The organism is Curtobacterium sp. MCBA15_005, from assembly GCF_001864855.1.
In the GTDB taxonomy this organism is placed as follows: domain Bacteria; phylum Actinomycetota; class Actinomycetes; order Actinomycetales; family Microbacteriaceae; genus Curtobacterium; species Curtobacterium flaccumfaciens.
In genome coordinates this window covers 204221-250758 of the sequence record NZ_MJGL01000056.1, presented here as the reverse complement: position 1 = coordinate 250758, position 46538 = coordinate 204221, and the positions used below count along the sequence as shown (strand labels likewise).

General features: G+C 71.8%; 51 protein-coding genes. 33 read left to right on the top strand and 18 right to left on the bottom strand.

What is annotated here, in order from left to right:
• Positions 1-129: 129 nt before the first annotated feature.
• Positions 130-654 (bottom strand): DinB family protein, encoded by a 525-nt coding sequence (locus tag BIU89_RS14900; RefSeq protein ID WP_027466227.1) that lies wholly within the window; start codon positions 652-654, stop codon positions 130-132.
• 191 nt (positions 655-845) lie between these two features.
• Here BIU89_RS14900 and BIU89_RS14895 point away from each other — a divergent pair, with 191 nt between their 5' ends.
• Complete coding sequence (locus BIU89_RS14895; protein ID WP_027466228.1) at positions 846-2369, top strand: MFS transporter; 1524 nt, start codon at positions 846-848, stop codon at positions 2367-2369.
• 216 nt (positions 2370-2585) lie between these two features.
• Here the strand turns inward: BIU89_RS14895 and BIU89_RS14890 are convergent, their stop codons facing one another.
• Positions 2586-3614: a GTP-binding protein gene (locus BIU89_RS14890; RefSeq protein ID WP_071247694.1), complete on the bottom strand. Its 1029-nt coding sequence runs from the start codon at positions 3612-3614 to the stop codon at positions 2586-2588.
• A 45-nt stretch (positions 3615-3659) separates the two neighbouring features.
• Between BIU89_RS14890 and ykgO the strand changes: the two genes are divergently transcribed.
• Together ykgO and BIU89_RS14880 are read left to right on the top strand one after the other, a co-directional pair.
• Positions 3660-3782, top strand: coding sequence for a type B 50S ribosomal protein L36 (gene ykgO / locus BIU89_RS14885; RefSeq protein WP_071247691.1), 123 nt, complete (start codon positions 3660-3662; stop codon positions 3780-3782).
• 28 nt (positions 3783-3810) lie between these two features.
• Positions 3811-4467 carry a histidine phosphatase family protein gene (locus BIU89_RS14880; RefSeq protein WP_071247688.1) on the top strand — a complete coding sequence of 219 codons (657 nt, stop codon included), beginning with the start codon at positions 3811-3813 and terminating at the stop codon, positions 4465-4467.
• Positions 4468-4579: 112 nt separating this feature from the next.
• Here the strand turns inward: BIU89_RS14880 and BIU89_RS14875 are convergent, their stop codons facing one another.
• The gene (locus BIU89_RS14875) at positions 4580-6328 is read right to left on the bottom strand and encodes a glycerol-3-phosphate dehydrogenase/oxidase (protein ID WP_027466230.1); all 1749 of its coding nucleotides are present in this window, start codon (positions 6326-6328) and stop codon (positions 4580-4582) included.
• Between the two features lie 213 nt (positions 6329-6541).
• Between BIU89_RS14875 and BIU89_RS14870 the strand changes: the two genes are divergently transcribed.
• The 3 genes from BIU89_RS14870 to ald all read left to right on the top strand — a co-directional run bounded on the left by BIU89_RS14870 (position 6542) and on the right by ald (position 9742).
• Complete coding sequence (locus BIU89_RS14870) at positions 6542-7483, top strand: sugar-binding transcriptional regulator (RefSeq protein WP_110862278.1); 942 nt, start codon at positions 6542-6544, stop codon at positions 7481-7483.
• A gap of 48 nt (positions 7484-7531) precedes the next feature.
• On the top strand, positions 7532-8491 hold the full coding sequence (locus tag BIU89_RS14865) for a helix-turn-helix transcriptional regulator (protein ID WP_083404397.1): 960 nt from the start codon (positions 7532-7534) through the stop codon (positions 8489-8491).
• Positions 8492-8632: 141 nt separating this feature from the next.
• Positions 8633-9742 carry an alanine dehydrogenase gene (ald, locus tag BIU89_RS14860; RefSeq protein WP_071247682.1) on the top strand — a complete coding sequence of 370 codons (1110 nt, stop codon included), beginning with the start codon at positions 8633-8635 and terminating at the stop codon, positions 9740-9742.
• A 93-nt stretch (positions 9743-9835) separates the two neighbouring features.
• Here ald and BIU89_RS14855 read toward each other — a convergent pair whose 3' ends face one another.
• Positions 9836-10645, bottom strand: coding sequence for a tryptophan-rich sensory protein (locus BIU89_RS14855; RefSeq protein ID WP_027466234.1), 810 nt, complete (start codon positions 10643-10645; stop codon positions 9836-9838).
• Positions 10646-10798: 153 nt separating this feature from the next.
• Here BIU89_RS14855 and BIU89_RS14850 point away from each other — a divergent pair, with 153 nt between their 5' ends.
• The 6 genes from BIU89_RS14850 (at position 10799) to sufU (ending at position 17580) form a co-directional block, all read left to right on the top strand.
• Positions 10799-11782, top strand: coding sequence for a magnesium and cobalt transport protein CorA (locus tag BIU89_RS14850; RefSeq protein ID WP_071247679.1), 984 nt, complete (start codon positions 10799-10801; stop codon positions 11780-11782).
• A gap of 121 nt (positions 11783-11903) precedes the next feature.
• Entirely contained in the window at positions 11904-14015 is a 2112-nt protein-coding gene (locus BIU89_RS14845) for an alpha-galactosidase (protein ID WP_071247676.1), read from the top strand.
• Positions 14016-14114: 99 nt separating this feature from the next.
• Positions 14115-15398, top strand: coding sequence for a chloride channel protein (locus BIU89_RS14840; RefSeq protein WP_071247675.1), 1284 nt, complete (start codon positions 14115-14117; stop codon positions 15396-15398).
• 95 nt (positions 15399-15493) lie between these two features.
• Positions 15494-15706, top strand: a complete 213-nt coding sequence (locus tag BIU89_RS14835) for an Rv0909 family putative TA system antitoxin (protein WP_071247674.1) — start codon at positions 15494-15496, stop codon at positions 15704-15706.
• Positions 15707-15841: 135 nt separating this feature from the next.
• Complete coding sequence (locus BIU89_RS14830; RefSeq protein WP_071247673.1) at positions 15842-17134, top strand: aminotransferase class V-fold PLP-dependent enzyme; 1293 nt, start codon at positions 15842-15844, stop codon at positions 17132-17134.
• On the top strand, positions 17131-17580 hold the full coding sequence (gene sufU, locus BIU89_RS14825; RefSeq protein WP_027466240.1) for a Fe-S cluster assembly sulfur transfer protein SufU: 450 nt from the start codon (positions 17131-17133) through the stop codon (positions 17578-17580). The genes BIU89_RS14830 and sufU overlap by 4 nt, the downstream gene beginning before the upstream one ends.
• 84 nt (positions 17581-17664) lie before the next feature.
• On the opposite strand, the gene BIU89_RS14820 is transcribed toward sufU, so the two are convergent.
• Entirely contained in the window at positions 17665-18378 is a 714-nt protein-coding gene (locus BIU89_RS14820; RefSeq protein ID WP_071247672.1) for a hypothetical protein, read from the bottom strand.
• A 105-nt stretch (positions 18379-18483) separates the two neighbouring features.
• Here BIU89_RS14820 and BIU89_RS14815 point away from each other — a divergent pair, with 105 nt between their 5' ends.
• The gene (locus BIU89_RS14815; RefSeq protein ID WP_217642837.1) at positions 18484-18960 is read left to right on the top strand and encodes a GNAT family N-acetyltransferase; all 477 of its coding nucleotides are present in this window, start codon (positions 18484-18486) and stop codon (positions 18958-18960) included.
• A gap of 3 nt (positions 18961-18963) precedes the next feature.
• Here BIU89_RS14815 and BIU89_RS14810 read toward each other — a convergent pair whose 3' ends face one another.
• Both BIU89_RS14810 and BIU89_RS14805 read right to left on the bottom strand, forming a co-directional pair.
• Positions 18964-19776: a hypothetical protein gene (locus tag BIU89_RS14810; protein WP_071247669.1), complete on the bottom strand. Its 813-nt coding sequence runs from the start codon at positions 19774-19776 to the stop codon at positions 18964-18966.
• Between the two features lie 18 nt (positions 19777-19794).
• Complete coding sequence (locus BIU89_RS14805) at positions 19795-20847, bottom strand: zinc-binding alcohol dehydrogenase family protein (protein ID WP_071247665.1); 1053 nt, start codon at positions 20845-20847, stop codon at positions 19795-19797.
• Between the two features lie 95 nt (positions 20848-20942).
• On the opposite strand from BIU89_RS14805, the gene BIU89_RS14800 reads away from it, so the two are divergent.
• Entirely contained in the window at positions 20943-21518 is a 576-nt protein-coding gene (locus BIU89_RS14800; protein WP_071247663.1) for a TetR family transcriptional regulator, read from the top strand.
• Here BIU89_RS14800 and BIU89_RS14795 read toward each other — a convergent pair.
• Both BIU89_RS14795 and BIU89_RS14790 read right to left on the bottom strand, forming a co-directional pair.
• The gene (locus BIU89_RS14795) at positions 21472-21927 is read right to left on the bottom strand and encodes a GNAT family N-acetyltransferase (protein ID WP_071247660.1); all 456 of its coding nucleotides are present in this window, start codon (positions 21925-21927) and stop codon (positions 21472-21474) included. The two genes, BIU89_RS14800 and BIU89_RS14795, sit on opposite strands and share 47 nt — an antisense overlap.
• Before the next feature lie 28 nt (positions 21928-21955).
• The gene (locus BIU89_RS14790) at positions 21956-22405 is read right to left on the bottom strand and encodes a MarR family winged helix-turn-helix transcriptional regulator (protein WP_071247657.1); all 450 of its coding nucleotides are present in this window, start codon (positions 22403-22405) and stop codon (positions 21956-21958) included.
• A 62-nt stretch (positions 22406-22467) separates the two neighbouring features.
• On the opposite strand from BIU89_RS14790, the gene BIU89_RS14785 reads away from it, so the two are divergent.
• The 3 genes from BIU89_RS14785 to BIU89_RS14775 all read left to right on the top strand — a co-directional run bounded on the left by BIU89_RS14785 (position 22468) and on the right by BIU89_RS14775 (position 24873).
• On the top strand, positions 22468-22836 hold the full coding sequence (locus BIU89_RS14785; RefSeq protein ID WP_071247653.1) for a VOC family protein: 369 nt from the start codon (positions 22468-22470) through the stop codon (positions 22834-22836).
• 137 nt (positions 22837-22973) lie between these two features.
• The gene (locus tag BIU89_RS14780; protein ID WP_071247650.1) at positions 22974-24377 is read left to right on the top strand and encodes an LLM class flavin-dependent oxidoreductase; all 1404 of its coding nucleotides are present in this window, start codon (positions 22974-22976) and stop codon (positions 24375-24377) included.
• 4 nt (positions 24378-24381) lie between these two features.
• Positions 24382-24873 (top strand): GNAT family N-acetyltransferase, encoded by a 492-nt coding sequence (locus tag BIU89_RS14775; protein ID WP_071247647.1) that lies wholly within the window; start codon positions 24382-24384, stop codon positions 24871-24873.
• Positions 24874-24918: 45 nt separating this feature from the next.
• Here the strand turns inward: BIU89_RS14775 and BIU89_RS14770 are convergent, their stop codons facing one another.
• The 4 genes from BIU89_RS14770 to BIU89_RS14755 form a co-directional block, all read right to left on the bottom strand.
• Positions 24919-25686 (bottom strand): SGNH/GDSL hydrolase family protein, encoded by a 768-nt coding sequence (locus BIU89_RS14770; protein WP_083404395.1) that lies wholly within the window; start codon positions 25684-25686, stop codon positions 24919-24921.
• Between the two features lie 75 nt (positions 25687-25761).
• The gene (locus BIU89_RS14765; protein ID WP_071247644.1) at positions 25762-26691 is read right to left on the bottom strand and encodes an acetamidase/formamidase family protein; all 930 of its coding nucleotides are present in this window, start codon (positions 26689-26691) and stop codon (positions 25762-25764) included.
• Positions 26688-28094, bottom strand: coding sequence for an APC family permease (locus tag BIU89_RS14760; protein ID WP_027466251.1), 1407 nt, complete (start codon positions 28092-28094; stop codon positions 26688-26690). The genes BIU89_RS14765 and BIU89_RS14760 overlap by 4 nt, the downstream gene beginning before the upstream one ends.
• 167 nt (positions 28095-28261) lie before the next feature.
• Positions 28262-29167: a proline iminopeptidase-family hydrolase gene (locus BIU89_RS14755; protein WP_254791654.1), complete on the bottom strand. Its 906-nt coding sequence runs from the start codon at positions 29165-29167 to the stop codon at positions 28262-28264.
• Between the two features lie 86 nt (positions 29168-29253).
• On the opposite strand from BIU89_RS14755, the gene BIU89_RS14750 reads away from it, so the two are divergent.
• Complete coding sequence (locus tag BIU89_RS14750; protein ID WP_071247638.1) at positions 29254-29985, top strand: FadR/GntR family transcriptional regulator; 732 nt, start codon at positions 29254-29256, stop codon at positions 29983-29985.
• Positions 29986-30047: 62 nt separating this feature from the next.
• On the opposite strand, the gene BIU89_RS14745 is transcribed toward BIU89_RS14750, so the two are convergent.
• A complete protein-coding gene (locus tag BIU89_RS14745) occupies positions 30048-30611 on the bottom strand; it encodes a VOC family protein (RefSeq protein ID WP_035808811.1) in 564 nt (187 codons plus the stop codon).
• A gap of 261 nt (positions 30612-30872) precedes the next feature.
• Between BIU89_RS14745 and BIU89_RS14740 the strand changes: the two genes are divergently transcribed.
• The 6 genes from BIU89_RS14740 (at position 30873) to BIU89_RS14715 (ending at position 38118) form a co-directional block, all read left to right on the top strand.
• Positions 30873-32438 (top strand): NCS1 family nucleobase:cation symporter-1, encoded by a 1566-nt coding sequence (locus BIU89_RS14740; RefSeq protein WP_035808813.1) that lies wholly within the window; start codon positions 30873-30875, stop codon positions 32436-32438.
• A 159-nt stretch (positions 32439-32597) separates the two neighbouring features.
• Positions 32598-33362 (top strand): aspartate/glutamate racemase family protein, encoded by a 765-nt coding sequence (locus BIU89_RS14735; RefSeq protein ID WP_071247636.1) that lies wholly within the window; start codon positions 32598-32600, stop codon positions 33360-33362.
• Positions 33359-34735 carry an allantoinase AllB gene (gene allB, locus BIU89_RS14730; RefSeq protein WP_071247634.1) on the top strand — a complete coding sequence of 459 codons (1377 nt, stop codon included), beginning with the start codon at positions 33359-33361 and terminating at the stop codon, positions 34733-34735. The genes BIU89_RS14735 and allB overlap by 4 nt, the downstream gene beginning before the upstream one ends.
• A 43-nt stretch (positions 34736-34778) precedes the next feature.
• Positions 34779-36032 carry a pyridoxal-phosphate-dependent aminotransferase family protein gene (locus BIU89_RS14725; RefSeq protein ID WP_071247631.1) on the top strand — a complete coding sequence of 418 codons (1254 nt, stop codon included), beginning with the start codon at positions 34779-34781 and terminating at the stop codon, positions 36030-36032.
• Complete coding sequence (locus BIU89_RS14720; RefSeq protein ID WP_071247628.1) at positions 36029-37288, top strand: allantoate amidohydrolase; 1260 nt, start codon at positions 36029-36031, stop codon at positions 37286-37288. Before BIU89_RS14725 ends, BIU89_RS14720 begins: the two co-directional genes overlap by 4 nt.
• Positions 37285-38118, top strand: coding sequence for a MurR/RpiR family transcriptional regulator (locus tag BIU89_RS14715; protein ID WP_027466258.1), 834 nt, complete (start codon positions 37285-37287; stop codon positions 38116-38118). The genes BIU89_RS14720 and BIU89_RS14715 overlap by 4 nt, the downstream gene beginning before the upstream one ends.
• Here BIU89_RS14715 and BIU89_RS14710 read toward each other — a convergent pair.
• On the bottom strand, positions 38085-38594 hold the full coding sequence (locus tag BIU89_RS14710) for an SRPBCC family protein (protein WP_083404394.1): 510 nt from the start codon (positions 38592-38594) through the stop codon (positions 38085-38087). The genes BIU89_RS14715 and BIU89_RS14710 overlap by 34 nt on opposite strands.
• The gene (locus BIU89_RS14705) at positions 38591-39166 is read right to left on the bottom strand and encodes a GNAT family N-acetyltransferase (protein ID WP_071247625.1); all 576 of its coding nucleotides are present in this window, start codon (positions 39164-39166) and stop codon (positions 38591-38593) included. The genes BIU89_RS14710 and BIU89_RS14705 overlap by 4 nt, the downstream gene beginning before the upstream one ends.
• 43 nt (positions 39167-39209) lie before the next feature.
• Here BIU89_RS14705 and BIU89_RS14700 point away from each other — a divergent pair, with 43 nt between their 5' ends.
• The 3 genes from BIU89_RS14700 to epsC all read left to right on the top strand — a co-directional run bounded on the left by BIU89_RS14700 (position 39210) and on the right by epsC (position 41949).
• Positions 39210-40247 (top strand): dipeptidase, encoded by a 1038-nt coding sequence (locus BIU89_RS14700; RefSeq protein WP_071247622.1) that lies wholly within the window; start codon positions 39210-39212, stop codon positions 40245-40247.
• Between the two features lie 182 nt (positions 40248-40429).
• A complete protein-coding gene (gene cysK, locus BIU89_RS14695) occupies positions 40430-41368 on the top strand; it encodes a cysteine synthase A (protein WP_027466262.1) in 939 nt (312 codons plus the stop codon).
• A 20-nt stretch (positions 41369-41388) separates the two neighbouring features.
• Positions 41389-41949 carry a serine O-acetyltransferase EpsC gene (epsC, locus tag BIU89_RS14690; protein ID WP_027466263.1) on the top strand — a complete coding sequence of 187 codons (561 nt, stop codon included), beginning with the start codon at positions 41389-41391 and terminating at the stop codon, positions 41947-41949.
• A gap of 136 nt (positions 41950-42085) precedes the next feature.
• Here epsC and BIU89_RS14685 read toward each other — a convergent pair whose 3' ends face one another.
• Positions 42086-42385 (bottom strand): excalibur calcium-binding domain-containing protein, encoded by a 300-nt coding sequence (locus BIU89_RS14685; RefSeq protein ID WP_197019649.1) that lies wholly within the window; start codon positions 42383-42385, stop codon positions 42086-42088.
• A 141-nt stretch (positions 42386-42526) separates the two neighbouring features.
• On the opposite strand from BIU89_RS14685, the gene BIU89_RS14680 reads away from it, so the two are divergent.
• Positions 42527-42910 carry an MmcQ/YjbR family DNA-binding protein gene (locus BIU89_RS14680; RefSeq protein ID WP_071247619.1) on the top strand — a complete coding sequence of 128 codons (384 nt, stop codon included), beginning with the start codon at positions 42527-42529 and terminating at the stop codon, positions 42908-42910.
• Positions 42911-42961: 51 nt separating this feature from the next.
• Here BIU89_RS14680 and BIU89_RS14675 read toward each other — a convergent pair whose 3' ends face one another.
• On the bottom strand, positions 42962-43591 hold the full coding sequence (locus BIU89_RS14675) for an MOSC domain-containing protein (protein ID WP_071247616.1): 630 nt from the start codon (positions 43589-43591) through the stop codon (positions 42962-42964).
• A gap of 189 nt (positions 43592-43780) precedes the next feature.
• Between BIU89_RS14675 and BIU89_RS14670 the strand changes: the two genes are divergently transcribed.
• The 5 genes from BIU89_RS14670 (at position 43781) to BIU89_RS14655 (ending at position 46407) form a co-directional block, all read left to right on the top strand.
• The gene (locus BIU89_RS14670) at positions 43781-44617 is read left to right on the top strand and encodes an alpha/beta fold hydrolase (protein ID WP_071247613.1); all 837 of its coding nucleotides are present in this window, start codon (positions 43781-43783) and stop codon (positions 44615-44617) included.
• 124 nt (positions 44618-44741) lie between these two features.
• Positions 44742-44891 (top strand): hypothetical protein, encoded by a 150-nt coding sequence (locus BIU89_RS18685; RefSeq protein ID WP_155896873.1) that lies wholly within the window; start codon positions 44742-44744, stop codon positions 44889-44891.
• Between the two features lie 9 nt (positions 44892-44900).
• Positions 44901-45455 (top strand): RNA polymerase sigma factor, encoded by a 555-nt coding sequence (locus BIU89_RS14665; protein WP_027466268.1) that lies wholly within the window; start codon positions 44901-44903, stop codon positions 45453-45455.
• A complete protein-coding gene (locus tag BIU89_RS14660) occupies positions 45452-46102 on the top strand; it encodes a hypothetical protein (protein WP_138803912.1) in 651 nt (216 codons plus the stop codon). Before BIU89_RS14665 ends, BIU89_RS14660 begins: the two co-directional genes overlap by 4 nt.
• Positions 46099-46407 (top strand): hypothetical protein, encoded by a 309-nt coding sequence (locus BIU89_RS14655; protein WP_071247610.1) that lies wholly within the window; start codon positions 46099-46101, stop codon positions 46405-46407. Before BIU89_RS14660 ends, BIU89_RS14655 begins: the two co-directional genes overlap by 4 nt.
• Positions 46408-46538: the final 131 nt, after the last annotated feature.

The following is a 46538-nucleotide window of genomic DNA, read 5'->3' as shown; positions in this document are numbered from 1 at the left end:
GCAGGTACGCCCGGTTTCGGTGGGTACGCCCGATTCCGGTAGGTGGGGGCGGGTGCGGGGGCGATCGCCTGACGGCCTGGAGGTGCGGGGCAGGGCCGCACCGCGCCTCCAGGCCGGTGGTCCCCACGTCTAGAGCGTGCGCCGCACGTCCCACAGGTGGTGCACCGGGTCGTGCGCGTAGTAGGTGGCGAGCGTCGCGACGGTGAAGGCGCTGCCGTCGGACCGGAGCCCGGTGCGCTCGAGCACCTCGTCGGGCACCGCCGCGAAGGCCCGGGCCGCGCGGTCGGCCGACTCCCGCAGCTCTTCGGCGACGATCGCGGGGTCCTGCTCGCCGTAGCGGTCCTCGACGGCGGTGGCGTCCTGGTCCCAGTTCGGGAACGTCGGGGCGTCCTCGGTGAGCATCAGCTCGAGGCGCTCCGCCATCTTCCGGTGGACATCCCGCACGTGGGCGCCGTACTCGAGCGGTGACCAGGTCTGGTCGTCGGGGCGGTCGCGCACGTCATCGCGTCCGAGGACCGCGGGCCATCCTGCGGTGTTCTCGTCGATGATGCCCGGCACGTCGCGGACGGTCACCGCGCTGCCGTCGTAGCCGCACTCGGGACACGCGGACTCGATGACCCACGTCCAGTTCTTCGTCTCCGGTTCGATCGCCATGGGCCGATGTTACGGGCTCGTTACTCAGCTTCCGGGTTCGCCGGACTGGTGCGGATCGGCGGCGACCCCCGTTCGGGTGACACGCCGTTCCCTGAGAATCACCGGCCAATGACATTTCGGTTGCTCGGTAACGTCGCTCGCTGTTCTGGGCCGGTTCCCGACGGCCCACCGATCTTCTCGAGGAGCGATGCATGGGTTCCGACCCCAGCAGTACCCACCCCCGACCGCACCGACGGCTGCGCGAGAGCGACGTCACCGTGGTCGACAAGAGCATGATGCGACGAGCCGTCAGCGGCATGGTCGTCGGCAACACCATGGAGTGGTACGACGTCGGTGTGTACGGCTACTTGGCCGTCACGATGGGGAAGGTCTTCCTGCCGACGGCCGAACCCGCGGTGCAGATCCTGTTCAGCCTCGGGGTGTTCGCGGCGACGTACATCGCGCGGCCGCTCGGTGGCATCGTGTTCGGACGCCTCGGTGACCGGATCGGTCGGCAGAAGGTGCTCGCGACGACGCTGATCATGATGGCGGCGTCGACGTTCCTGATCGGGGCGCTCCCCGCGTACGCGACGATCGGCGTGTTCGGCCCGATCCTGCTCGTCGTGCTGAAGCTCGCGCAGGGCTTCTCGACCGGTGGTGAGTACGCCGGGGCGACGACCTTCGTCACCGAGTACGCCCCGGACCGCCGTCGCGGGTTCTTCGCGAGCATCCTGGACTTCGGCAGCTACCTCGGCTTCGCGCTCGGTGCCACGGTGGTGTCGGTGCTGCAGCTCACCCTCGGCGACGAGGCGATGACCGCCTACGGCTGGCGGTTCCCGTTCCTGGCGGCCGGTGTGATCGGCGTCGTGGCCATCTACTTCCGTCTGCGGATCGAGGAGTCGCCGGTGTTCCAGGCGACCCAGGCCGCGCAGGAGGCCGCGACCGAGTCCCGCGCGTCCTTCGAGGGGGAGCGCCCGGCCAACGTCGTCGCGATGGTCCGCCAGCACTGGCGTCCGATCGTCATCGCGATCATGCTCGTCGCCGCGTCGAACACCGTGGGCTACGCCCTGACCTCGTACATGCCGACGTACCTGACCGACTCGCTCGGGTACTCCGCCATCGACGGCACACTGCTGACGATCCCGGTGCTCCTGCTGCTCGCGGTGATGCTGCCGCTGACCGGCAAGCTCTCCGACCGCCTCGGCCGCCGCGTCGTGATGTGGATCGGTGCGGCCACCACGGTCGTGCTCGTCGTGCCGGCGTTCATGCTCATCGGGCACGGGGCGCAGTGGTCGACGCTCGCCGGCCTCGGGCTGCTCGCGCTGATGACGGCGCTGTGGGTGTCGAACCAGGCTGCGTCGCTGCCGGCACTGTTCCCGACCTCGACGCGGTACGGCGGCATGGGGTTCGCCTACAACATCGCGATCGCGGTGTTCGGTGGGACCACGCCCCTGATCGTGCAGGCGCTGCTCACCGCGACGGGTGACGAGCTCGCGCCGGCGTACTTCCTGATGGCGATGAGCGTCGTCGGAGCGATCGGTGTCTTCTGCATGAAGGAGTCCTCGCAGCGCCCGCTGCCCGGGTCGATGCCGGCGGTGGAGACCGAGGACGAGGCAAAGGAGCTCGTGCTCACGCAGGACACGAACCCGCACCTGGACCTCGGTGACCTGCCGTTCGCGGCGCAGGACGCGGCGGCTGCTGCTGCGCGCGAGGCTGAGGGGGTGCCAGCGCGCTGACGCGCGTGGGGGATCGGTCGGCGGGGTGCGTCCGGCCGACGTGGAACGACGGGGTCGTTGCCGTACGACAGCGACTCCGTCGTTCGTTTCGTGCGCGGGCTGTTGCACCGTTCGGGGAGCGACGATGTCACTGTCGTACGACATCGACAGTGTCGTTCGGCGTCCGCACCAGCCCGCCCGCACCCGCCCGCCCCGGCCCGCCCGCCCGCGCCCCCCTCACTCGTGCCGGTGCTCCGACGCCGGGTCGACCGCGGGCCACACCGGGAACGGGTCCGGCCAGCCGCGCCACACGTCCGGCCCGGCGAGCAGCTCCGCCGGCGTGAGCAGCGCCCCGTCGAGCGCCCGCTCGATCGCCCGGACGTCGAGCTGCTCGCCGACGAACCACAGCGCCTGCCCGATCGGGGCGTCGGCGTCCCACGACGGGTTCGCGGTGGGGTCGAGCGCGAGCATCGACCCGAAGCTCGACCACGAGCCGACGTGGTCCGGCCGGGACGCCAGGCGGAAGAACCCCCGCGACCGCAGCACGCGGCCGTTCACCCCGGCGGACAGGTCGTCGGCGATGACGGACGACAGTCGTCCGGGGTGGAAGGGCAGCGGCTCCCGGTAGCGCATCGAGACCAGGGCGTCGCGGGCCTCGCGCCCGGTGCCCGCACCGCTCGACAGCGCCCGCATCCAGCCGGCACCGGTGGCGAGCACCCGCGCGGCTCCACCGTTCGACGCCGGCAGGTCGGCGGCGCTGCGGATCGCGGGCAGGGCGACGATCACGGCCTGGGGCGCCATCCGGTGCAGCAGTGACACGAGCGCCCGACGCCGACGGCCCGACAGCGGTTCGATGCGGTCGAGGGCGATCACCGTCGCGTACTCGACGAGTGCGGCCATCCGGTCCGCGGCCACGAAGGCGTCGTCGACGTCCGACCACAGTAGGTGCGCGACGTCGTCCGCCCGCAGCACCCCGACGACGTGCCGCAGCACCCGGTCGTCGCCGGTCTCGGACCGTGCCGCGTTGGCGAGCAGCATGCCGACCGCTCGGGCATCGGCCCCCGGGTGCAGGGTGACGACGAGCCCGTGGCCCGCGTCGGGTCCGCAGACCCGGTCGAGCTGGTCGGCACGGTCGGCCACGGCGCGGGCGGTGGCGAAGGCACTCCCGGCGACGTGCATCCGGTGTCCGTCCGAGATCCGGGCGGCGACGCGGTCGGCGTCGACCTGGTGCAGGGCGGTGACGAGGGTGATGGCAGCAGCACGCATGTCCGCTACTGTAACTGAAAACCGTTATCAACAAGGAGGCTCGTCGTGAAGGTCCGCAACTCCCTCAAGGCCCTGAAGCAGATCCCCGGCTCGCAGGTGGTCCGACGCCGGGGCCGCGTCTACGTCATCAACAAGAAGAACCCCCGCTGGAACACCCGGCAGGGCTGACGTCAGCGGCGGTCCGTAGGGTGGCGGCATGCGACTGCTGCTCATCCGCCACGGCCAGACCCCCGCGAACGTGCACGGCATCCTCGATGCCGTGGTGCCCGGACCGGGGCTGACCGAGCTCGGGCAGCAGCAGGCCGACGCGCTGCCGGCAGCGCTCGCCGACCGGGGGATCGAGCGACTGTTCGTGTCGTCGATGATCCGCACGCAGATCACCGCGGCGCCCCTCGCGACCTCGCTCGGCCTCGAGCCCGTGGTGCTGCCGGGCCTGCGTGAGATCGAGGCGGGCGACACCCAGGGCAAGAGCGACAAGGTGTCCGTGCAGACCTACATCTCCACCGTGCACGGCTGGTCCGGCGGCGATCGGACGACCCGGATGCCCGGTGCCGAGAGCGGCACCGAGTTCTTCGAGCGCTACGACGACGCCGTCCGGCAGATCGAGGCCACCGAGGTCGCTGTTGCCGCCGCCGTCAGCCACGGTGCCGCGATCCGCACGTGGGCGAGCGCGGCTGCGCAGAACACCCCGGATCACTTCGGCACGAAGCGCCACCTGGAGAACACCGGCATCGTCGAGCTCGAGGGCTCGTTCGCCGACGGCTGGCGCCTGGTCGACTGGGAAGGCGAGCCGGTCGGCGGCGACCAGCTCATCGACCGCACGGCGCTCGACCCCACCGGCGAGCGTTTCTGACGCGACCAGCGGTCGCCGACGCGACCAACGGCTCGCAGACGCGACCACGAACGGACGGGAGGCCCGGTACCAGCTGGTACCGGGCCTCCCGTCCGTCTTGTCCTTGCGTCGACTACGCGAGCTGCGACGCCGACGCGGACGTCAGCGGCACGATCACGCCGTGCGACTCACGCAGCACATCGAGCGTGCGCTGGACCTCGTCCGCGCGCTCCTCGGTCGTCCAGCCGAGCGCCTCGGCGAGCACGTCGGCCAGCTCGTCGAGCAGGTCGATCGTGACCCCGCCGACGAACGCCAGGTTCGTGCGGCGCAGGACGACGTCGACCAGGTGGACGGCCTGCTCGTGGCGGGCGAAGTACGCGACCTCGGCGCGGGTGAGCGACGGGTCGGACTCGAGCGGCTCGACCGGGCCGTCGGTCAGGACGTCCACGACCTCGGCGGCACGGGTGCCGTAGCGCTCGAGCAGCCCCTCGACCAGGGACTCGTCCAGGCCGTCGCGGTGCGACTTGATCCACAGGGCGCGCTGCGCGTCGGTGGTCGGGAACTCCTTGCCACCGCCGATCGGCATGCCGGTGGTGTCGACCTTGCGGCTCATGCCGAGCTTGGTCGTCGCCTCCGTGGACAGGTGTGCGGCGAGGGCACGGAAGGTCGTCCACTTGCCACCGACGAGCGACAGCACGGTCGACTTCGGCAGCCCGGCGATCTGGGTGTCCACGATCCGGTAGTCACGGGACACGAAGCCGGGGGCGGTGTCCTCGTGGCGGGGGAGCGGGCGAATGCCGGAGTAGCTGTAGACGATGTGGTCGCGGGTGACGTCGATCTGCGGGAACACGTGCTTGACGAGCCCGAAGAAGTAGTCGATCTCCTCGTCGGTCGTCGTGACCGGCTTCGCGGGGTCGGCGTCGATGTCGGTGGTGCCGATGAGCACCCGGCCCTTGAGCGGGTAGATGAGGACGATGCGGCCGTCGTCGTTCTCGAAGAACAGCTCGCGGCCCTTGGTGGCCTCGAGCAGCTCGTCGTTGTGCACGACGATGTGCGAGCCCTTCGTGCCGCCCATGAACTTCGTCTCGCCGCCGAACGCCTCGTTCGTCAGGTCGGTCCAGGGGCCGGAGGCGTTGATCACGACGTCGGCCGTGAAGACGAACTCGTCGCCGGTCTCGCGGTCGCGCAGCAGGACGCCGCCGTCGCGGGTGCCGGCTGCCTCGACGTAGTTCGTGGCGCGAGCGGTCGCGGCTGAGCCGCTCCCGGCTCCCGCGGCCAGGCCGTCCTTCAGGACGTCGAGGGCAAGGCGCTCGGGCTCGTGCACACTCGCGTCGTAGTAGGTACCCGTGTACTTCAGGTCCTTGTTGAGGGCGGGCATGTCCTCGAGCGCGGCCTTCTTGGTGCGGAAGACGTGCTTCGGGACGGAGCCGCCGTCACGCGAGAAGGAGTCGTAGATCGTCATGCCGATCTTGATCAGCATCGCGCCGCGCTCCTTGGTGGAGCGCTGCTTGTGCGTCAGCATGCGCAGCGGGGCGTTCATGATGCCGGAGAACGTCGAGAAGATCGGCATGGTCGTCTGCAGCGGCTTGACGTAGTGCGGGGCGATGCGGATCAGGCCGTTGCGCTCCTGCACGCTCTCGCGCACCAGGCGGAACTCGCCGTTCTCCAGGTAGCGGATGCCGCCGTGGATCATGTGGCTCGAGGCCGCGGAGGCGCCGGAGGCGTAGTCGCCACGCTCGACCAGGGCGACGTCGACGCCCTGGAGCGCCAGGTCGCGGAACGTCGCGATGCCGTTGATGCCGCCGCCGACGACGAGGACCTGCGCGTTCGGGCGCTCGGTGAGGGCGGTCACCGTGTTCCGGGGCTGTGTCTTCTTCGACATGGTTCGTCGCTTCCTTCGTCTGTTCGTGGGGTCAGGATCGATCGTGCGCTCGTTCAACAGGGCGGGCAACTCGCGTGCACGAACGTGCAGCACACGTATCGTCCAGGCCCGACACGGCGGTCAGGAGGCGCGGCAGGGGTTGCAGAGGCCCTGCACGTCCGTGCATGGTTGCGTTCGACAGATCGGAGCACCATGAGCGATGCGGCTCAGCCCATGCGTACGCAGCAGGCGCTGCGCGCCGCCCACCTGTACTACCTGCAGGACCTGACGATGGACGCGATCGCCGACGAACTCGGCACCTCGCGCTCGTCGGTGTCGCGGCTGCTGAAGTACGCCAGGGACACCGGGCTCGTCGACATCCAGATCCGTTCTCCGCTCGACCAGGCCGCTGCGCTGAGCCGGAGCATCCGCTCCCGCTTCGGGGTGCACGCGCACGTGGTCCCGGTGCCGGACCACACGAGCGACGTCGACCGGCTCGAGCGGGTCGCGCTGTCCGCCGCCCGGATCCTGACGCAGTACGTCGAGTCGAACATGGTGATCGGGATCTCGTGGGGCTCGACCGTGAGCGCGGTCAGCCGCTACCTGGTGCCGAAGACCACCCACGGCTCGACGATCGTGCAGATCAACGGCGCCGCGAACACCCGCACCACCGGCATCGTCTACGCGTCCGAGATCCTGCGCCGGTTCGGCGAGGCCTACGGGGCCTTCGTGCAGCAGTTCCCGGTGCCGGCGTTCTTCGACGACCCCGCGACGAAGGAGGCCCTGTTCCGGGAGCGCTCGATCCGCCGTGTGCTCGACCTGCACGAGCGGATGGACCTCGTCGTGTTCGGTGTCGGTGCCCCGCAGGCCCCGGTGCCCTCGCACGTGTACTCCGGCGGGTACCTCGACCCCGAGGACCGCGACGAGCTCACGCAGGCGGGGGTCGTCGGGGACGTCTCGACGGTGTTCTACCGGGCCGACGGCTCGTGGAAGGACATCGGGGTGAACGCACGGGCCGGCGCGCCGGACCTCGACACGATCAAGCGCGCGCCGCGGCGGGTCTGCGTCGTCGCCGGGCGGTCGAAGGCGGCGTCGCTGCGGGGCGCGCTGGCCGCCGGGCTCATCACGGACCTGATCCTGGACGAGAGTGTGGGGCAGGCGATCCTGCAGCCCTGAGTCAGGACCTGACGCAGTTTGTCGGTGGTCCGTCGTAGGTTCTCGACCATGGTGCTTTCTCTCGAACAGCCCGGTCAGCGGTACTTCCGGCGGATGGTCGGCAGCGACGTCGACCAGGCGCTCGCGTTCTTCACGGGCGACTACGACTTCCGTGCACCACTGGTCCGTCGCACCCACGAGAACGCCCACTGGGACTTCGCCGGCGTCGGTGACGAGCGGATGTCCCTGCGCTCGTCACGGTTCATGGTCGACCTGCGGAGCGAGAGCCAGGTCGACGACGAGTTCCTCGTCGCCTGGATGCGGAGCGGCTCGAGCCGGATCACCACGGGCGGCGAGACGTTCGAGCTCGAGGCCGGGGTGCCCGTCGTGCTGCCCTTCGCCGAGCCGTACGCGCTGCACCACCACGACATCGCCCTGAACCTGGTGCAGCTCGACCGCGACTTCGTCCGTGCCGTGGCCGGTGACGACGACTTCGCCTTCGAACCGATGCGCCGCCCGACGGCCGACGGCATCGCGCTGTGGCGGTCGGTGGTGCGGAAGTACTCGGCCGTCTGGCTCGACGTCGAACAGGCCATGAGCCCGATGGTCCAGCACGACATCGCCGAGGCGTTCGCGACCGCGGCGATCCGGGCGTTCCCGCAGCGCAACAAGTGGCGTGCGTCGGTGTCCGGCAGCGGCCCGGAGCACGACCGCCTGCGCCGGGCGCTCGAGTTCGTCCACGAGCACGCGCGTGAAGCGATCGGCACCCCGGACATCGCGGCGGCGGCGGGGCTCAGCCCGCGCGGCCTGCAGCAGTCCCTCCGTCGGCACCTCGACCAGACGCCGGGGGAACTCCTGCGCGGCGTGCGACTCGACGGTGCCCGCACCGACCTGGTCGGCAGCGGCCTGGACGAGACGACGGTGGCCGAGATCGCGCGCACGTGGGGCTTCGGGCACCTCGGGCGCTTCTCGGCGACCTACCGCAGCCGATTCGGGGAGCTGCCGAGCGAGTCGCTGCGCGGGCACTGACCGACTGCTGCCGCGGACCGTTCCGCCGAATCTCGTGACACGGATCGCGCTGCCACTATCCGGATGTTCGGCTCAGCGGTGCTGTGGGCGAATCTGGTGCTCAATGGACGGGACGAACGCACCGCCCACGAAGGAGTCAGCATGCGCATCGGCGTCCCCACCGAGATCAAGAACAACGAGTACCGCGTCGCCGCCACTCCGGCCGGCGTCGCCGAGCTCGGGTCGCATGGCCACCAGGTGCTGGTGCAGGCCGGTGCCGGGTCCGGTTCGGCCTTCACCGACGACGAGTACCGCACCGCCGGGGCCACGATCGTCGACACCGCGGCCGAGGTGTGGGAGCGCGCCGAGCTGATCCTCAAGGTGAAGGAGCCGGTCGCGTCGGAGTACCCGATGATCCGGCCGGGCCAGGTGCTCTTCACCTACCTGCACCTCGCCGCCGACCGACCGCTGACCGACGCGCTCATCGACTCGGGCGCGACGGCGATCGCCTACGAGACCGTGCAGCTGCCGGACCGCTCGCTGCCCCTGCTGTCACCGATGTCCGAGGTCGCCGGGCGACTGTCCGCCCAGGTCGGCGCGTTCCACCTGATGCGCACGAACGGTGGGCGCGGGTTGCTGCTCGGCGGGGTCCCCGGCACGCCGAAGGGCCGCGTGGTCGTCATCGGCGGCGGCGTCGCGGGGGAGCACGCCGCGACGATGGCGCTCGGCATGGGCGCCGACGTCACGGTGTTCGACATCAGCCTGCCGCGGCTCCGGGCCCTGGACGCCCGGTTCGACGGCCGCGTCACGACCCTGCGCTCGTCGGCGCACGCCATCGCCGAGGCGCTGCGCGACGCCGACCTGGTGATCGGCTCCGTGCTCATCCCCGGGGCGTCGGCGCCGAAGCTCGTCACCGACGCGATGGTCGCCGACATGCGGCCGGGCTCGGTGCTGGTCGACATCGCGATCGACCAGGGCGGCTGCTTCGAGGGCTCCCGCCCGACCACCCACGACGACCCCACGTTCGCCGTGCACGACACCGTGTACTACTGCGTGGCGAACATGCCCGGGGCCGTCCCGCGCACGAGCACGATCTCGCTGACGAACGCCACGCTGCCCTACGCCGTCGCGATCGCCGACCGTGGCTGGGAGGCCGCGCTCGAGGCCGACCCCGCACTCGCCGCCGGCCTGAACGTGCACGCCGGCCGGGTCACGAACGCCGCGGTCGCCGCCGCGCACGGCCTGGTGGCGTCCGCCGAGTCGTCGCGCTGAGGCCGCGCGAGTCTTCGCGCTGAGCGACACCTCACGGGCCAGCGGCCGCGTGAGGTGTCGCTCAGCGCGAAACGACGCGCAAGACCACGCGCGTCAGGCCGCCACCGGTGCCGCCGCCCGACCGGCACGCCCGCCGACCCAGCCGGCGCGGGCACGAACCACCACGGTCACGACGACCACGGCCGCCGCAGCCACCACGGCCGCGACCGCCGTCGGCACGGAGACGAGCGGCCCCTCGAACCGGGCCACGGCGACCCATGCCAGACCCCACGCGACCGACGCCATCGGCGCCAGGCGTCCCCGGCCCCACAGGGCGATGAGGACCCCGACGAGCCCGGCCACCGCGGCGACGACCACACCCCACGGGTCCTGCCCGAGTCCGAAGCCCCGGAAGCCCGCCGCCGTCAGCACCGCAGCGGTGTTGGCGGCCGTCGCGACGCAGACCCACCCGAGGTACAGCCCGAAGGTGCCATCGGTCAGGATCGCCTCGACGACCCCGCGGGACGGGGTCCGGCGCAGGATCGTGAACGTCCAGATCAGCACGACGAGCAGTGCGACGATGATCGGCTCGCTCGCCCACAGGAACCCGAACTGCACGGACAGGATCCAAGCGGCGTTGAGCAGCAGGGAGAGCACCGCCGGCACCACCAGCCGCTCGTGCCGCTCGTCGTTCGCGGTGCGGAAGAGCTGCAGCACCGCGTAGCCGATGAGCCCGGCGTAGACGACACTCCAGATCGAGAAGGCCGGGCCGTCCGGGGCGATCGCGGTGGAGGACGCCGACAGTGCGCCACCGGCGGCGTCCTGGATGGGCGTCCCACCGGCGGCGCCCGACCCGACGTACGCGCCGATGACGGCGACGACCGCGCTCACGGCCACCGCGATGCGCTTCCAGATCCTCTTCATGACAGTCCCTTTCGTCAGCATGCTGATGACCTGCACCGTAGGCGGCCGGTGCCGCCGGTCGTGCAGCGCGCGTTCAGGCAGGACGCGGGGTGCACGGCGGGCGTGCCACGGGCCTCCAGGCCGGAGACCGGCCACCCTGCGTACGGTGGGCGCGTGAGCGTCGAACTGAACACCGTCTACATCGACCGGATCGCACCGATCGCGAGTCCGTCCCTCGACGACACCTTCCGGATGCTCGACGAGCAGGGCGCCAGCGCGTGCATCGTCCTGCACCAGCCCGACGCCGAGGAACTCGGCGACGTCGCGGTCGCTCTCGGCCTGCACGAACTCGCGGTCGAGGACTCCGCCGAGGGGCACCAGCGACCGAAGCTCGAGCGCTACGGCTCGACGCTGTTCGTGGTGCTCAAGCCCGCGCTGTACAACGACCAGCAGGAAGAGGTGGCGTTCGGTGAGGTGCACGCCTTCGTCGGTGAGACCTTCTTCCTCGCCGTCGTGAAGGCCGACCCCCGTGGCAAGCAGACCGTTCCCCGGGCGCTGCAGCGGTTGAGCGGCAAGCCCGGGCTGGTGACCGTCGGCCCGCAGGCGCAGCTCTGGGCGCTGATGGACTCCATCGTCGACGGCTACGTGCCGGTGATCGACGGACTCGAAGAGGACATCAACCAGATCGAGGACCAGCTGTTCTCGGGCGAGGCCGGGGTGTCCCGGCGCGTGTACGAGCTGTTCGGCGAGGTCGTCGACTTCCAGCGTGCGGCGCGTCCACTCGTCTACATGATCGAGAACCTGCACCGCGGCGCCGAGAAGTACCACCTGCCGATCGAGATGCAGCGGCGGTTCCGCGACGTCCTCGACCACGCGATCCGGGTGGTGGAGCGCCTCGACACGTTCCGGCAGCTGCTGCAGAACGCCCTGACCGTCGACTCGACCCTGGCGGCGCAGAAGCAGAACGACGACACGAAGAAGATCTCCGGCTGGGCGGCGATCTTGTTCGCGCCGACGCTCATCGCCGCGATCTACGGGATGAACTTCACGCACATGCCTGAACTCGGCTGGACGTGGGGGTACCCGCTGTCGATCGTCGCGATGGTCCTGTTCGCCGCGATCCTCTACGTGGTGTTCAAGGTCAAGCGCTGGTTCTGAGCCGCGCCGCGACCTGAGCCGCAACCTGAGCCGCAACCGGAGCCGCGCCGCAGCAGGATTTGCAGCGGACGGCTCCGGACCGGAAAGCTCTGACGTGCAACGACGCCGACTGGAGCCCCGCATGCCGCACGAACTCGTCCACCTGACCGCCGGTGGCGTCTCGCTCGTCCTGGACTGCCGCGACGCCGCGCTCCCCGCCGTCGTGCACTGGGGAGCGGCACTCGGACCGCTCGACACCGACGCGCTGACGGCCCTCGCCGACGCCGATGTCGCGCCCGTCGCACCGAACGAGATGGACGACCCGGTCCGCCTGTCGGTGCTGCCCGAGCCGCACCGGGGCTGGAGCGGTCGTCCGGGGCTCGCCGGGCACCGTGACGGCGCCGACTGGTCGCCGGCGTTCACGGTGACGTCGCTCGCGGTCACCGACTCCGCGGTCACCGCCGACGCCGAGGACACGGTTGCCGGGCTCACCGTCCGGGTGACCATCGAGATGCTCGGCTCCGGGCTCGTGCGGGCCCGCGCGGGCGTGACGAACACCGCCGACGGCGTCTACACCGTCGACGACCTGACGCTCGCGATGCCGATCCCGTCGGGGGCCCGCGAGATCCTGGACTTCGCCGGCCGCTGGGGCAAGGAGCGGACCCCGCAGCGCCGCGAACTCGTCGTGGGGACCCACCAGCGCGAGGGACGGAAGGGCCGCACCGGCACCGACGCCGCGACCGTGCTGACGGTGGGGGAGCCGGGCTTCGGCTTCGCGCACGGCCAGGTCTGGGGCGTCCACACCGCCTGGAGCGGCAACCACCGGCACCACGCCGAACGGCTCGCCACCGGCCGCCAGGTCATCGGCGGCGGCGAACTGCTGCTGCCCGGCGAGGTCCGGCTCGACACCGGTGCCACGTACGAGGGGCCGTGGGTGTACTTCGCCCACGGGGACGGCCTCGACGACCAGGCCCGACGGTTCCACCGCTGGCTCCGGAGCCGCCCGCAGCACCCGACGACGCCCCGCCCGATGACGATCAACGTGTGGGAGGCCGTGTACTTCGACCACGACCTGGCCCGCCTCGTCGACCTCGCCGAGCGTGCCGCAGCCCTCGGCGTCGAACGCTACGTGCTCGACGACGGCTGGTTCCGCGGCCGCCGCGACGACCACGCCGGCCTCGGTGACTGGTACGTCGACGAGGACGTCTGGCCGGACGGACTCGGCCCCCTGGTCGACCGCGTCCGTGCGCTCGGCATGGAGTTCGGCCTGTGGTTCGAACCCGAGATGGTGAACGAGGACAGCGACCTCGCCCGCGCCCACCCGGAGTGGATCCTGCAGGCCGACGGTCGGCTGCCCGCCCGGTCCCGCGACCAGCAGGTGCTCAACCTGGCGATCCCCGAGGCCTTCGACCACGTGCTCGAACGGATGACGGCGATCATCGGCGAGTACGCGGTCGACGCCGTGAAGTGGGACCACAACCGCGACCTCGTCGAGGCGGGGTTCCCGGGCGGCGGCGCAGCGGTCCACGAGCAGACCCTCGCCGCGTACCGGTTGATGGCGACGCTCGGCGAGCGGTTCCCGTCCCTGGAGATCGAGTCGTGCTCGTCGGGTGGCGGTCGGGTCGACCTCGGCGTCATCGAGCACACCGCGCGGGTGTGGGTGTCCGACGACATCGACCCGCTCGAGCGCCAGCAGATGCACCGGTGGACGCAGCAGCTCCTGCCGCCGGAGCTGCTCGGGTCGCACATCGCGAGTGGCCGGAACCACACGACCGGTCGCGTCCACGACCTTGCCTTCCGTGCCGGCACCGCCCTGGTCGGCCACCTCGGCATCGAGTGGGACCTGGCCGGCGCGACCGCCGACGAGTCCGCCGCGCTGACCGAGTGGATCGCGCTCTACCGCGAGCTCCGCCCGCTCCTGCACGGCGGCGACCTGGTGCGCTCCGACGAGGTCGACGACGCGCGGCTCGTGTACGGCACGGTCGCGCCGGACCGGCAGCAGGCCGTCTTCTTCCTCGCCGGCATCGGCCGCTCCGAGGTCTCCGGCACCGGCCGGGTCACCTTCCGCGACCTCGACCCCGACACGGCGTACCGCGTCGACCCGGTGGTCATCGGCGACGGCCACGACCTGGTGCGACCGGACTGGTGGTCCGGCCCGCGGGTGTTCAGCGGCCGGGTGCTCGGCACCGTCGGCCTGCAGCCGCCGCTCATGCCGGCCGACTGCGTGGTGCCGTTCCGGGTGACGGCCGTCTGACGGCGGGTGGTCGGGGCTCCCGGCCTGGAGGCCCGTCCCGCGTCCGGCGGCCCGTCGCGGTCCGTCATCGGGTGCGTCCAGCCCGTTAGGCTTCCGGTCATGCCGCACTCCGGACACGCGACCCCGGTCTGGGCCCTCAAGCTCGCCGTCGTCACCGCCCTGGTGGGCGTCTCCGGCGGCATCGCCGGCATCGCGGTCTGGCTCGCGCTCCAGCTCATCCAGTTCGTCGCCTTCGGGTACGGGTTCGGCGGGCACCTCGAGGCCGCCGACGCACCGTCCGGCCTGAACCGGTTCCTCGCGCTCACCGCGGCCGGCGTCCTGACCGGGTTCGCCTGGTGGGCGCTCCGACGGTGGGGGCGCTCGATCGTCTCGGTCACCGCGGCCGTCGACGGCAAGCGGATGCCGGCCCTGGCGACGCTCGCGAACGCCGGCATCCAGATCCTGGCCGTGGGGCTCGGCGCGTCCATCGGCAAAGAGGTGGCGCCGCGCGAGGTCGGGGCCTGGCTCGCCCAACTCGTCACCCGTCGTGCGGGGCTGGCCGCACGCGAGACGAAGATCCTCGTCGCCTGCGGTGCCGCGGCCGGCCTCGCCGCCGTGTACGACGTGCCCCTCGGTGGTGCGCTGTTCGCGGTCGAGGTCCTGCTCGGCGAGATCAGCTTCGCGACCGCCCTGCCCGCCTTCGCCACGAGCGCCGTCGCCGCCATCACCGCCCGGCTCGTGATCCCGGACGAGGTGCTGTACCACGTGCCCGCGATGCACCTCTCGCCGTCGCTGCTCGTCTGGGCGGTCGTCGTGGGACCCGTGCTGGGGCTCGCCGGGGTCGGGTTCGTCAAGCTGACCAACCGGCTGCAGGGCATCGCCCCGAAGGGCTGGCACCTGCTCGTCGTGCTGCCGGTGGTCTTCGCGATGGTGGGGCTCATCGCGATCCCGTTCCCGGAGATCCTCGGCAACGGTCGGGCGCTCGGCCTCGTCGCGATGAACACCACGCTCGACGACGCCTCGTTCGCCGGCCTGTCGCCGATCGTGCTCCTGCTGCTGCTCGGTGTCCTGCGGACCGTGACCACCTCGGCCACCATCGGGGCCGGTGCGGTCGGTGGCACGCTGACCCCGTCGATCGCGATCGGTTCGGCGATCGGCGGTGGCCTGGGCGGTGCGTGGCTGCTGCTGTGGCCGGCCGACGGTCCGAGTCTGGCGGCCTTCGCCTTCGTCGGTGCGGCGGCCTTCCTCGCCACCACCATGCGGGCGCCGTTCACCGCCCTCGTGCTCGTCGTCGAGTTCACCCAGCAGGGCACCGACATCCTCGTGCCCTCGTTGCTCGCGGTGTCCGGCGCGGTCGCCGTCGGGTACGTGCTCGCCCGCCGCCGCAGCGCACAGATGGTGTGAAGACCCCGAGCGTTCCGGTACGGACGGCTGCCCGGTGGCCTACTGTCGGCGCCAGGACGGAGCGACGGGCTCCGCACCGAGACGAGGAGCAGCCGATGGCGGGGTTCGACGACATCACGAAGAAGGCCCAGGAGTTCCTGAAGGACGGCAAGGTCCAGGACGCCCTGCAGAGCGAGAAGGCCGAGGGCGTCAGCGACAAGGTGCTCGGCGGCGTGGCCGACGCGGTCAAGAAGGCCACGGGCGGCAAGTACGACGACAAGATCGACGGTGCCCGCGACGCTGCGGACAAGAAGATCGGCAACGAGTAGCGGACGACGTGCAACGGCCCAGGACCCGGCGTGGTCCTGGGCCGTCGCCGTGCCGACTGGACGTGGTCGGGAACAACGGACACCATGGACGGGTTGCTCCGGACAGCAGCACCAGGAGGACGAGACGTGACAGTCGTGGCGCCGAACCAGCCGCTCACCGAGACCGAGGTCGAGGTGATCAAGCGGGACTTCCCGATCCTCGCGCAGGACGTGAACGGGCAGCCGTTGGCGTACCTGGACTCCGGGGCGACGGCTGAACGCCCGCGCCAGGTCCTCGACGCCGAGCGCCGGTTCCTCGAGCACGACAACGCCGCCGTCCACCGCGGGGCCCACACGCTCGCGGCGCTCAGCACCGACGCCTACGAGGACGCCCGCGCCACCGTCGCCGGCTTCATCGGCGCCGCCGCCCCGACCGAGGTCGTGTGGACCGCGAACGCCACCGACGCGCTCAACCTCGTCGCCTACGGCATGGCCAACGCCAGCCGTGGCCGCGGCGGTGCCGACGCCGAGCGCTTCCGCCTGGGCGCCGGTGACGAGATCCTCGTGACCGAGGCCGAACACCACGCCAACCTCGTGCCGTGGCAGGAGCTCGCCGCGCTGACCGGTGCCACCCTGCGCTGGATCCCGGTCGCCGACGACGGCACCTGGACCGCCGACGACGCCGCGGCCCTGATCACCGACCGCACGAAGGTCGTCGCGTTCTCACACGTCTCGAACGTCACCGGGATGATCGCCCCCGTCGAGCAGGTCGTCGGTCTCGCCCACGCCCGCGGCGCCCTCGTCGTGCTCGACGCCTGCCAGTCCGCACCGCACCGTCCCCTCGACGTGCAGCAGCTCGGGGTCGACTTCGCCGCGTTCTCCGGGCACAAGATGCTCGGCCCGAACGGCATCGGCGTGCTCTGGGGACGTGCCGAGCTGCTCGACGCCCTGCCGCCGTTCCGCACCGGTGGCTCGATGATCACCACCGTGACGATGGAGGGCTCCGAGTTCATGCCGTCGCCCGAGCGGTTCGAGGCGGGCACGCAGCCCGTCTCCCAGGCGGTCGCCCTCGCCGAGGCCGTCCGCTACCTGCGGGGCATCGGCATGGAACGCGTCCGTGCCCACGAGGAGCACCTCGCCCGCCGGATGCTCGACGGTCTGGCAGCAGTGCCCGGCATCCGCGTGGTCGGCCCGCCCGCCGGCGTCCCGCGCTCCGGCCTGGTCGCGTTCGACGTCGACGGCGTGCACGCCCACGACGTCTCGCAGTACCTCGACGCGCAGGGCATCGCCGTGCGTTCCGGCCACCACTGCGCCCAGCCCCTGCACCGCCGCCTCGGTCTGGTCGCCACCAGCCGCGCGAGCACCTACGTCTACACGACCGAGCACGACGTCGACCGGTTCCTCGCAGCCGTCGCCGAGGTCCGCGACTACTTCGGAGCGACCGCGTGAACGCCCTCGACAGCCTGTACCAGCAGGTCATCCTCGACCACGCGAAGGCGCGTCACGGCGACGGTGTGATGCCCGACGCGGATGCCTCGCACTTCGAGCGGAACCCCACGTGCGGCGACGAGATCACGGTCAGCCTGCGGCTCGAACCCGGCACCGACCGCATCGCCGGGCTCGCCTGGCAGGGCGACGGCTGCTCGATCTCGATGGCCTCGGCGTCCGTCCTCACCGACATGGCGGTCGGCCGCACCGTGCCCGAGTTCCTCGCACTGACCGAGGAGTTCCGCACCATGATGCGCTCGCGCGGCGTCGGTGAGCCCGACGAGGACGTCCTCGAGGACCTCGTCGCCTTCCACGGCGTCTCCAAGTTCGTCATGCGCGTCAAGTGCGGCATGCTCGCCTGGGTCGCGGCGGAAGCCGCCGCGCGCGAGGCGACCGCGTCCCGCTGACCCGGATGCGGCTCGCGATCGCGAGCACCGGACAGTCGGGAGGCCCGTTGCGGGCCCGCCCCGCGCCTCCCGTCCGCCGCACGGTCAGCGGCAGACGTCCTGCGTTGCCGCCTTCGTGTCGTTGATGACGATCGTCGTCACGATGTCCTCAGCGCCGGAAGCGCCACCCGTGGTGTCGAAGTGCAGCCAGTGGCCATCCGTGGTCGGTGCCACGTACTCGCGGTAGCCGCCGATCGGTGGCTCCCACGTGTCGATCGTCTTCTCGAGCCCGGGGTACGCCGCGCGCACGTCGTCTGCGGTGGAACCGAGCGCGATGCCCGTGGACGTCAGCACGGGCGACGAGAACGCTCCTGGGTCGGTTGCCTGTCCCGCAACGGAGATGTAGCGCACACCGGGCCCGGAGTCGTCGGACGTGACGAGGATCCGGTACCCGGACCCGCTGGGGGTGGACAGGTCGGCGGACTGCCACTCCCAGAACGTCGGGCAGCCGCTCGACGGCTGCCGCGAGAACCCGGCAGCCGGCAGCACCGTGCCGACGTCCGTGGCACCGAGCTGGACGGGGCCGAAGGACGCGTCGCCGAAGACCCAGCTCGCGGGGCCGCTCGGGCTGGACGACGGCCGGACGCTCGTCGGCGTCGGGGTCGGGGTCGATTTCGGGGTCGTCGTCGGCGTGGCGGCCGTCGCACTCGTCTGCGTGGCGGTCGGCGCGCTCGGCCTGGACGCTGTCGCGCAGCCAGCCGCTCCGATGAGGAGCGTGGCGATGCCGACGGTGAGGATGGTGGTGCGGAGCGTGGTCATGATTCTCCCTTCACCTTGCAGTGTCGTCGTCCGGGCGATCCTGACGGACGTCGGCGCGGACTGATGGCGGTCACGAGCACGAGCACGAGCACGAGGATGGACCACGTGATCGTCGAGACAGCGCATCCCGGCGCGGCCGGATCCGACGCGATCGTGCGGGACTACCTGACGGAGGTCGCGTCGCGGTGGTACGGGCGGGCGGCGACGTCGGCCGAGGTCGACCGGGCGCTCGACGATGAACCGTACGACGACCTGCAGGGATACTCCGGGGTGTTCCTCGTCGCCGCCGACGGGGGAGCGGTGGTCGGTTGCGCCGGCGTGCGCTTCGTGGGTGCCGTCGGTGAGCTGACGAAGGTGTTCACGCTGCCGGAGCACCGCGGCCGAGGCGTCGGTTCGGCGCTCCTGCGCCACGTCGAGGACGTCTGCCGGGGACGCGGGATCACGTCGCTGCGGCTGGACACGCGGGCCGAGCTCGCCGAGGCCTGTGCGCTCTACGAACGGCTCGGCTTCGTCCGGGTGGCGCCGTTCAACGACGACCCGTACTCCGACCGCTGGTACGCGAAGGCCCTCGCTCCGGGGTAGCGATCAGGCGATGACGCCGATCTCGCGGAGCGCGTCGCCGACGGTGATGCGCTCGCCGCGTTCCTGCGCCCGTGCCCAGCGGGACTTCGCGAGCGCGACGGCGTCGTCGTCGAGACCGAGGAGTTCGTAGAGGCCGTCCAGCTCTCGGGGAACGAGGTCGGCGAGCGGCACGGGGAACTTCCGTTCGGGGCTCGCGTAGCCCTGCTGGGCGAGCTGTTCGAGCATCTCCGGGTCGGTCTCTCGCTGTTCCATGAGCAGGACGACGGTTCGTGACCTCGTCCCCATGAGGAAGGCGGAACGCACGTTCTCGTCCGGATCGGTCGCCAGGGTGATCTCGACGGCGAGGGGGAGGTCCTCTTCGCACGCGAGCTCCCAGCGCTGCGATGCGTCCCCCTGGATCGCCGTCAGCATGTCCGGGTGGACGCCGAGGCCGCGCTCGCCGCGCTCCGGTCGCAGCGAGGTCGGCCGGGAGCCGTCCCCGACGCGGGCCGTGGGGAAGCCGACACCCGTGTACGCGGTGTGGGCGATCGGCAGGAACTGGAGCGCCTGGTGCAGCGCGGTCGCGGCGTCCTGCACGGCCGGAGCGGTCACGTCACCGTCGGCGGCCGCGATGGCGGTGGCGTAGTCGGACAGCGCGGTGTGCTGCTGGTCGATCGCCAGTGCGAACATCTCCTTGCCCCTGGCGGTGTCGCCGAGGAGCCGCGGGTCCAGGTGCAGCGTGACGGCGCTCGGGTCCTGCAGGTGCCCACGCGGCGTGCCACCGCCCGACATCGTGATCTGGAACGCCTCGTCGTCTTGCTCGTGGGCACCGGTCACGTCGCTGAGGCTACCGGCTCAGGGGAGGGTGACGACGAGCTTCCGGGCGGAGACACCCGCGCGGAGCTCGGCGAGGGCGTCCGGGATCGCGGCGAGTCCCGATCCGACGACGGATGCGGTCGGGGTGGCGCGGTACCTCCCGGTGCGGAGCGCCTCGGGCAGGAAGTCACGGTAGATCGCGGGGCCGACCTCGGACTCCGTCGGGCGGCCGCCCCAGATCGCGGTGATGATGACCCCGTGTCGGCGCTCGAGCCGTGCACGGATCGTCGTCACCGGCGTTGGGTACGCCGATGCGAGTCGGCCGGAGCCGGTGGCTTCCCGGACGATCGGGAGCGTGCGGGTCAGCGAGCCCTGCCCGAAGGCGAGGGTGCCGGCGAGGTCCCGGTCGGCGAGTGCCTCGAGGATGCGGCGGGCGGCACCGTCGTCGCGGTAGTCGAACACGGCTTCGGCCCCGAGGTCCTGCACGAACGCGTGGTTCTTCGGCGAAGCGGTACCGATCACGGCGTACCCGGCGGCGCGGGCGAGCTGGACGGCGTTGGCGCCGACGCTCGTGGACGCACCCCACACCAGGACGACGCCGTCGCGGTCGATCGCATCGGCCGTGGGGAGCGGCAGCGCGAGCTGGTCCGGTTCGAAGAGCCCGGCGGCGGCGGTCGAGACGGCGAGCGGCAGGACCGCTGCCTGCTCGGCGGGCAGGGCATCCGGAACCGGGGTCGTCACACGGTCGAGCAGCAGGACCAGGTGTTGGAAGGCCCCTTCGGCAGCGCTGTTCCGGTGCTGCTCCTGTCCCGCGGCGTGCCCGACGACCCGGTCGCCGACACGGAACCGCTCGACGCCGGGACCGATCGCGACCACGGTGCCGGCGACGTCCGAACCGAGGACCGCGGGGAACCGCAGCTTCGGGTACACCAGGTGCCGGAAGAGCCCACCGACGGCGTCGACCGGGTTGACGGCGACGGCCTCGGCGCGGACGACGAGTTCGCCGGGGCCGGGCTGGGGGACCGTGGCGGGCCCGACGGCGAACCGCCCGGTCGACGTGGCCCAGAGTGCTGCGTTGCCCGATGACGACATGGTGTCCCGATCTCTTGCTCGAAGTGAGTCATGACACGACGTGTCATCACCGAGTCAATCATGACACGACGTGTCATCACCAGTACTCTTGCCCCATGCGTTGGTCACCGGATGCCCGAGGGCGACTCGAGCGAGCGGCGTTCGAGCTCTTCGCCGAGCAGGGCTACCAGGCGACGACCGTGCCGCAGATCACCGCACGGGCCGGACTGACGACCCGCACCTTCTTCCGGTACTTCGCCGACAAGCGCGAGGTGATCTTCGCCGGCGACGAGATCCCCGATCTCGCCCGGGCCGCCATCGAGGGCGCGCCGGCCGGGATCGACCCGCTCGACATCGTGGTGCACGGCCTCCGCACCGTCGCCGACGAGCGGTTCGAGGGGCGGCACGGTGAGGTCGGGTCGGTGCGGCGGCTGGTGCTGTCCGAGTCCTCACTGCGGGAGCGCGACGCCCGGAAGCGTGCCGACCTGACGGACGCGGTGCGCGGGGCCTTCGTCGACCGTGGGCTCGATCCGTCCGAGGCGGCGGTGATCGCCGAGACGACCGTGATGCTGTTCCACCTGGCCCTCGAGTCGTGGCTCACCGGACCAGCCGAGCGCCGGATGGCCGACGTCGTCGACGAGCAGCTCAGTGCGCTCCGTGGGGTGCTCGATCGGCGGCCCGCAGCGTCATGAACACGTCGACGCCGTCGTCGGTGTCGAGCACGAAGCCGTGGCGTTCGTAGAGTCGGCGAGCAGGGCTGCCCACCAGCACGTTGAGCCGCGTCGGGCCGTCGTGGGGCTCGTCGAGGACGGCGCGCAGCACCGTCGACCCGACTCCGCGCCCCTGGACGTCGGGTGCGAGGTAGAAGTGCTCGACCCAGCGGACGTCGTCCTCGACCCGCACGGTGACCGACCCGACGTCGCGGCCGTCGACCACGACGACGCGGGTCAGCTCCGGCTGGAATGCGTCGCGAAGGCGCTGTCGGACGCGCGTCTCGTCGAACACCCCGAGCCGCGTCAGGTCGTCGCGCAGCACCACTGCCCGGAGCTCGACGAGCCACTCGAGGTCCTCGGTGGTGCTGTCCCGCAGTGCGACGTCCATCCCCTCAGCCTACGAACCCCGCGAGCGCTCAGGCCGCACTGCGGAGTGAAGCGACCATGCTCCGCAGGATCCGACGGGCCTCGGTCTGCTGGTCGTCGGTCAGATCGGCGAGCATCCGCTGTTCGACGCCGCGGATCGCCGCGCTCGCCTGCGCCAGGCTCCGACGCCCGCTGTCGGTCAGCTGCGTGGGGAGCGCCTTGCCGACCGACGGCTCGGTGGCGCGGGTGACGAAGCCGTCCCGCTCCAGGGCCTGCAGCAACACGTTCATCGACTGCCGGGTGACGAAGGTGCCCCGCGCGAGTTCGGAGTTCGACAGGCCGGGGCGCTGTGCGAGCAGTTCGAGGCAGGAGTAGTGCGTCACCGTCATGCCGAGTGGGCGCAGTACGGCCTCCATCGACGCGCGGAGAGCGCTCGCGGTCTCCTTGAGCAGGTAGCCGATCGACGTCTCGAGGTGGATGCCGGTGTCGTCTTGACGCATGTCAGTAGTCTGACATAGCTTGTCCTGTGTCAGAAGACTGACACAACCCCGAGGAGCACCACATGCCCGTCACCGGCCCCGACTTCATCTCCCTGCAGACCCGCGACCTCGACGCCTCGCAGGCGTTCTACGAGCGGTACCTCGGCCTCGTCCGCTCCGAGGCCGGCCCGCCGCACGCCGTCGTGTTCGAGACCACGCCGATCGCCTTCGGCCTGCGCGACCTGGTGCCCGGCACGGACCTCGACGCGGTGGCACAGCCCGGCATCGGCGCCGCGATCTGGCTGCACGCGACGGACGTGCAGGCGATCCACGACGCGCTCGCCGCCGACGGGCACCGGATCGTCTCGGCGCCGGTCGACGGTCCGTTCGGTCGGACGTTCACGTTCGCCGACCCCGACGGCTACCACGTCACGCTCCACGACCGCGCCTGAGCCCTGGAGCCGGCCCCGCGTCCGTCGTGGGCGGCGGGGCGGGCGTGGGTCGCGCCTCCAGGCCGTTGCCGGAGCCGACCGTCACGCTTCGTCACGATCCGTGACGGTCCGAGGTGTCCGACGTAGCGTCTCGACCCGTGACCACCAGCAGCGAGCACCGGCAGATCCGCTTCAACGCGTTCGACATGAACTGCGTCGCGCACCAGTCCTCCGGACTGTGGCGGCACCCCCGCGACCGGTCGCGGGACTACCGCGACCTGACCTACTGGACGGACCTGGCGAAGACGCTCGAGCGCGGGGCCTTCGACGGCATCTTCATCGCCGACGTCCTGGGCACCTACGACGTGTACGGCGGCTCGAACGAGGCCGCGCTCCGCACCGGGTCGCAGGTGCCGGTGAACGACCCGATCCTGCTCGTGTCGGCGATGGCGTCGGTGACCGAGCACCTCGGCTTCGGCATCACGGCCGGCACCGCGTACGAGCACCCGTACCCGTTCGCCCGGCGCATGTCGACGCTCGACCACCTGACCAAGGGCCGGGTCGGCTGGAACGTCGTCACCGGGTACCTGCCGAGTGCCGCGCGGAACATGGGCCAGACCGACCAACTGTCGCACGACGACCGGTACGACGTGGCGGACGAGTACCTCGAGGTCCTCTACAAGCTGTGGGAGGGCTCGTGGGAGGACGACGCCGTCGTCGCCGACCGCGAAGCCGGCGTCTTCACGGACCCGGCGAAGGTGCACCCGATCGAGCACCACGGCACGCACTTCGACGTGCCCGGCATCCACCTGTCGGAGCCGTCCGTGCAGCGCACGCCCGTCATCTACCAGGCGGGCGCGTCGCCGCGCGGCATCCGCTTCGCCGCGGAGAACGCGGAAGCGGTCTTCGTGGGCGCACCGACGCTCGAGCAGCTCGCCTCGACCGTCGCGAAGGTCCGGGACGCCCTGGAGGCAGCTGGTCGCGACCGGTACGCCGCCCGCGTCTACACGCTGCTCACCGTGATCACGGACGCCACCGACGAGCTGGCCCAGGCGAAGTACGAGGACTACCTGTCGTACGCGTCGGAGCTCGGTGCGCTGGTGCTCAACTCCGGCTGGATGGGCGTCGACCTGTCGCAGTGGGACCCGGACCAGCCCCTGGGTGACGTCGAGTCGAACGCGATCCAGTCGGCGGCGGCGAACATCGCGGCGGCGACGGGGGAGGACGGATCGAAGTGGACGATCCGCGACCTGGCGCGGCAGACGGCGATCGGTGGACTCGGCCCGGTGGCGGTCGGCGGGGGAGCGACCATCGCCGACCGGTTGCAGGAGATCCAAGAGCTCACCGACGTCGACGGCTTCAACCTGGCGTACGCGGTGACGCCGGGCACGTGGGAGGACGTCATCGAGTTCGTGATCCCGGAGCTCCGTGCCCGCGGGGCCTACCCGGAGGAGTACGGGTCGGGGTCGCTCCGCCAGAAGCTGCACGGCCGCGGGGACCGGCTGCCCGACGAGCACCGTGGAGCGTCGTTCAGGATCGGGAGCCGGGCGGTCGTAGGCTGATCGGGTGATCGAGTCGTCCGTGGTCGTGCGTCCTGCGACCCCGGACGAGACCGACACCTGCATCGACCTGTGGGCCGCGGCCGTGGCCGTCCGTGACGGTGCCGCCGAGGACCCGGCCGTGCGGGAGCGCGCGCGGCAGAAGTTCGCGGCGGAGCACGTCGCCTGGCTGGTGGCTCCCGGCCCGGACGGTGCGGTGGACGGCTTCGTGCTCGTGACGGCACCCGGGACCGGGCGGTCGACGGACCCGGCGGACGCCGCCTACCTGTCGTTGCTCGCGGTGCGCCCCGGGGTGCAGGCCCGCGGGGTCGGACGGTCGCTGCTGTCCGAGGCGGTGCACGACGCCCGGGCTGCCGGACACCCCCGCGTGGTGCTGCACGTGCTCGGCGACAACGACCGGGCGGTGCGGCTGTACGAGGCGGGCGGCTTCGTGGCGACGGGCGACGAGTTCGCGCACGCGCTGAGCGGGGTCACCACCCGCGTGTACGTCGCGGGCTGAGCGGGCCGAGGCAGGCCGACGCTCGCAGACGCGGGTTGACGCTGGCTACGCGTCCCGACCGCGCACCGGCGTCCACGTCGGGTAGGTCGCCGAGCGCCCGTCGCCCGACGACGTGCGGGTGATCCGACGCTGTACCCACGGCAGGACGTACTCGCGGTAGTAGCGGAGTTCCTCGCCCAGGCGGGCCCGGGCGGCACCGGTGTCCGCGGGCTCGACCGGCGCGGGGCCGTCGAGGACCGCGTGCAGCGCCAGGTCCGCGACGCGCTGGTGCCCGGTGGCGTTCATGTGCAGCCGGTCGTCCGACCAGAACTCCGCGCGGCCGAGGTGCGGGTCGCGCGAGACGTCGACGAACGGCAGACCACGGCGTCGGGCGAGCGTGCCGAGCGCTTCGGCCCAGGCGTCACCGCGGCGGTTGATCAGGGAGCCCAGGGGCAGGCGGGCGCTCGGGTCGGCCGGGCTGAGGAGCGCCAGGCGGGCCCCGGTGGCCTCGACGCGGTCGGCGGCGGCCTCGACGAGCCCGATCAGCGCGTCCACGTCGAAGCGCGGGCGCAGCAGGTCGTTCCCGCCGGCGCAGAAGGTGATCAGGGTCGGCGCCGGGTCGAGCGCGAGGGCGGCCCCGAGCTGGCCGTCGAGGACCCCGGCGAGCAGCCGGCCGCGGACGGCGAGGTTCGCGTACGAGACGTGGGCGTCCGAGGCTCCCGCCATCGCGGTCGCGAGTCGTCCGGTCCAGCCGGGGAACGGAGCGGGTCCGGCATCGCCGATGCCCTCCGAGAAGCTGTCGCCGATCGCGACGTAGCGGATGGTGTCGTGCATGCGCCCATCATCGTGCACATGCCTGTGCAGGTTCCCGGCACGTCTGCCGTACCGGGAACCCGCTTCAGCGAACCCTCACAGCACCGACTTCGGCACCCGGTGCAGGGTGACCGCGCCGACGGCGGCGAAGGGGTGCAACGGGTCCGGGGCGGTCGAGCCGGTCGGCCCGCCGAGCTTCGAGTCACCGACCGCGCTGAGCACCGCGTAGGCGTCCTCGGCGGTCCAGCCGTGCTCGTCGACCAGGAACGCGAAGGCGTCCTCGTACCCGCGCCGGACGCTCTCCTGCACGGGGTCGCCGAGGCCGACGAACAGCCAGTCGTCGGCGGTCTCGATGCGCGGTGCGCGGAGCACCGGACCGCCCTTGACCAGGTCGACGGAGACGATCGCGGTGCCCTGGGCCTCGATGGCGACGAACGACGACTCGCCCTCGGCCATGAGTGCGTGGATGTCGCCGATCGACAGCAGTGCACCGGGGACCCGGACGGGCAGGGACACCGTCGAGCCGGGGCGGGCCTCGGTGACGTCCATGTTGCCGCCCTCCGGGTAGGCCGGCATGATCGTCGAGTTCTCGCCCTCGGCCGGGGCCGTCCCGATGCACCCGATCATCGGCCGGACGGGGAACCGGTGCCGGTCGGAAACCTGCACCGAGCCGTCCGAGATCGGGCAGCGGCGGGCGAAGACCCGGTCGCCCATCACGTGCTGCAGGGCCCCGGAGCCGGGCAGGGACACCGACCAGCCGTGCGTGGTCAGCTCGATGGCGTGGATGGTCACCACGAGGGTGTCGCCGGGTTCCGCCCCCTCGACGAACACCGGGCCGGTCACCGGGTTGATCGGTGCCTGCAGCTGCGCCATGTCGTGGTGCTGGTCGAGTTCGGCGTAGACGGCGTCGGTGGTCTCGAAGCCGATGGTCTCGCCGGTGCCGGGGCGGACCCGCAGCACGGGCTCCCGGTCGGCCGAGAACCCGGGGCGGCCGAGGGTGTTCGGCAGGAAGTGGTCCGGGGTCATCGTGCGTCCTCCGTCGTCGGTTCTGCTTCGGAGCCGACCTCGGTGGAACGGCCGGTGCGTCGGTAGTACAGGAACACGGCCGCGCCGACGATCAGCCAGATGATCCCGCCGACCTTCGCCTCGACCGCGGCGTTGAGCAGGACGTACCCGATGATCAGGAACCCGATCAGCGGCACGACCAGGTGCAGCAGCCAGTTGCGCGACTTCCCCTTGACGACGTGGTGCACGAAGACGGACACGTGCAGGAGCATGAAGCCGAACAGCGCGCCGAAGTTCACGAGCGACGAGATCGTGTCGATCTGCCCGACGAAGAACAGCACCAGGATCGCGGAGAGCACCGAGACGACGATGATCGCGTTCTGCGGCACCTGGCGCCCGTTGAGCTTGTGCAGGAACGCGGGCAGCTGACGGTCGCGGCTCATCGAGAAGAGCAGGCGGCTCGTCGCGGCCTGTGCTGCCATGGCGTTCGCGATGCCGACGGCGAGCACGTTGACGGCGAAGAACGCGGTCGCCCAGCCGCTCGACGAGGCCTGCTCGACGATGGTGAAGAAGGCGTTGCCGGCCTCGCTGTCCGAGAACGAGTCCCGCCCCGCGGCCAGGGCGGACGCGAGCCAGGTCTGCAGGATGAACAGGAACGCCACGATGACGAGCGCCAGGATCATCGCCGTGCCCGCTCCGCCACGACGGCCGGTGGACTCCTCGGACAGCGTCGAGATGCCGTCGAAGCCCAGGAAGCTCAGCACCGCGATCGACAGGGCCGAGGCGATGAGCGGCGCCGACACCTTGGCGGGGTCCCAGATCTGCTCGGTGCCGAACGACGCGTCGGGGATCGTGCCGCCGGTCAGCGCGACGATCGCGATGACGACGAAGATCGCGACGAAGACGAGCTCGATGAGCAGGAAGATGCGGTTCGCGAGCTTGAGCGAGGACACCCCGGCCAGGTTGATGACGGTGTTGATCGCGACGAACACGAGCGCCCACAGCCAGCGGGGCGTGCCCGGGAAGATGCCGACCATGCTCTCGGCGGCGAACACGTAGAGCAGCGTCGGGACGAGCAGGTAGTCGAGCAGGATCGCCCAGCCGGCGAAGAACCCGGCGGTGGGGTGGATGCCGCGGCCGACGTACGAGAACACGCTGCCGGCGAGGGGGATCGACTTCGCCATCTGCGCGTAGGCCAGGGCGGTGAAGATCATCGCGACGAGGCCGACGAGGTACACCAGCGGCACCATGCCGCTGGAGGCGTTGTAGACGGTCCCGAAGATCGCCCACGGGGCGATCGGGACCATGAAGACCAGGCCGTAGATGAGCAGGTCGGTGGTGGAGACGGAGCGCTTGAGCTCCTGCTTGTAGCCGTAGGCCTCGAGCTGCTGCTGTGCGGAGAGCTCACTGTGCTGCTGCGACATGTCGGGTTCCGTTTCGGGTGGAGGGACGGGTGCAGGGGGCGGTGCTGGGGGAAGGAGAACGGGTGGTGTCGTCGGGAAGGCGGGTGCGGCCGTTGTGGGTGGGGACTTCCTTCTCGGGAGGCGCGGGGCGGGCCCGTCCCGCGCCTCCAGGGAAGGTGGTGGCCGGGTCAGGCGTCGTCGTGCGCGGCCAGGAAGGTCGCGACGACCCGGCGGAACTCCGCCGGCTGCTCCAGGTGCGAGCAGTGGCTCGCGCCGGGGAAGACGTGCTGCCGGACGTCGGCGATCCGCTCGACGAACGGGGCCCACGTGGCGGGGGTGGCCTCGTCGTGCTCGCCGGCGACGACGAGCGTCGGCACGGCGACGCGGTCGAGCCGGTCGACGATGGTCCAGTCGCGCATCGTGCCGATGACGTGGAACTCGTTCGGGCCGTTCATCGTGTGGTAGACCGTCGGCTCGCGCTCCATCTGTTCCTCGGAGTCGACGAAGTCCCGCGGCATCGGGACCACGCGGCAGACGTGCCGCTCGTAGAAGACCTGCGTCGCCGCCAGGTACTCGGGGTCGTCGACGGTGCCGGCCGTCTCGTGCCGGGTCAGGGCGTCCTGCACGTCGGCGGGCAGCTGCGCGCGGAGCTCGGCGGCGCCGTCGACCCAGAGCTGCATCGATGCGGGGGAGTTGCAGATCGCCAGCGAGCGGAGGGCAGCGGGCTGCTGCACCGCGATCTCGGCGCCGAGCATGCCGCCCCACGACTGCCCGAGCACGTGGTGGTCGCCGAGCCCGAGGTGCTCGACCAGGGCGGCGTACTCGTCGACGAACAGCTGCGGCTGCCAGGTGTCGACCGGGGCGTCCGGGCGGTGGCTGCTCCGGCCGCAACCGAACTGGTCGTGGTGGACGACGGTCCGGCCGGTCTCGTCGGCCAGGGCCGCGAGGTTCCGGAGGTAGTCGTGTGCCATGCCGGGCCCGCCGTGCAGGACGACGAGGGGCAGCGCGCCGGCGACCGGGGTGTCGGGCGTGGTGACCCGGTACCAGGTCTCGCCGTCGCGGAACGGCATCGTGGATTCGGTGATGCTGGACATGGGGGTCAGCATGGAGCGGAAAAAGGTCCCACGCAATACCTTTTCTGCTGCCTTAACGTGGTCGTAACACCGCGAAGGGGGTCCGTGTGTCCGATCGTGCGACCGAGACGCGCGTCGACGAGGTCGAGGACCGCCTCGTGACCGCCGTCGCCGTGGGCGAGTACCTGCCCGGCGCGAACCTGCCGCCGGAACGCGAACTGGCCGGCCTGCTCGGCGTCGCCCGGGTCACCGTGCGGGGCGCGATCGCCCGGCTCGTCGAACGGGGGCTGCTCGAGACCCGTCGAGGCCGGGGCGGTGGCACGTTCGTCCGCACCGAGTGGCCGGACAGCTCATCGGACGCCGTCGGGCGGGTGCTGCTTGCCCGGTGGGAGGCGATCCAGGACACCGCCGACGCCATCGCGCTGCTGCACGGGGCGCTCGCGACGGCCGCCGCGGAACGGGTGACCCCGGAGGACGCCGCCCTGATCCGTGCACGGCTCGAGGTGTTCCGCGACGCCACCTCGGGTCTCGAGAAGCAGCAGGCCGACGCCGTGCTGCACCGGACGATCATCGACGCCGCGCGGAACGACGCCCTGCGGACGGCGCTCGCCGCGTTCGAGGCGCAGATCTCCATCGCCGCTCCGGCGCACCTGTGGGGCACGGCCGAGGGCATGGCGGAGATGGAGACCCGCGCGCTCCGCGAGCACGAGTCGCTGGTGGACGCGGTGTGTTCGGGGCGGGCGCCCGAGGCGGGCGTGATCGCCCGGCAGCACGTCGGGATCGACGTCGAACTGCTCGAACGGGCCGTGCGGCGGACGGGGCAGGTGCCCCGGCACTGAGGCGCGGTCCGTCGGTCGGTGTGGTGGTCGGTTGGCTGGTTCTTCGGTCGGTCGGTCGGTCGTCAGTGCACGGCGGGTGCCGGCACCGGGTAGACGTCGTCCGGCATCGGCCACGGGGCCCACTTCGGCCGCGGCGCGTACACCAGGTACGGCTGCGGCGTCGGGTAACTGACGAGCTCGAGCGTCGACCCCCACGGCGTGCGGGTGTACACGAACCGGTTGCCGGCCCCCGCCTCGTCACCACGCAGGTCGCGCGGGTCGGAGTTCCGGGTACCGCCGGCCGCCTCGACCCGGGCGAGCGTCTCGTCCAGGTCGTCGGCGTACATCGCCAGGTGCTGCCACCCCAGGTCGGACGGGTGTGCGGCGTTCCGCTGCTCGGGCCCCAGGTACTCGAACAGCTCGAGCCCCGGCCCCTCCGGCAGCGCGAGCATCCGCATGGCCCCCTGCGCCATGGTGCTCGGGATGCCGAGGTAGCCGTGCGCCTCGGAACTGCTGTTCGGCGTCTCGTCACGACGTCGCATGTCGTACAGGACGACGGCGTCGAACGCCGCCTCGAAGAACTGCGTGGCTGCGTCGATGTCCGGCACCGTGACGCCCACGTGGTCGATCCTGATTCCCCTGCTCATGGTCGATTCGTACCACCGGCGGTCACCGCTCCTCGGGTCCGTGCGGCGTCCGTGCGGGGTCGGTGCCCATCGATGCGGCAAGCCGCAGCGCGGCTCCGGGCGCGGTCGGCGCCGGTCTCGGCGGCCGTTCCGGAACGGTCGTTCCAGGACGGGGTGCGGGACACACGACCGTTACACGAGGGAAACGGCGGGGGCGAAGTCGCTCCGTAGCTTCGTGCTCAAGCACGCACCGCCCCGCTTCCCACTCCCTCGGAGGACGCCATGGCTACCGACATCGCGACACCAGTCGCCGCGCCCCACGCCCCCACCACGACCGCCGCTCCCGCCCCAGCGGGTGCCGGTGTCGTCAAGCCCGGGTACGACCCGGCGCTCACAAACGAGGACCTCGCCCCGCTGCGCGAGCAGCGCTGGACGAGCTACAACTTCTTCGCGTTCTGGATGTCCGACGTGCACTCGGTCGGCGGCTACGTCACCGCCGGGTCGCTCTTCGCCCTCGGCATCGCGAGCTGGCAGGTGCTCATCGCCCTGGTGGTCGGCATCCTCATCGTGCAGGTCTTCGCCAACCTGGTCGCCAAGCCGTCGCAGCGCACCGGTGTGCCGTACCCGGTGATCAACCGCGCGGTGTTCGGGGTGCTCGGCGCGAACGTCCCCGCCATCATCCGCGGCCTCATCGCGATGGCCTGGTACGGCGTGCAGACCTTCCTCGCCGCCCAGTCGCTGAACATCATCTTCCTCAAGTTCATCCCGGCGTCCGCGGGGCTGCTCGACCACTCGTTCCTCGGGCTGTCGGCCCTGGGCTGGATCTCGTACGCGATCCTCTGGGTGGCGCAGGGCGCGCTGTTCTGGATGGGCATGGAGGCCATCAAGCGGTTCATCGACTGGGCCGGACCGGCGGTCTACGTGGTGATGATCGCGCTCGCGGTCTACCTGGTCAGCCAGGCGGGCATCGGCAACATCTCGTTCACCCTGTCGGTCGGCGAGCCACTGTCCTTCGGGGCGTCGATCCCGGTGATGCTGTCCGCGGTCGCCCTGGTGGTCAGCTACTTCTCGGGCCCGATGCTGAACTTCGGGGACTTCTCGCGCTACGGCCGGTCGTTCCGTGCGGTCAAGCGCGGCAACTTCTGGGGGCTGCCGATCAACTTCCTGTTCTTCTCGGTCCTGACGGTGCTCTGCGCCAGTGCGACGGTGCCGGTGTTTGGCAAGCTCATCACCGACCCGATCGAGACCGTGCAGGCCATCGGTGCCCCGTTCGCGATCCTGCTCGGCGGCCTGACGTTCGTCACCGCGACCGTCGGCATCAACATCGTGGCGAACTTCATCAGCCCCGCGTTCGACTTCTCGAACGTGGCACCCCGGAAGATCTCGTGGCGGGCCGGTGGCATGATCGCCGCGGTCGGCTCGGTGCTCCTCACCCCGTGGAACTGGTACGGCAACGACCAGGCGATCCTGTACACGCTCGGGGTGCTCGGTGCGCTGATCGGCCCGCTGTTCGGCATCCTCATCGCGGGCTACTACATCGTCGGCAAGCAGCGCATCGCGATCGACGACATGTACTCCACGAGCCGCACCGCCCGGTACTGGTACCGCGGCGGGTTCAACCCGAACGCCATCTGGACCCTCGTGGTCACCGGTGCGGTCTCGGTCGCGAGCGCAGTCCTGCCCCCGGCGCTCGGCGTGCTGCCGTGGCTGGCGAGCTACAGCTGGTTCATCGGGTGCGGCCTGGGCCTCGTCGTCTTCTGGGCGCTCGAGCGTGCCCGGCCGAGCATGCCCGTGCTCGACGCGGACGACCCGACGGTCGACGACGGCGCGGCCGTCGGTCGCGCCTGACCGCCGGCGTCGCGGCCCGTCCTCCACAGGGCGGGTCGCGGCGCTCGGTCGTCCACAGATCCGAGACCCGGCCGGGAGGCCCGCCCCGCCCCCGCCACGATGGTCACCACCCGGCGTCACCCGTTCCACGGCTCCACTCGCTCCACCGGAAGGACCCCGATGCGCATCCGCGTCGTCAACCCCAACACCACCGCGTCGATGACGCGGTCGATCGGCGTCGCCGCCCGTGCCGTCGCCGCTCCCGGCACGCTGATCGAACCGGTCGAGCCCACGATGGGGCCGGCCTCGATCGAGAGCCACTACGAAGAGGCCCTGGCCGTGCCCGGGTTGCTCGAGCAGATCGCCCGCGGGGAGCAGGACGGGGTGGACGCCTTCGTCGTCGCCTGCTTCGGGGACCCGGGGCTCGACGCCGCGCGGGAGCTCGCGACGGTGCCGGTGATCGGGATCGCCGAGGCCGGGTTCCACGCCGCCGCGATGCTCGGCCGCCGGTTCGGCGTCGTCACCACCCTGGCGCGGACGACCGGCCGAGCCCACGAGCTCGCCCAGCGCTACGGCTTCGCCCCGCTCGTCACGGAGATCCGGGCGTGCGAGGTCCCGGTGCTCGAGCTCGACGACCCCGAGTCCGGTGCCCGTGCGCTCGTGATCGAGGAGTGCCGAGCGGTCATCGACGGGGGAGCCGACGCCGTCGTGCTCGGGTGCGCGGGCATGGCCGACTTCTGCGCCGAGGTCTCGCTGGCCATCGGGGCACCGGTCGTCGACGGCGTCGCGGCGGCCACGGTCCTGGCGGAGTCGCTCGTCCGGCTCGGGTTGTCCACGGGCAAGCGCGGCGAGTACGCCCTGCCGCCGGTGAAGGCGATGTCGGGGCTGCTGGCGGGCTTCGAACGCCACCCGGCGGCGATCGCGACGGCCGGGGCGGGCGCATGACGGGCCTCCCGGCGGGCGACACGGCAGACCTGGTCGTCCGCGCGCAGCGAGCCTGGGTCGACGGCGCCTTCCGCCCGGCCGCGGTCATCGTCCACGACGGCCGCATCACCGGCGTCCTGCCCGTCGACGCGGTCGTCGACGCCGTGCAGGACCACACCGTGCCGGACGGGCAGGTGCTGCTCCCCGGACTCGTCGACACCCACGTGCACGTCAACGAGCCCGGCCGCACCGAGTGGGAGGGCTTCGCGTCCGCGACCCGGGCCGCTGCGATGGGCGGGGTCACCACGATCGTGGACATGCCGCTCAACTCGATCCCCGCGACGACCACGGTCGAGGCGCTCGCCGTCAAGCGTGCGAGCGCCGAGGGCCGGGTGGCGGTCGACGTCGGGTTCTGGGGCGGCGCGGTCCCCGCGAGTCTCGGGTCGCTCGACGCCCTGCACGACGCCGGCGTCTTCGGGTTCAAGTGCTTCACGGCACCGAGCGGTGTCGACGAGTTCCCGCACCTCGACCCCGAGCAGCTCCGAGCCGCGATCGCCGAGGTCGCCCGGATCGACGCCCTGCTGATCGTGCACGCCGAAGACCCGGAGCACCTCGTGCCCCACCGGGCGCTCGGTGGCCGGTACGCCGACTTCCTGGCCACCCGGCCCGTCGCCGCCGAACGGTCCGCGATCGCGCAGGTCATCGACGGCGCGCGGGCGACCGGTGCGCGGGTGCACGTGCTGCACCTGTCCGACGCGGGTGCGCTGCCGATGCTCCGTGCCGCGAAGGACGACGGCGTCCGGATCACGGTCGAGACCTGTCCGCACTACCTGTCGTTCGAGGCGGGCACGATCCCGGACGGCGCGACCGCCTACAAGTGCTGCCCACCGATCCGCGACGACGCCAACCGCGACGCGCTGTGGGCGGGCGTGCTCGACGGCACGATCGACCTCGTCGTGTCGGACCACTCGCCCTCCACCGCCGACCTGAAGACCGACGACTGGGGCCTGGCCTGGGGCGGGGTCGCCGGCCTGCAGGTCGGGTTCCGGGCGGTGTGGACCGAGGCCGAGCGCCGAGGGATCCCGCTCGAGGCGCTGCTGCCGCTGTTCACGACCGGTCCGGCCGCCCTGGTCGGGCTGCGCGACCGCGGGGTGATCGCTCCCGGTGCCCTGGCGCACTTCGCCGTGTTCGACCCGTCCGCCGAGTCCGTCGTCGACGTCGCCGGGCTCGAGCACCGCAACCCGGTGTCCGCGTTCGACGGGCTCCGCGTGCGCGGCAGCGTCACCGAGACCTGGCTCCGTGGCCGTCGCATCGCCACGGCGGACGACGGTGTGGTCGGCGTCGAGGGGCAGCTGGCCGAACGGCCCGTGCTCGCGGCGGAAACACCCCTGTAACGATCGTTCCGGTATCGTCAGATCAGGAACGGAAGGAACCAGCATGCTCCCAGTGAACCCACCCGCCCGTCTCCTCATGGGGCCCGGTCCGATCGACGCCGACCCGCGCGTGCTCCGTGCGCTGTCGACGCCGCTCGTCGGCCAGTACGACCCGTGGATGACCTCGACGATGAACGAGACGCAGGCGCTCTACCGCCGCGTGTTCGGCACCCGCAACGACGCGACGCTGCTCGTGGACGGCACCTCGCGTGCGGGGATCGAAGCGGTGCTGGTGTCGCTGCTCGCCCCGGGTGACCGCGTGCTCGTGCCGGTGTTCGGCCGGTTCGGGCACCTGCTCGCCGAGATCGCCGGCCGTGCGGGTGCCGAGGTCCACACCATCGAGACCGACTGGGGCCAGGTCTTCACGCCGTCCGCCATCGAGTCGGCGATCGCCCGCGTCCGTCCGAAGGTGCTGGCGGTCGTGCAGGGCGACACCTCGACCACGATGAACCAGCCGCTCGACGAACTCGGTGCGATCTGCGAGCGGTACGGCGTCCTGCTCTACACCGACGCCACCGCGACGGTCGGCGGCAACCCGCTCGAGGTCGACGCCTGGGGGATCGACGCCGTGAGCGCCGGGCTGCAGAAGTGCCTCGGCGGCCCGTCCGGCAGCGCACCCGTCACGCTGTCGCCGGGGGCCGTGGCCGTGCTCGACGAGCGGCGGAGCGTCGAGGCCGGCATCCGCGAACCCGGTGACGACGTCGCCGACGAACCGATCCGGTCGAACTACCTCGACCTCGCGATGATCCTCGACTACTGGGGCCCCCGCCGCCTGAACCACCACACCGAGGCCGCTTCGATGCTCTACGCGGCCCACGAGTGCGCCCGCATCCTGCTCGAGGAAGGCCGCGACGCCGTCGTCGCCCGCCACGAGACCGCCGGGCGGGCGATGCTCGCCGGGGTGCAGGCCCTCGGACTCACGGTCTTCGGCGACGTCGCCCACAAGATGCACAACGTCGTCGCCGTCGAGATCCCCTCCGACGTCGTCGGCGACCAGGTCCGCGGCGCGATGCTCGACGACCACGGGATCGAGATCGGCACCTCGTTCGGGCCGCTGCACGGACGGGTCTGGCGCATCGGCACGATGGGCTACAACGCCCGGAAGGACACCGTGGTCACGACCCTGGCCGCGCTCGAGCACACCCTGCGCCGGGCCGGGCACGCGGTCCCGCACGGGGGCGGTGTCGATGCCGCACTCGACGTCTTCCGCGACGACACCGCCGCGGTCGCTCCCGCCGGGGCCGAGGTGCTCGCGTGAGCGCCGTGCCCGTCCTGAACGCCACCGCCGTGGGCACCGCCGACGCCGAACTCGTCGCCCGCTGGTGCGACGAGCTCGCCGCCCTCAGCGCCGAACCGGGCCGCATCACCCGCGTCTACCTGTCACCGGAGCACGCCCGGGCGAACGCCCTCGTCGCGGGCTGGATGCAGGACGCCGGACTGTCCACCTGGCAGGACGCCGCCGGCAACCTGCACGGCCGGGCCGCGGGCGCGACGCCCGACGCGCCCGTGCTGCTGCTCGGCTCGCACCTGGACACCGTGGTGGACGCCGGCCGGTACGACGGCGTCGTCGGGGTGCTCATGGCCATCCGCACCGCCGCCCGGCTCACCGCCGACGGTCCGCTGCCCGTCGCGCTCGAGGTCATCGCGTTCTCCGACGAAGAGGGCACGCGCTTCGGCAAGGCCCTGCTCGGTTCGTCCGCGGTGGCCGGCGTCTGGGACGACGCCTGGTGGGAGCTGGCCGACGGTGACGGCGTCACGCTCCGGCAGGCCTTCACCGACTTCGGCCTCGACCCGGAGCGCGTCGGCGACGCCGCGGTCGACCCGGCCTCGGTGGTCGGCTACCTCGAGGCGCACATCGAGCAGGGGCCGTACCTCGAACAGGCCGGGCAGGCCCTCGGGGTCGTCACGAGCATCGCGAGTGCCCGCCGGTTCTCGGTCGAGGCCGTTGGAGAGGCCCGGCACGCCGGTGGCACCCCCTACGAGCGCCGGCACGACGCCCTGCTCGCCGCCGCCGAGGCCGCGCTCGCGGTGGAACGCATCTGCCGGGCCTCGCACCAGGTCGGCACCGTCGGCACGATGACCGTCGAACCCGGAGCCGTCAACGTCGTCCCCGGGCTCGCACGGTTCTCGGTCGACCTGCGCGGCGAGTTCGACGACGAGCGCGACGAGGTCTGGGACGAACTCACCAAGGCCTTCACGCTCATCGGTGAACGACGCGGGGTGAGCGTCACCCCGACCGAGGTGCACCGTGCGCCCGCGGTGTTCTGCTCGCCCCGGCTGATGGACGCCGTCCGCGCCGGGATCGCGTCGACGGGCGAGACCGCGCCCATGGAGCTGTTCTCACGAGCCGGCCACGACGCGATGTCGCTCGGGCTCGTGACCGACGTGGCGATGCTGTTCCTCCGGAACCCCGACGGCATCAGCCACCACCCGGACGAGTTCGTGTCGACGCCGGACATCGCCCTCGGCCTCGACGCCCTGGCCGTCGCCGTCGACCGGGTGGCCCGCGCATGAGCACCGCCGGCCCCGACGTCCGCGCCCGGATCGACTCCGTGTGGGAACAGCTCTCGCCCGCCGAACGACGCGTCGCCGCCATGGTCCGCCACGACCCCGAACTCCTGCTCGTCGGCACCTCCGCCGAACTCGCGGCCGAGTCGGGCACCTCGAAGGCCACCGTCTCGCGACTCGTCCGGTCGCTGGGGTTCCAGGACGCCGCCGAGGTCCGGCAGAACCTGATGTCTGCACGGGGCTCGGGCCTGCCGTGGGTCGCCGAGGACGCCGCCCACGTCGACCAGCGCGCGGTCGAGGCGCGCAACCTCGACGCGGCCTTCGCGTCGCTCGGCCGAGCGGACCGCCCGCGGCTGGCCCGTCGGATCGTCCGCGCCCGCCGCGTGCTCGTCCTCGGTGAGCGCGGCGCCTACCCGATCGCGCTGCAACTGCGGTCCCAGCTGGCGCAGGTGCGGTCCGACGTCCGGGTCGGTCCGTCGCCCGGTCAGCGGCTCGGGGAAGAGGTCGCCGACCTCGATCGGCACGACCTCGTGGTCCTGGTGACCGTGCGTCGGCACACCGCCGGGGTCGAGCGGATCGTCCGGCACTGCGTCGACTCCGGGGCCGACGTCATCGTCCTCGGCGACCCGACGGCCGCGGTCATCGCCGCGCCGGCGGCCACCGCGATCCTGTGCCCGGTCGATTCGCCGTCGGCGTTCGACTCGATGGCCGCGCTGTTCGCCGTCGTCGCCGCGATCACGAACGACGTCTACGACGCCTCCGGCCCCGGTGGCCGGGTGCGGGTCGACGCCGTCGCCGCCGCCTACGACGCGCTGGGGGAGCTCGCTGCGCCCTGATCGCCGTCGGATCCGGCGCGCTGCTCGGCACGCAGTTCGGCGGCGAGCGAGGCGTTGCGGTCGGCGATGAGCCGCGGCATGTACCGGGCCAGGGCGAGCACCTCGGCCAGGCGGCCCAGCGGGCCGAGCGGCGCGCGGAGCGTGATGGTGTCGACCATGCGCGTGCCGCCGGCCGACGGCTCGAAGCGGTGCTCGTGGTGGAACCGGGCGAACGGCCCACGCACCTGTTCGTCGACGAACCGGTGCGGTGCCTCCAGGTCGGTGATCCCGCTCGTCATCCGCCAGACGATCCCGAAGTGCCGCGCACGCCAGGTGACGGTCTCGCCCAGGCCGATCGTGCCGGCCGTCGTGCCGGCGACGGCGCGCTCGTCGGTCGCGGCCATCGATCGCTCGTGCGCGCCGATGTCGAGTGACAGCGCGAAGGCGCGCTCCGGCGGAAGCGGCAGGTCCGTCACGACCCGGAACGAGACGGTCACGACGCCGGCCAGACCGTCGCGGCGGACCGATCGTCGTCGTGCAGCGCGGCGGCGAGCAACTGGTCGTGCCGGCTGCCGCGGTGCAGAACACTCGACCGGGTACGTCCTTCGAACCGCAGACCGAGCCGTTGGGCGACCGCGGCCGACGCGGTGTTCGTGGCGATCGCGCGCCACTGGACCCGGAGGAGACCGAGTCCCTCGGGCACTCCGGCGAAGGCCCAGTGCAGCACGCGCTCGGCGGCCTCGGTCATGATGCCGGAGCCGCGACCGTCCGGGTGCATGGCGTAGCCGATCTCGGCGGCCCCGTCGGCGAAGGCGAACAGGCCGACCGTGCCGAGCAGCCTGAGGTCGTCCGCGCGCCGGATCCCGAACTCGTACCGGCTGTCCGCCGCCCAGCCGGCCGCGACGACGTCCGTGATCCAGTACCGTGCCTCAGCATGCCCGTACGGCACCGGCACTGGGGTGTACGCGATCACGTCCGGGTCGTTGGCGTAGGCCACCACGTCGTCGGCGTCGCCGAGCTCGGGGGCCGAGAGCACCAGTCGCTCGGTGCGGAGGGTGACGGGCTGCACGGTTCGAGCCTAGCCACGACGGCGCGGGCGGTAGCGTCGGGGGATGACGTTCGACGCGCTCCCGTTCCCGGTCATCGACGGCCACAACGACCTGCCGTGGGAGCGCCGTGACAGTCACGACTCCGGCGTCGAGGGCATCGACACCGAGACCGACTCGCTGCACACCGACATCCCGAAGCTCCGCGCCGGCGCCGTCGTCGGGCAGTTCTGGTCGGTGTTCGTGCCCGCGGACGACCCGGACCCCGTGACGACGACACTGCAGCAGGTCGACCTCGCACACCGGATCATCGAGCGTTACCCCGACGACCTCGCGCTCGCCCGCACCGCCGCCGAGGTCCGTGCCGCCGTCGACTTGGGCCGGATCGCGTCGCTGCTCGGCGCCGAGGGCGGGCACTCGATCGGCGACGACCTCGCGGTGCTCCGGACCCTCGCGCGGCTCGGCGTCCGCTACATGACGCTCACCCACAACGACGACACCCCCTGGGCCGACTCCGCGACCGGGGAGCGGGCGCACGGCGGCCTGACCGACCGCGGGCGGCAGGTCGTCGCCGAGATGGAGCGGATCGGCATGCTCGTCGACCTGTCCCACACCGCACCGGCCACCATGCGGGACACCCTCGACGTGGCGACCCGGCCTGTCGTGTTCAGCCACTCGTCGACCGTCGCGATCGACGACCACCCGCGGAACGTGCCCGACGACGTGCTCGCCCGGTTGGCCGACAACGGTGGCGTGGTGATGATCACGTTCGTGCCGAAGTTTGTGTCGCGAGCATGGGCGGACTGGGAGGAGTCGGGCATGTCCGGCGAGCCACCCCTGGTCACGGTGTCGGACGTCGCCGACCACGTCGAGCACGCGCGCGACGTCGCCGGTGTGGCGCACCTGGGCCTCGGCGGTGACTACGACGGCACCCCGGTGCTGCCGCCGGACCTGCGGGACGTGTCGCGGTACCCGGTGCTCGCGGCGGAGCTCGTCCGGCGCGGCTGGGGCGAGTCGGACCTGCGTGCGCTGGCCGGCGGCAACGTGCTGCGGGTGCTCGAGGCGACCGACGAGCGGTTCGCCCGGACGGCGTTCGTGCGCTGACCCGGTGGGGCGCGGAGGCGTGGCCCGAGGAAGCGGCAACCGGTCCACAGCGTGTGGACCGATTGCTGGGCGCGCACGCGCCGTCGCGGACAGGACCGCCTGGGGTCCGGTCGCTAGGATCGGGCGCACACCGCGCCTCCAGGAAGAGCGATGCGCGACCTGAGCTGCGAAGGACGGACCGGATGAGCGGCACCATCTACGAGAACATCTCCCAGGCGTTCGGCAACACCCCGCTCGTCAAGCTGAACCGGCTGCCGAAGGCGGGCGGGGCCGAGGTGCTCGCGAAGCTCGAGTTCTACAACCCGGGCGCCAGCGTGAAGGACCGTCTGGGCGTCGCGATCATCGACGCGGCCGAGGCCTCCGGTGCGCTGCAGGCCGGTGGCACCATCGTCGAGGGCTCGTCCGGCAACACCGGCATCGCCCTGGCACTGGTCGGCGCTGCTCGCGGGTACCGGGTCGTCATCACGATGCCCGAGACGATGAGCGTCGAACGCCGTGCGGTGATCCGTGCGTACGGGGCCGAGATCGTCCTGACCCCCGGGCCCGAGGGCATGAAGGGTGCGGTCGCCAAGGCCGAGTCGATCGTCGCGGAGACCCCCGGCGCGATCCTCGCCCACCAGTTCGAGACGGCTGCGAACGCCGAGATCCACCGGAAGACCACGGCGGAGGAGATCCTCCGTGACACCGAGGAGCACGTCGACGTGTTCGTCGCCGGTGTCGGCACCGGCGGCACGATCACCGGTGTCGGGCAGGTGCTCAAGGAGCGCGTGCCCGGCGTGCAGATCGTCGCCGTGGAGCCGAAGGACTCGCCCCTGCTCACCGAGGGCAAGGCCGGTCCGCACAAGATCCAGGGCATCGGCGCGAACTTCGTGCCCGAGGTCCTCGACCAGAGCGTCATCGACGAGGTGTTCGACGTCGAGCTCGACGACGCGCTCCGGGTGGCCCGTGCCCTGGCGACGCAGGAGGGCATCCTGTCGGGCATCTCGTCCGGCGCGATCATCCACGCGGCGCTCGAGATCGCCGCACGCCCCGAGAACGCCGGCAAGCGGATCGTCGCCATCGTGTGCGACACCGGAGAGCGCTACCTGTCGACGGTGCTCTTCGAGGGGCTCACTGCGTGAGTCGTCCTCTTCGACGAGGCGTGCTGCGGACCATCCGGGAGGACCTGTCCGCAGCACGCCGCGGTGACCCCGCCGCCCGGGGCGACCTGGAGAACGCGATCGTCTACTCCGGGTTGCACGCTATCTGGACGTACCGGGTGACCCATCGTCTCTGGAACGCACAGGGGCTGCCCGGGTCCCGGTTCGCGGCCCGGCTGCTCGGGCAGGTCGCACGGTCGGTCACCGGCATCGAGATCCACCCCGGCGCGCGCATCGGCCGCCGGTTCTTCATCGACCACGGAATGGGTGTCGTCATCGGCGAGACCGCGGTCATCGGCGACGACGTGCTCGTGTTCCACGGTGTCACCCTGGGCGGACGCGGGGGCGACCACGGCCCGGGGGCACGTCGGCACCCGGTGGTGGGGGACCGCGTGGTGCTCGGCGCCGGGTCGTCGCTGATCGGGGCGATCACGATCGGTCCGGACTCCGTCGTCGGCGCCAACACCGTGGTGACGAAGGACGTCCCGGCGGGGTCGGTCGTCACCGGGGTCGCCGGGACTCCGCGTCCCCGGTCCGGGCACGAGGGCGTCCCGACGCTCTGACCGCGCCGGGCGCACGCCGGCCGTGGGCGCACGCCGGGCACGCAAGACACCGGTGTTCGCGCATCGCACCGCGGTGTGCGGGTGTTCAGCACGCGAACACCGGTGTCGTGCCGGTGTCACCGAGCGCGAGCGAGCGTCAGCTCTTCTCGCAGGCGATGCCGTCCTTGTCGCGGTCGAGCTTGGCGTTCGCCTTGTACAGGGCGTCGTCCTTCTTGACCGTGCCCTTGAGCGCACGGGTGGTGGTCTTGCCGCCGGAGGCGACCTTGTTGCTCGTGACGGACTTCTTGGCGATGCCACCGGAGTACACCTTCTGCACCGCGGTGCAGTTGGCGTAGGACTTCGGTGCCGCCTGCGCGGTCGAGGTCCCGCCGACGACGACGGTGGTCGCGAGGACGGCGGTGGCGGCGGCGATGCCGAGGGTACGGATGATGCGCACGGGTTCCCCCTGGAACTGGTGGTGATCGCGCGAGCGACCGCCGCGTCGGGTACGCGGCGTGGTGATCCTACGACGTGATCGAGGCTCACGACCCGCCCCCGAACGGGGTGCCCTGTCGGCGGCCTGCGGCATCCTGGTCAGATGGACGGCGAGCAGCTGCACGAGATCGCGAGCAGCACGGCCCTGGGGCTGCCGGCGGCACTCGAAACCCAGCCGTTCGGCGAGGGCTCGGTGGTCTACAAGGTCGTCGGCAAGATGTTCGTGATGGTGACCGAGGTCCGTGGGACCCCGATCGTGAACCTCAAGTGCGCGCCGCCGCACGGGGCGGCGCTGGTGCGCGACCACGACGAGATCACGCCGGGGTGGCACATGAACAAGCGGCACTGGATCACGTTGGCACCGGGCGACGGCATCGACGAGACCCTGGTCGAGGACCTCGTGGCGAACGCCTACGACCTGGTGGTCGCCGGGCTGCCCGTGGCGAAGCGTCCGATCGACCCCTCGCGCGGCGTGCTACCGGCCTGATCGGGCTCGAAGGGCTCGAAGGGCTCGACGGGCTCGACGGGCTCGTCGGGATCAGACTCGCGCGGCGACTTTCGACAGGTCCTGGACGACCTTCGGCGCCAGGCGCTCGCCCGACTCGAGCACGGCCCGCGCACGATCGGGTGCCAGGTCGCCGAAGATCTCGCCGATGGTCACCCCGTGTTCCGGCCGGTACGTCACCTCGATGGGGTCACCCGCGGCGACCGAACCGGACTTGACCACGCGGAAGTACGCCCCCGGCCGCCCCTCGTCGGCGAACCGCTTCACCCACTTGTCGACCCCCATGCGCCGGGCGAAGGTGCCGCAGGGCGTGCGGGGGACCGTCACCTCGAGCACGAGGGTGTCGCCGATCCGCCAGCGTTCCCCGGTCACGGCCCCGGTCACGTCGATGCCCCTGGTGCGGAGGTTCTCGCCGAACAGGCCGGGCGGGACCTCGCGCTCGAGCAGGTCGGCGAAGTACGCGGCGTCCTCGTCGGCGTAGGCGTACACGGCCTGGTCCACACCGCCGTGGTACTTGCGGTTCGCCTGCACGTCGGCGCGCAGGCCGAGCGGCCGGACCCGGACGCTCCCGGTGACCGGGCGCTTGTCGATGGCGGTGACGCCGATGATGCCGGAATCCGGCAGCAGGCGGTCGACGCGGCAGACGGCGGTGACGAGCGACATGGTGCCAACTCTGGCGCACACACGCCGCCGCACCAAGCAGGGCCGCGCACGGCCCGGCGGATCGGGATGAATGACCCAAGCGGTCGAGCGAGCACCGGTCCTACGGTGAAGGGGCTTCGGTCTCCCGCCGATCGGGAGGCAGCGGCCAGTCCGCGTCACATGTGGAGCAGGAACTCACGGAGGTTCACGATGGCGTTCGTCACCACGAGCGATGGTGCAGAGATCTTCTACAAGGACTGGGGGCCGCGCGAGGCGCAGCCGATCGTCTTCCACCACGGATGGCCCCTGTCCTCGGACGACTGGGACGCGCAGATGCTGTTCTTCCTGGGCGAGGGCTACCGGGTGATCGCGCACGACCGCCGCGGGCACGGGCGTTCGTCGCAGATCGGCACCGGTCACGACATGGACCACTACGCGAGTGACACGGATGCGGTCGTGCAGCACCTCGACCTGCAGAACGCGGTCCACATCGGGCACTCCACCGGTGGTGGTCAGGTCGCACGCTACGTCGCCCAGTACGGCGAACCGCAGGGCCGTGTCGCCAAGGCCGTCCTGGTGTCGTCGGTGCCGCCGATCATGCTGCAGAGCGACACCAACCCCGAGGGCACGCCGATCTCGGTGCTCGACGGGTTCCGGAGCGCACTCGCCGCGAACCGCGCCGAGTTCTTCCAGGCCGTCGCCGAGGGACCGTTCTACGGGTTCAACCGTCCGGGCGTGGAGGTCTCCGCCCCGGTCGTCGCGAACTGGTGGCGTCAGGGGATGACGGGCAGCGCCTTGGCCCACTACGAGGGCATCAAGGCGTTCTCCGAGACGGACCAGACTGAGGACCTCAAGGCGATCTCCGTCCCGGTCCTGGTCACGCAGGGCGACGACGACCAGGTCGTGCCGTACAAGGCGGCCTCGCTCAAGCAGGCCGAGCTGCTCAGCAACGCCACGCTCAAGATCTACGAGGGGTACCCGCACGGGATGCTGACGACCCACGCGGACGTCATCAACCCCGACCTGCTCGCCTTCATCCAGCAGTAGGACGAGCCGACAAGCACGACGTCAGGGGCGCACACCGGAACTGTCCGGGTGCGCCCCTGACGTCGTGTGTGACGAAACGGGTGCGACGCACGTCCCATCGGTGACCACACCACGAGGAGCCGACGTGACCCGCACCGCTGCAGTCCCCAGGAACGCCCCCGCACACGTGCTCGCCCTGGCGCGTGTCCGCGCGCTCGCCGCCCGGCCGGCCGGACCCTTCAGGGTCGTGCCGGCACACCGGCGCACCCAGCCGTTCACCATCCACCACCAGTAGAAGGAACGCGTGCACCACCAGTCCCTCGCCGAGCTCGACGACGCGGTCCTCGCCGGCCGGTCGTCCGACGGCGACGTCCGGGCCTTCGAGGTCCTGATCCGTCGCCACACCCCGCTGCTCCGCGCCTACGCCCGTCGGACCCTCGGTTCCACCGACGAACTCGACGACGTCGTGCAGGAGACCTTCATCACCGCGTGGGACCGCCTCGACTCCCTCGAGGACCTCGCGCGCGTGAAGTCGTGGTTGATGCGCATCCTGAGCCGGAAGTGCCTCGACCGGATCCGCGCGCGGCGCGTCCACGACGACGTCACCGAGCTCGAGGTCGCTGCGCCGGCCGACGACGCACCCGACCGGGTCGCTGAGGCGCGCTCGCGCGAGGACGCGGTCGAACGTGCGCTGGCCGAACTGCCCGAAGCCCAACGACGGTGCTGGATCATGAAGGAGGTGCTCGAGTACCGGTACGACGAGATCGCCGCCGAACTCGACCTGCCGCCCTCGACGGTCCGGGGACTGCTGTCCCGAGCGAGGAAGAACATGATCCGACTCATGGAGGGATGGCGATGACCGACCACGACGGCATCCGGCCGGACCTGCCCGACAGCCCCGAAGCACTCGACGCCCTCGAACCCGGTGACCTGGACGGCCACTCGATCGACGAACTCGCCGACTACCTCGACGCCGGCATGCAGCCGGCGGACCCGAGCATCGACGACTCGCCCGCCTGCCAGAACGCCCTGGCCGCGATCATCCGCGTCCGCCACGCGTCGCTCCGCTCGCTCGAGGCGGCCGCCCGCGACGAGGCCCCGGCCGACGAGTCCTGGATCAGCGGCGTCCTGGCGAACATCTCGATCGAGTCCCGCTCCGGTCGCGACGTCCCGCTCCGCCCCCTGTCCGAGACCGAGCGCCCCGTGATGACCGAGGGGGCCATCCGTTCCCTCATCCGCCGCACCGGTGACGAGGTCCCCGGCGTCCTGGTGGCCCGCTGCCACCTCGACGGCGACGTCACCGAACTCGCGTCCCCGATCCGGGTGGTCGTCGAGATCGCGATCGCGTCCGGCCCCTCGATCCCCGCGACCGCCGAGCTGGTCCGCACCGCCGTGGCCGGCGCCCTGGCCGAGCAGACCGACCTGCTCGTCGAGGCGGTCGACGTCGTCGTCCGCGACCTGCTGCCGGACCCCGAGCCCGGCACCGACCCCGAGGAGGCCCGATGAGCACCACCGACGAGACCCTCGCCGCGATCGAGGCCGCCGTGCTCGAGGTCCCCGGCGTCACCGACCTGTACCGCTCCCGCCCGACGGTCGCGAGCGCCGTGCAGGCGGTCCGCAGCATCGCCACGAGCACCGGACCGCTCCGGATCGTCATCGACGACGGCGCCCTGCGTGTCGTCATCGGCACCGACGGCTTCCGCCCGGCCCCCGAGGTCGCACGCGCCGTCCACGACGTCGCCCTGGCGACCGCGGCGGCGCACGGTCTGGCGCTCAGTCGCGTCGACGTGCGCGTCGCGCGGGTGGGCTGACCGCGACCACAGATCGGACGCCAGGCCCGTGGCGACGCCGCCACGGGCCTCCCGTCCGCCGTGGGCGCAGCTGACCCCGGCACACGCGACCCGACGCCGCCCGCGGCGCCGAAGGAGACCCTCGCAGGACC

Bases quoted from the DNA above. Each gene is read 5' to 3' on its own strand.
- BIU89_RS14875 (WP_027466230.1), bottom strand. From the start codon at position 6,328: ATGTCGAAGAAGACACAGCCCCGGAACACGGTGACCGCCCTCACCGAG.
- BIU89_RS14805 (WP_071247665.1), bottom strand. From the start codon at position 20,847: ATGTCGTCATCGGGCAACGCAGCACTCTGGGCCACGTCGACCGGGCGG.
- BIU89_RS14890 (WP_071247694.1), bottom strand. From the start codon at position 3,614: ATGCGTGCTGCTGCCATCACCCTCGTCACCGCCCTGCACCAGGTCGAC.
- BIU89_RS14785 (WP_071247653.1), top strand. From the start codon at position 22,468: ATGCCCGTCACCGGCCCCGACTTCATCTCCCTGCAGACCCGCGACCTC.
- BIU89_RS14820 (WP_071247672.1), bottom strand. From the start codon at position 18,378: ATGACCACGCTCCGCACCACCATCCTCACCGTCGGCATCGCCACGCTC.
- BIU89_RS14675 (WP_071247616.1), bottom strand. From the start codon at position 43,591: ATGTCGCTCGTCACCGCCGTCTGCCGCGTCGACCGCCTGCTGCCGGAT.
- BIU89_RS14655 (WP_071247610.1), top strand. From the start codon at position 46,099: ATGAGCACCACCGACGAGACCCTCGCCGCGATCGAGGCCGCCGTGCTC.
- BIU89_RS14880 (WP_071247688.1), top strand. From the start codon at position 3,811: ATGCGACTGCTGCTCATCCGCCACGGCCAGACCCCCGCGAACGTGCAC.
- BIU89_RS14740 (WP_035808813.1), top strand. From the start codon at position 30,873: ATGGCTACCGACATCGCGACACCAGTCGCCGCGCCCCACGCCCCCACC.
- BIU89_RS14745 (WP_035808811.1), bottom strand. From the start codon at position 30,611: ATGAGCAGGGGAATCAGGATCGACCACGTGGGCGTCACGGTGCCGGAC.
- ald (WP_071247682.1), top strand. From the start codon at position 8,633: ATGCGCATCGGCGTCCCCACCGAGATCAAGAACAACGAGTACCGCGTC.
- BIU89_RS14700 (WP_071247622.1), top strand. From the start codon at position 39,210: ATGACGTTCGACGCGCTCCCGTTCCCGGTCATCGACGGCCACAACGAC.
- BIU89_RS14725 (WP_071247631.1), top strand. From the start codon at position 34,779: ATGCTCCCAGTGAACCCACCCGCCCGTCTCCTCATGGGGCCCGGTCCG.
- BIU89_RS14735 (WP_071247636.1), top strand. From the start codon at position 32,598: ATGCGCATCCGCGTCGTCAACCCCAACACCACCGCGTCGATGACGCGG.
- BIU89_RS14840 (WP_071247675.1), top strand. From the start codon at position 14,115: ATGCCGCACTCCGGACACGCGACCCCGGTCTGGGCCCTCAAGCTCGCC.
- BIU89_RS14900 (WP_027466227.1), bottom strand. From the start codon at position 654: ATGGCGATCGAACCGGAGACGAAGAACTGGACGTGGGTCATCGAGTCC.
- BIU89_RS14795 (WP_071247660.1), bottom strand. From the start codon at position 21,927: ATGGACGTCGCACTGCGGGACAGCACCACCGAGGACCTCGAGTGGCTC.
- BIU89_RS14790 (WP_071247657.1), bottom strand. From the start codon at position 22,405: ATGCGTCAAGACGACACCGGCATCCACCTCGAGACGTCGATCGGCTAC.
- BIU89_RS14715 (WP_027466258.1), top strand. From the start codon at position 37,285: ATGAGCACCGCCGGCCCCGACGTCCGCGCCCGGATCGACTCCGTGTGG.
- allB (WP_071247634.1), top strand. From the start codon at position 33,359: ATGACGGGCCTCCCGGCGGGCGACACGGCAGACCTGGTCGTCCGCGCG.
- cysK (WP_027466262.1), top strand. From the start codon at position 40,430: ATGAGCGGCACCATCTACGAGAACATCTCCCAGGCGTTCGGCAACACC.
- BIU89_RS14870 (WP_110862278.1), top strand. From the start codon at position 6,542: ATGCGTACGCAGCAGGCGCTGCGCGCCGCCCACCTGTACTACCTGCAG.
- BIU89_RS14765 (WP_071247644.1), bottom strand. From the start codon at position 26,691: ATGACCCCGGACCACTTCCTGCCGAACACCCTCGGCCGCCCCGGGTTC.
- BIU89_RS14670 (WP_071247613.1), top strand. From the start codon at position 43,781: ATGGCGTTCGTCACCACGAGCGATGGTGCAGAGATCTTCTACAAGGAC.
- BIU89_RS14865 (WP_083404397.1), top strand. From the start codon at position 7,532: ATGGTGCTTTCTCTCGAACAGCCCGGTCAGCGGTACTTCCGGCGGATG.
- BIU89_RS14895 (WP_027466228.1), top strand. From the start codon at position 846: ATGGGTTCCGACCCCAGCAGTACCCACCCCCGACCGCACCGACGGCTG.
- BIU89_RS14855 (WP_027466234.1), bottom strand. From the start codon at position 10,645: ATGAAGAGGATCTGGAAGCGCATCGCGGTGGCCGTGAGCGCGGTCGTC.
- BIU89_RS14770 (WP_083404395.1), bottom strand. From the start codon at position 25,686: ATGCACGACACCATCCGCTACGTCGCGATCGGCGACAGCTTCTCGGAG.
- BIU89_RS14760 (WP_027466251.1), bottom strand. From the start codon at position 28,094: ATGTCGCAGCAGCACAGTGAGCTCTCCGCACAGCAGCAGCTCGAGGCC.
- BIU89_RS14680 (WP_071247619.1), top strand. From the start codon at position 42,527: ATGGACGGCGAGCAGCTGCACGAGATCGCGAGCAGCACGGCCCTGGGG.
- BIU89_RS14835 (WP_071247674.1), top strand. From the start codon at position 15,494: ATGGCGGGGTTCGACGACATCACGAAGAAGGCCCAGGAGTTCCTGAAG.
- BIU89_RS14845 (WP_071247676.1), top strand. From the start codon at position 11,904: ATGCCGCACGAACTCGTCCACCTGACCGCCGGTGGCGTCTCGCTCGTC.
- BIU89_RS14755 (WP_254791654.1), bottom strand. From the start codon at position 29,167: ATGTCCAGCATCACCGAATCCACGATGCCGTTCCGCGACGGCGAGACC.
- BIU89_RS14660 (WP_138803912.1), top strand. From the start codon at position 45,452: ATGACCGACCACGACGGCATCCGGCCGGACCTGCCCGACAGCCCCGAA.
- BIU89_RS14800 (WP_071247663.1), top strand. From the start codon at position 20,943: ATGCGTTGGTCACCGGATGCCCGAGGGCGACTCGAGCGAGCGGCGTTC.